The 54,842-nt window shown below is 73.1% G+C and carries 57 protein-coding genes, 1 pseudogene and 1 riboswitch (2 of these 59 only partly in view); of the genes and pseudogenes, 23 read left to right on the forward strand and 35 right to left on the reverse strand.

From position 1 onward, the window contains the following. A protein-coding gene (locus tag ACZ7C5_RS07755; RefSeq protein WP_470322230.1) for a pyridoxal-phosphate dependent enzyme crosses the window boundary here: on the reverse strand, positions 1-354 show its 5' portion. The gene continues 1,026 nt to the left of window position 1, outside the view; 354 of the gene's 1,380 nt are visible here — the first part of the coding sequence; it begins with the start codon at positions 352-354; its stop codon lies off the left edge, out of view. Between the two features lie 298 nt (positions 355-652). Between ACZ7C5_RS07755 and ACZ7C5_RS07760 the strand changes: the two genes are divergently transcribed. Further along, positions 653-1,807 (forward strand): oxygenase MpaB family protein, encoded by a 1,155-nt coding sequence (locus tag ACZ7C5_RS07760; protein ID WP_470322231.1) that lies wholly within the window; start codon positions 653-655, stop codon positions 1,805-1,807. Between the two features lie 182 nt (positions 1,808-1,989). On the opposite strand, the gene ACZ7C5_RS07765 is transcribed toward ACZ7C5_RS07760, so the two are convergent. Genes ACZ7C5_RS07765 through ACZ7C5_RS07775 form a run of 3 tightly spaced genes read right to left on the reverse strand, consistent with a single transcriptional unit; the run spans position 1,990 to position 3,375 of the window. Then, entirely contained in the window at positions 1,990-2,721 is a 732-nt protein-coding gene (locus tag ACZ7C5_RS07765; RefSeq protein ID WP_470322232.1) for a hypothetical protein, read from the reverse strand. A 16-nt stretch (positions 2,722-2,737) separates the two neighbouring features. After that, positions 2,738-2,935: a hypothetical protein gene (locus tag ACZ7C5_RS07770; RefSeq protein ID WP_401087369.1), complete on the reverse strand. Its 198-nt coding sequence runs from the start codon at positions 2,933-2,935 to the stop codon at positions 2,738-2,740. Continuing rightward, complete coding sequence (locus ACZ7C5_RS07775) at positions 2,932-3,375, reverse strand: ATP-binding protein (protein ID WP_188301570.1); 444 nt, start codon at positions 3,373-3,375, stop codon at positions 2,932-2,934. Before ACZ7C5_RS07775 ends, ACZ7C5_RS07770 begins: the two co-directional genes overlap by 4 nt. A gap of 170 nt (positions 3,376-3,545) precedes the next feature. Between ACZ7C5_RS07775 and ACZ7C5_RS07780 the strand changes: the two genes are divergently transcribed. Genes ACZ7C5_RS07780 through ACZ7C5_RS07795 form a run of 4 tightly spaced genes read left to right on the forward strand, consistent with a single transcriptional unit; the run spans position 3,546 to position 5,142 of the window. Further along, a complete protein-coding gene (locus tag ACZ7C5_RS07780) occupies positions 3,546-4,406 on the forward strand; it encodes a helix-turn-helix domain-containing protein (protein WP_470322233.1) in 861 nt (286 codons plus the stop codon). Beyond that, positions 4,403-4,636 (forward strand): DUF397 domain-containing protein, encoded by a 234-nt coding sequence (locus tag ACZ7C5_RS07785; RefSeq protein WP_470322234.1) that lies wholly within the window; start codon positions 4,403-4,405, stop codon positions 4,634-4,636. Before ACZ7C5_RS07780 ends, ACZ7C5_RS07785 begins: the two co-directional genes overlap by 4 nt. A gap of 19 nt (positions 4,637-4,655) precedes the next feature. Continuing rightward, a complete protein-coding gene (locus ACZ7C5_RS07790) occupies positions 4,656-4,889 on the forward strand; it encodes a DUF397 domain-containing protein (RefSeq protein ID WP_401087377.1) in 234 nt (77 codons plus the stop codon). A 19-nt stretch (positions 4,890-4,908) separates the two neighbouring features. Beyond that, entirely contained in the window at positions 4,909-5,142 is a 234-nt protein-coding gene (locus tag ACZ7C5_RS07795; protein WP_401087379.1) for a DUF397 domain-containing protein, read from the forward strand. 43 nt (positions 5,143-5,185) lie between these two features. On the opposite strand, the gene ACZ7C5_RS07800 is transcribed toward ACZ7C5_RS07795, so the two are convergent. Continuing rightward, a complete protein-coding gene (locus ACZ7C5_RS07800; RefSeq protein WP_401087382.1) occupies positions 5,186-6,007 on the reverse strand; it encodes a VWA domain-containing protein in 822 nt (273 codons plus the stop codon). 119 nt (positions 6,008-6,126) lie between these two features. After that, positions 6,127-6,684 carry a DUF3885 domain-containing protein gene (locus ACZ7C5_RS07805; RefSeq protein ID WP_470322235.1) on the reverse strand — a complete coding sequence of 186 codons (558 nt, stop codon included), beginning with the start codon at positions 6,682-6,684 and terminating at the stop codon, positions 6,127-6,129. A 164-nt stretch (positions 6,685-6,848) separates the two neighbouring features. Between ACZ7C5_RS07805 and ACZ7C5_RS07810 the strand changes: the two genes are divergently transcribed. Continuing rightward, the gene (locus ACZ7C5_RS07810; RefSeq protein WP_470322236.1) at positions 6,849-7,991 is read left to right on the forward strand and encodes a serine hydrolase domain-containing protein; all 1,143 of its coding nucleotides are present in this window, start codon (positions 6,849-6,851) and stop codon (positions 7,989-7,991) included. Beyond that, on the forward strand, positions 7,979-8,545 hold the full coding sequence (locus ACZ7C5_RS07815; protein ID WP_401087385.1) for a hypothetical protein: 567 nt from the start codon (positions 7,979-7,981) through the stop codon (positions 8,543-8,545). Before ACZ7C5_RS07810 ends, ACZ7C5_RS07815 begins: the two co-directional genes overlap by 13 nt. Before the next feature lie 28 nt (positions 8,546-8,573). On the opposite strand, the gene ACZ7C5_RS07820 is transcribed toward ACZ7C5_RS07815, so the two are convergent. Continuing rightward, positions 8,574-9,383: an alpha/beta fold hydrolase gene (locus tag ACZ7C5_RS07820; protein WP_470322237.1), complete on the reverse strand. Its 810-nt coding sequence runs from the start codon at positions 9,381-9,383 to the stop codon at positions 8,574-8,576. A 155-nt stretch (positions 9,384-9,538) separates the two neighbouring features. Next, entirely contained in the window at positions 9,539-11,050 is a 1,512-nt protein-coding gene (locus ACZ7C5_RS07825) for an outer membrane protein assembly factor BamB family protein (RefSeq protein ID WP_470322238.1), read from the reverse strand. 286 nt (positions 11,051-11,336) lie between these two features. Here ACZ7C5_RS07825 and ACZ7C5_RS07830 point away from each other — a divergent pair, with 286 nt between their 5' ends. From ACZ7C5_RS07830 to ACZ7C5_RS07840, 3 genes are all read left to right on the forward strand, one after another. Next, positions 11,337-12,113 (forward strand): class I SAM-dependent methyltransferase, encoded by a 777-nt coding sequence (locus ACZ7C5_RS07830; protein WP_470322239.1) that lies wholly within the window; start codon positions 11,337-11,339, stop codon positions 12,111-12,113. Between the two features lie 84 nt (positions 12,114-12,197). Then, complete coding sequence (locus tag ACZ7C5_RS07835; protein WP_401087391.1) at positions 12,198-12,836, forward strand: RNA polymerase sigma factor; 639 nt, start codon at positions 12,198-12,200, stop codon at positions 12,834-12,836. Then, positions 12,833-13,954, forward strand: a complete 1,122-nt coding sequence (locus ACZ7C5_RS07840) for a CU044_5270 family protein (protein WP_470322240.1) — start codon at positions 12,833-12,835, stop codon at positions 13,952-13,954. Before ACZ7C5_RS07835 ends, ACZ7C5_RS07840 begins: the two co-directional genes overlap by 4 nt. Positions 13,955-14,067: 113 nt before the next feature. Here ACZ7C5_RS07840 and ACZ7C5_RS07845 read toward each other — a convergent pair whose 3' ends face one another. Together ACZ7C5_RS07845 and ACZ7C5_RS07850 are read right to left on the reverse strand one after the other, a co-directional pair. Then, positions 14,068-15,486 (reverse strand): carotenoid oxygenase family protein, encoded by a 1,419-nt coding sequence (locus ACZ7C5_RS07845; RefSeq protein WP_470322241.1) that lies wholly within the window; start codon positions 15,484-15,486, stop codon positions 14,068-14,070. An 11-nt stretch (positions 15,487-15,497) separates the two neighbouring features. Next, positions 15,498-16,133 (reverse strand): TetR/AcrR family transcriptional regulator, encoded by a 636-nt coding sequence (locus ACZ7C5_RS07850; protein ID WP_470322242.1) that lies wholly within the window; start codon positions 16,131-16,133, stop codon positions 15,498-15,500. A gap of 473 nt (positions 16,134-16,606) precedes the next feature. Between ACZ7C5_RS07850 and ACZ7C5_RS07855 the strand changes: the two genes are divergently transcribed. The 8 genes from ACZ7C5_RS07855 to ACZ7C5_RS07890 all read left to right on the forward strand — a co-directional run bounded on the left by ACZ7C5_RS07855 (position 16,607) and on the right by ACZ7C5_RS07890 (position 21,958). Beyond that, a complete protein-coding gene (locus ACZ7C5_RS07855; RefSeq protein WP_188301584.1) occupies positions 16,607-16,936 on the forward strand; it encodes a hypothetical protein in 330 nt (109 codons plus the stop codon). A gap of 32 nt (positions 16,937-16,968) precedes the next feature. Further along, positions 16,969-17,658 carry an alpha/beta hydrolase gene (locus ACZ7C5_RS07860; RefSeq protein WP_470322243.1) on the forward strand — a complete coding sequence of 230 codons (690 nt, stop codon included), beginning with the start codon at positions 16,969-16,971 and terminating at the stop codon, positions 17,656-17,658. Positions 17,659-18,250: 592 nt separating this feature from the next. Further along, positions 18,251-18,610, forward strand: coding sequence for a DUF6204 family protein (locus ACZ7C5_RS07865; protein ID WP_401087400.1), 360 nt, complete (start codon positions 18,251-18,253; stop codon positions 18,608-18,610). A 76-nt stretch (positions 18,611-18,686) separates the two neighbouring features. Next, positions 18,687-19,178, forward strand: coding sequence for a MarR family winged helix-turn-helix transcriptional regulator (locus ACZ7C5_RS07870; protein ID WP_401087402.1), 492 nt, complete (start codon positions 18,687-18,689; stop codon positions 19,176-19,178). Positions 19,179-19,296: 118 nt separating this feature from the next. Continuing rightward, positions 19,297-19,983, forward strand: a complete 687-nt coding sequence (locus ACZ7C5_RS07875; protein ID WP_401087404.1) for a class I SAM-dependent methyltransferase — start codon at positions 19,297-19,299, stop codon at positions 19,981-19,983. Further along, positions 19,980-20,360 (forward strand): sulfurtransferase TusA family protein, encoded by a 381-nt coding sequence (locus ACZ7C5_RS07880; protein ID WP_470322244.1) that lies wholly within the window; start codon positions 19,980-19,982, stop codon positions 20,358-20,360. The genes ACZ7C5_RS07875 and ACZ7C5_RS07880 overlap by 4 nt, the downstream gene beginning before the upstream one ends. A 96-nt stretch (positions 20,361-20,456) precedes the next feature. Then, complete coding sequence (locus ACZ7C5_RS07885; RefSeq protein ID WP_470322245.1) at positions 20,457-21,470, forward strand: polysaccharide deacetylase family protein; 1,014 nt, start codon at positions 20,457-20,459, stop codon at positions 21,468-21,470. A gap of 41 nt (positions 21,471-21,511) precedes the next feature. Then, positions 21,512-21,958, forward strand: a complete 447-nt coding sequence (locus ACZ7C5_RS07890) for a hypothetical protein (RefSeq protein WP_401087408.1) — start codon at positions 21,512-21,514, stop codon at positions 21,956-21,958. Between the two features lie 667 nt (positions 21,959-22,625). Here the strand turns inward: ACZ7C5_RS07890 and ACZ7C5_RS07895 are convergent. The 4 genes from ACZ7C5_RS07895 to def form a co-directional block, all read right to left on the reverse strand. Beyond that, the gene (locus ACZ7C5_RS07895) at positions 22,626-22,844 is read right to left on the reverse strand and encodes a hypothetical protein (protein WP_470322246.1); all 219 of its coding nucleotides are present in this window, start codon (positions 22,842-22,844) and stop codon (positions 22,626-22,628) included. Positions 22,845-23,241: 397 nt separating this feature from the next. Continuing rightward, positions 23,242-24,675 carry an RsmB/NOP family class I SAM-dependent RNA methyltransferase gene (locus ACZ7C5_RS07900; protein ID WP_401087412.1) on the reverse strand — a complete coding sequence of 478 codons (1,434 nt, stop codon included), beginning with the start codon at positions 24,673-24,675 and terminating at the stop codon, positions 23,242-23,244. Between the two features lie 164 nt (positions 24,676-24,839). Next, a complete protein-coding gene (gene fmt / locus ACZ7C5_RS07905) occupies positions 24,840-25,778 on the reverse strand; it encodes a methionyl-tRNA formyltransferase (protein WP_401087414.1) in 939 nt (312 codons plus the stop codon). A 43-nt stretch (positions 25,779-25,821) separates the two neighbouring features. Next, positions 25,822-26,367 (reverse strand): peptide deformylase, encoded by a 546-nt coding sequence (gene def, locus ACZ7C5_RS07910; protein ID WP_401087416.1) that lies wholly within the window; start codon positions 26,365-26,367, stop codon positions 25,822-25,824. 308 nt (positions 26,368-26,675) lie between these two features. On the opposite strand from def, the pseudogene ACZ7C5_RS07915 reads away from it, so the two are divergent. Further along, positions 26,676-27,021: pseudogene (locus ACZ7C5_RS07915) on the forward strand (hypothetical protein); the annotation flags it as partial. Positions 27,022-27,618: 597 nt separating this feature from the next. Here the strand turns inward: ACZ7C5_RS07915 and ACZ7C5_RS07920 are convergent. The 14 genes from ACZ7C5_RS07920 to pyrR all read right to left on the reverse strand — a co-directional run bounded on the left by ACZ7C5_RS07920 (position 27,619) and on the right by pyrR (position 44,188). Then, positions 27,619-29,700 carry a primosomal protein N' gene (locus ACZ7C5_RS07920; protein WP_470322247.1) on the reverse strand — a complete coding sequence of 694 codons (2,082 nt, stop codon included), beginning with the start codon at positions 29,698-29,700 and terminating at the stop codon, positions 27,619-27,621. A gap of 91 nt (positions 29,701-29,791) precedes the next feature. Further along, the gene (gene metK, locus ACZ7C5_RS07925) at positions 29,792-31,015 is read right to left on the reverse strand and encodes a methionine adenosyltransferase (protein ID WP_470322248.1); all 1,224 of its coding nucleotides are present in this window, start codon (positions 31,013-31,015) and stop codon (positions 29,792-29,794) included. 151 nt (positions 31,016-31,166) lie between these two features. Next, a complete protein-coding gene (gene coaBC / locus ACZ7C5_RS07930) occupies positions 31,167-32,384 on the reverse strand; it encodes a bifunctional phosphopantothenoylcysteine decarboxylase/phosphopantothenate--cysteine ligase CoaBC (RefSeq protein ID WP_401087738.1) in 1,218 nt (405 codons plus the stop codon). Between the two features lie 152 nt (positions 32,385-32,536). Then, complete coding sequence (gene rpoZ, locus ACZ7C5_RS07935) at positions 32,537-32,806, reverse strand: DNA-directed RNA polymerase subunit omega (protein ID WP_188297240.1); 270 nt, start codon at positions 32,804-32,806, stop codon at positions 32,537-32,539. Positions 32,807-32,843: 37 nt separating this feature from the next. Then, on the reverse strand, positions 32,844-33,401 hold the full coding sequence (gene gmk / locus ACZ7C5_RS07940) for a guanylate kinase (RefSeq protein ID WP_470322249.1): 558 nt from the start codon (positions 33,399-33,401) through the stop codon (positions 32,844-32,846). A gap of 49 nt (positions 33,402-33,450) precedes the next feature. Continuing rightward, positions 33,451-33,777, reverse strand: a complete 327-nt coding sequence (gene mihF, locus ACZ7C5_RS07945) for an integration host factor, actinobacterial type (RefSeq protein WP_030056187.1) — start codon at positions 33,775-33,777, stop codon at positions 33,451-33,453. A gap of 353 nt (positions 33,778-34,130) precedes the next feature. Beyond that, on the reverse strand, positions 34,131-34,964 hold the full coding sequence (pyrF, locus tag ACZ7C5_RS07950) for an orotidine-5'-phosphate decarboxylase (protein WP_401087422.1): 834 nt from the start codon (positions 34,962-34,964) through the stop codon (positions 34,131-34,133). 41 nt (positions 34,965-35,005) lie between these two features. Continuing rightward, a complete protein-coding gene (locus ACZ7C5_RS07955; protein WP_188297237.1) occupies positions 35,006-36,109 on the reverse strand; it encodes a quinone-dependent dihydroorotate dehydrogenase in 1,104 nt (367 codons plus the stop codon). Positions 36,110-36,208: 99 nt separating this feature from the next. Beyond that, on the reverse strand, positions 36,209-39,517 hold the full coding sequence (carB, locus tag ACZ7C5_RS07960; RefSeq protein WP_470322250.1) for a carbamoyl-phosphate synthase large subunit: 3,309 nt from the start codon (positions 39,515-39,517) through the stop codon (positions 36,209-36,211). Further along, positions 39,510-40,667: a glutamine-hydrolyzing carbamoyl-phosphate synthase small subunit gene (carA, locus tag ACZ7C5_RS07965; protein ID WP_188297235.1), complete on the reverse strand. Its 1,158-nt coding sequence runs from the start codon at positions 40,665-40,667 to the stop codon at positions 39,510-39,512. The genes carB and carA overlap by 8 nt, the downstream gene beginning before the upstream one ends. Next, positions 40,664-41,269: a PH-like domain-containing protein gene (locus tag ACZ7C5_RS07970; RefSeq protein WP_401087428.1), complete on the reverse strand. Its 606-nt coding sequence runs from the start codon at positions 41,267-41,269 to the stop codon at positions 40,664-40,666. Before ACZ7C5_RS07970 ends, carA begins: the two co-directional genes overlap by 4 nt. Then, positions 41,269-42,573 (reverse strand): dihydroorotase, encoded by a 1,305-nt coding sequence (locus tag ACZ7C5_RS07975; RefSeq protein ID WP_401087430.1) that lies wholly within the window; start codon positions 42,571-42,573, stop codon positions 41,269-41,271. The genes ACZ7C5_RS07970 and ACZ7C5_RS07975 overlap by 1 nt, the downstream gene beginning before the upstream one ends. Continuing rightward, positions 42,570-43,559 carry an aspartate carbamoyltransferase catalytic subunit gene (locus ACZ7C5_RS07980; RefSeq protein WP_470322251.1) on the reverse strand — a complete coding sequence of 330 codons (990 nt, stop codon included), beginning with the start codon at positions 43,557-43,559 and terminating at the stop codon, positions 42,570-42,572. Before ACZ7C5_RS07980 ends, ACZ7C5_RS07975 begins: the two co-directional genes overlap by 4 nt. A gap of 5 nt (positions 43,560-43,564) precedes the next feature. Beyond that, positions 43,565-44,188, reverse strand: coding sequence for a bifunctional pyr operon transcriptional regulator/uracil phosphoribosyltransferase PyrR (gene pyrR, locus ACZ7C5_RS07985; protein ID WP_188297231.1), 624 nt, complete (start codon positions 44,186-44,188; stop codon positions 43,565-43,567). 329 nt (positions 44,189-44,517) lie between these two features. Between pyrR and bldD the strand changes: the two genes are divergently transcribed. Then, the gene (gene bldD / locus ACZ7C5_RS07990) at positions 44,518-45,021 is read left to right on the forward strand and encodes a transcriptional regulator BldD (RefSeq protein WP_188297230.1); all 504 of its coding nucleotides are present in this window, start codon (positions 44,518-44,520) and stop codon (positions 45,019-45,021) included. 137 nt (positions 45,022-45,158) lie between these two features. On the opposite strand, the gene ACZ7C5_RS07995 is transcribed toward bldD, so the two are convergent. The 5 genes from ACZ7C5_RS07995 to ACZ7C5_RS08015 form a co-directional block, all read right to left on the reverse strand. Further along, positions 45,159-46,076, reverse strand: a complete 918-nt coding sequence (locus ACZ7C5_RS07995; protein WP_401087435.1) for a hypothetical protein — start codon at positions 46,074-46,076, stop codon at positions 45,159-45,161. 210 nt (positions 46,077-46,286) lie between these two features. Further along, positions 46,287-47,114 (reverse strand): thioesterase family protein, encoded by an 828-nt coding sequence (locus ACZ7C5_RS08000; protein ID WP_470322252.1) that lies wholly within the window; start codon positions 47,112-47,114, stop codon positions 46,287-46,289. 192 nt (positions 47,115-47,306) lie between these two features. Continuing rightward, complete coding sequence (nusB, locus tag ACZ7C5_RS08005) at positions 47,307-47,744, reverse strand: transcription antitermination factor NusB (protein WP_188297227.1); 438 nt, start codon at positions 47,742-47,744, stop codon at positions 47,307-47,309. Positions 47,745-47,748: 4 nt separating this feature from the next. Then, positions 47,749-48,312, reverse strand: a complete 564-nt coding sequence (gene efp, locus ACZ7C5_RS08010) for an elongation factor P (RefSeq protein ID WP_401087438.1) — start codon at positions 48,310-48,312, stop codon at positions 47,749-47,751. A 76-nt stretch (positions 48,313-48,388) separates the two neighbouring features. Continuing rightward, entirely contained in the window at positions 48,389-49,495 is a 1,107-nt protein-coding gene (locus tag ACZ7C5_RS08015) for a M24 family metallopeptidase (RefSeq protein ID WP_401087440.1), read from the reverse strand. Between the two features lie 259 nt (positions 49,496-49,754). On the opposite strand from ACZ7C5_RS08015, the gene rpmG reads away from it, so the two are divergent. After that, positions 49,755-49,919 (forward strand): 50S ribosomal protein L33, encoded by a 165-nt coding sequence (gene rpmG, locus ACZ7C5_RS08020; RefSeq protein ID WP_188297224.1) that lies wholly within the window; start codon positions 49,755-49,757, stop codon positions 49,917-49,919. Between the two features lie 59 nt (positions 49,920-49,978). Here the strand turns inward: rpmG and nicT are convergent, their stop codons facing one another. Next, the gene (nicT, locus tag ACZ7C5_RS08025) at positions 49,979-51,106 is read right to left on the reverse strand and encodes a Nickel transporter NicT (RefSeq protein WP_401087442.1); all 1,128 of its coding nucleotides are present in this window, start codon (positions 51,104-51,106) and stop codon (positions 49,979-49,981) included. A 31-nt stretch (positions 51,107-51,137) separates the two neighbouring features. Further along, positions 51,138-51,351: riboswitch (cobalamin riboswitch) on the reverse strand. Between the two features lie 81 nt (positions 51,352-51,432). Here nicT and ACZ7C5_RS08030 point away from each other — a divergent pair. Beyond that, the gene (locus tag ACZ7C5_RS08030; protein ID WP_188297222.1) at positions 51,433-51,816 is read left to right on the forward strand and encodes an ArsR/SmtB family transcription factor; all 384 of its coding nucleotides are present in this window, start codon (positions 51,433-51,435) and stop codon (positions 51,814-51,816) included. 51 nt (positions 51,817-51,867) lie between these two features. Continuing rightward, on the forward strand, positions 51,868-53,541 hold the full coding sequence (locus ACZ7C5_RS08035; RefSeq protein WP_401087445.1) for a hypothetical protein: 1,674 nt from the start codon (positions 51,868-51,870) through the stop codon (positions 53,539-53,541). Positions 53,542-53,545: 4 nt separating this feature from the next. Here ACZ7C5_RS08035 and ACZ7C5_RS08040 read toward each other — a convergent pair whose 3' ends face one another. Next, positions 53,546-54,842, reverse strand: partial view of an AAA family ATPase gene (locus tag ACZ7C5_RS08040; RefSeq protein WP_470322253.1) — the 3' portion only. The gene runs 722 nt beyond the window's last position; 1,297 of the gene's 2,019 nt are visible here — the last part of the coding sequence; the start codon falls outside the window, past its right edge; the stop codon is at positions 53,546-53,548.

Here is a 54,842-nt window from a genome sequence, read left to right on the forward strand (position 1 = left end):
CGGGGCGAGCACCACCTCAGCGCCGTACGCCCGCAGGATGTCGGCCTTCTCGGGCGACGACTTGTCGACAACCCCGGCGATCACCCGGTAGCCGCGCTGCCGCCCGACGATGGCCAGGCCGATGCCGGTGTTGCCCGAGGTCGCCTCGATGATCGTCCCGCCGGGCTTCAGCAGTCCGTCCCGCTCGGCGGCCAGCACCATCGAGAGGGCGGCGCGGTCCTTGACGCTGCCGCCGATGTTGAGGAACTCGGCCTTGGCGTAGATCGGCGCGGCGAGACCGGCGCCCAGCCGGGCGAGGCGGAACAGCGGCGTCCCGCCGATCGCGTCGAGGACGGATTCGTGCACTGCGGCCATGGTCGGCCCCTTTCACTGGCTCTGTCCGCCCGAGCCTGCCCCGGCCGGGGGCCCGGTAGACGGAAGCGACACCACTCGTCACGGCACAACAGGAGTCCTGCTCTCGGACACCCGTCCGAGGCGCCTTCACCGGTTCGGAGGAGGGCGAGCGGTTAACCATTTCATCGAAGTGTCGCTCCCTGTCAGGACTGAGAGCATCACGCTGCTCGCCGGGTTCTCCGCGTGGACGACCTGATGGCCGTCGGTCACCGACACGTGCGACGGCGGGCTCCGTCTTGACCGAGGAAGGAACCTCCCGATGACTTTGACGACTCGGAACATCGCGCAGGAGCTCGAAGCCGCGAACCAGGTGGGTGACCCGCGGGCCGACCGGCTGGTGTCCGATCTGATCGACAACAAGGAGATCGACGGGGTCAACGCCCTGTTCCGCACCATCGGCACGCTCAAGCCCGGCCAGGACCTCGCGCAGTTGCCCGCGAGGCTGGCGGACTTCCTCCGGGAGGCCGCGTCACCTCCACCCGGCTGGTCCGAGGCGGACGTCGACGCCGCGGAGGGCTTCTTCCGTCACCACCACGGCGAGGTGTCCATGCTTCAGGGCACCGTCGGTCTGATCGGGACCTACCTGTCCCCGACCGGCGCGTTCACCCTGCGGTCCACCGGCCGTCTCGGCGGGGTCAAGGGGCCGGGCCGGCGGCTGTCGCAGTCCTCGCGGCTGTTCCTCGACATGGGCGACGGCAACGCCCTGCGCGACGGCACCCTCGCGGCCAACGTCACGAAGGTCCGCCTGGTCCACGCCTCGGTGCGGCAGCTGCACAAGAAGAGCGGCGTGTGGGACTACGCCACGTGGGGAGAGCCGGTGCCCGTCAAGTACACCACCGGCGCCACCTGCGTGTTCAGCGTGCAGATCCTGGAGGCCATGAGGAACCTGGGCATCAACGTCTCCAAGGACGAAGCCAACGGCTTCATGTCCGCCTGGCACTACGTCAACCACTACCTCGGTACGCCCGAGCGGTGGCAGCTGCCCAAGGACGCCGACGAGACCACGCGCCTGTGGACCAAGGTGCGCGACGACGAGTGGAAGAAGACCGACGACGGCGTCTTCATGACCCGGCAGGCGCTGGAGTTCTACAAGCAGTTCTTCCCCGGCCCCACCCACGACGCGTTCGTCGCGATGGTCCGCCATGCGCTCACCGACAAGTACGCCGACATGGCCGGCGTGCCCAGGGGCGTCCTCGACCTCGCGGCCGGGCCGCTCGCCGCCGGCCACGAGGTGGTCAGCGGCCTGGGCGGCGGCCTCCTCGGCGGCGCCGCCCAGAAGGCCACCGGAGTCAATCCCTACAAGGAGATCACCGGCATCGCGTCGAAGGCGTTCAACGAGGTCGAGCGGTTCGCGCTCACGCACGACCAGGACGACCAGCCGCAGATGCACCAGGAGCTCGGCGACGACCGCTGAATCTGAACACGGGCGAAGGGCGGGCGCGGGCCGAGATGGCCCGCGCCCGCCCTTCCGTTGGGGGCGTGAAGAGGGTGTGCGGTGGCTCGTTCGCGCCGCATGACTCTGCCGCGCTCCAGATCGCACAATGGCGCCGCACATGACCGCCCCCTCGGCGGCCATGTGCGGAGAGTAGCCGATAGTCAGATCAGCGGGCCGAAGAGGCCGCGCTCCCAGTGCCCCAGCCAGGAGGCCGTGGCCGACGGCAGCTCCTCGTCCTCCGTGGACTCGTCGTACGGGAGCAGCGCGGTGGGCGCGAGCCAGCCCTCCCCCGGGTCGACGCTGATCCGCAGGACGCTCACCCGCTTGCGCTCGGCGAGGTAGCTCCAGAAGTCGTAGGTGTGCGGGTGGTGGGTCTCGTAACGCTCGTGCAGGGCCCGGCAGACGGACTTGATGGTGGTGGTCACGAGCAGGAGGTGACGGCTGCCGGGGCCCAGGTTGACGCAGAGCCGGCGGCGCGCGCCGCCGCAGTCGGCGTAGGAGAGGTTCTGGCGGTTGTCGATGTGCAGGCCGGGACGCAGGCCGTTCTCCGGCAGGCGGTGGGTGACGGGTTCGCCGGGCGGGTCGTCGGTCGCGGGGAGCGGGACGGGGAACGGGTCTCCCAGCTCGCCGACCAGGGCGGCCGTCGACTCGCGGTCGGTGACGGTGGCGGGGAGCCGGAAGAACTCCACCAGGCCGCTGTCCTCGGTGAACAGGCTCGGCGCGTACCGCGCGGGGAGGTGGTCGGACAGCGGGGCCCAGTCGCCGGCCGGGACGACGGCCCCCGACTCGTAGCCGGGTTCGCCGAAGAGGCGCCGGACACCGCCGATCTCACAGCGGTCCAGGAGGGCGGCCGGGTCGCGGAAGGCGATCGCGGCGGGGTGCAGGTCGGGCATGGGGGAAAACCTCGGATCAATCGTCGTCGTCGGTGGGGTCGGTGGGGTCGTCGTGGCGGTGGATGCCGGTCATCAGGGCGGCGGCCAGGGTGGTCCACCAGACGACGTCGGCGGTGGCCGGCTCGCGCGGGGGGACGAGGTTCGCGGCGAAACAGGCGAGGGCGAGGCTGGCGACGGCGACCGTCGCCGTGGGGGCGAGCTTGATGCGGATCAACTCCCGGGCGGGGGAAGGCTGTCGGCCGGCCGGAGCCGGACGCGGACCCACACCCGCTTGCCCTCGTCGCGGCGGACGATGACGCCGAAGTCGAGGGCGAGCTGACGGACCAGATCGATCCCCCGGCCGCCCTCGGTGAAGCGGCGGGGGTGGGGGTGGCGGAGCCGGAGGTCGCCGCGCGGGTCCCAGACTTCGAGCCGGCAGTCGCCATCGAACTCCTGGAGGGAGAGGCGGACTTCGTCGCTTCCCCGGCAGGCGTGGACGACGGCGTTCGTCACCAGCTCGGAGGTGATGAGGACGAGGTCATCGACGGGATCGCCGCTCCAGCTCCAGGAGTTGAGCTGCTCGCGGATCAGACGGCGGGCGGTACGGACCGAGGTCGAGTGCTCGGTGAGGGTGGTCTCCCAGGTTCGGAGGACCGGGTTACGCAAGGTGGACATGAGTCACCCCACACCTTCAGTGGCGTGTTCGTGCGGTCACGTTGAGTGTGGGCCATCGAAAATCGAAAACGCAACCTCATTGCTCGAAGAAATTAATTGATCATGGATCAGACTTGAGACTGTGCCAGCAGAGTGGCCAGACTGGGCCACACACCGGAGGGAGGATCCACTTGAGCAAGGACCTGTCAGCCATCAGGCAGATTCGACTCGGCGACGAGCTGCGGGCTTGGCGACTGGAGAACAACAAGACCCTGGCCGACATGACAACTGGCCTGAAAGGGTGGAGTCCGGGTCGACTGAGCAGGATCGAACGAGCCCAGCAGTCGATCAACGCGGCCGACCTGGCCACGTTGCTCGAACATGCCGGCGTCACCGGTCCAGAGCGGGAAGAACTCGAAGCGCTGCTCGGCCCTGGACCTCCGAAGCAGTGGTGGCGCGATCTGGACTACTCCGAGACCATCACGCCAGCCTTCGCGGAGTACCTGGCCCTCGAAGCCGATGCCTCGCACATACTGAACTACTTCCCTTCGGCGTTCCCAGGCTTGGTCCAGACGATGGACTATGCGAAGGAGATGATCGCCGCTGGAGTCGATGCCCCGAACGAGGAGTTGGTCGAAGCTGGGGCGGAGGTTCGCATACTCCGCCAACGGCGCCTCACCAAAGAGCCGACTCTCACCTTCGAGGCATACTTCGGCGAGGTTGCACTGCTCGTAGCAGGAGACCCCGAGGTCTTGACCGGCCAGATCAACCACGCAATCAAGGTGGCTCAGTACCCGAATGTCTCACTCCGAATGGTGCCGCTGAACGCTGGAAGAACTGGAATCCTGGCATCTGGAGTCACTCTGATGCGCTTCCCCGATGACCCTGACGATGGCTTCCTCTTCGTCGAAGCTGTCGGAGGTATGCTCCCGCGTAGAGCGGGGCGCGAAGTACGGCGAGCCGAAAGGGCGTTTGCCCGAGTCAAGCGGTGCTCACTGTCCCCGACGGACACCATCGCCGCCCTTGAGCGCAAGTTGGAAGAGCTGACGTGAGCAAGAAGAACGACCCTTACAGCCACAACCCCTCCGAGGCCGAGTGGGTCAAGTCCCCCTTCTCCGCCGAAGGCAACGGCGACTGCGTGGTCGTTGCGCGCTTCGACAACGGGGACGTGTGGGTCGGCGACGACAAGAACCCCGACCAGCCCCACCTCGCCTTCAACCAGGACGAGTGGGCGGCCTTCGTCCAGGCCATCGAAGCCCACGACCCCCGCTTCACCGCCTGACCCCACCCGGGAGGCCCAGATGCGCGACCGACACGACCCCTACAACCACAACCCCGCCGACGCCGAGTGGGCCAAGTCGCCCTTCTCCGCCGATTCCAACGGCAGTTGCGTGGTCATCGCGCGCTTCGACAACGGCGACATCTGGGTCGGCGACGACAAGAACCCCAACCGCCCACACCTCGCCTTCAACCAAGCCGAATGGACCGCCTTCGTCCAGGCCATCGAAGCCCACGACCCCCGCTTCACCGCCTGACCCCACCCGGGAGGCCCAGATGCGCGACCGACACGACCCCTACAACCACAACCCCGCCGACGCCGAGTGGGTCAAGTCCCCCTTCTCCGCTGACGACAACGGCAGTTGCGTGGTTGTCGCCCGCTTCGACAACGGCGATGTCTGGGTCGGCGACGACAAGAACCCCAATCGGCCCCACCTCGCCTTCAACCAGGGCGAATGGACCGCCTTCGTCCAGGCCATCGAAGCCCGCGACCCCCGCTTCACCGCCTGACCCCCGCTCCCGGCCACGCGGCCTGACCGCGTGGCCGGAGAAATCAGCGGCTCCCCATCCCCAGCCACGCCCGCAGCGACGCCCAGAAGCCCCGGCGTTCAGAGGGCGTCGCCGCAACCTCCACCGCCGGCGCCTGCAACGCCGGCCCCTCCGGCGCGATGCCCTGGGCCCGGGCGGCCGCCAGCCACGCGGGGACGTCGGCGAGCAACTGGTCGTACAGCTTCTGGTCGGAGACCTTCCGGGGATCGCGCCCCAGGTGGACGAAGCCCGCGTTGTCGATGGGGCGCATCTCCGGGACCGCGAGCCCGGTGAGCTTCCGCAGGAAGTCGAACTGCTTGCTGCCCGGGTCACCGAAGCCGATGAACTGCCAGAAGATCGGCAGCTTCGCCGCCTCGCACAGGCGTGCTTCCGCCGCCTTCTTGTTGATCGGCCCGCCGTCCGTCTGGAACAGGACGAGGGCCGGCGCCGTGGCACCGCTCTCCTGGTAGTGCCGAACCACCGCGTCCATCGCCAGGTGGTAACTGGTCTTGCCCATGTGCCCGAGCTTCGCGACGATCCGGTCGATCCAGCCCGCGTGCTCCTCCAGCACGATCTCCGCCTCGGCGTCGACCTCGGTGGAGAAGAAGACGACCGGCACGCTCCCGTCGTCGTCCAGGTGTGCCGACAGCCCCAGCACCCGGTCCGCGAGCGCCTGGACGCTGCCGTCCTTGTAGTAGGGCCTCATCGAGCCGGAGTAGTCGATCACCAGGTACACCGCCAGCCGCTGGCCCCCGAGCCCGCGCCGCTCCACCGAGGCGCCGGCCGTCTTGTAGAGGCTCACCAACGCCGGCGCGCTCTGCTCGACCTTGCTCAGACTGACGGCCATGGCTCGCTCCCTCACTCACTGCGGCAGCCGTGACTGCCGGGGCGCGTGATCGTCGACGCGCTCCGGACACTGTGCGTGACGAACGGGCCCGGCGACAAGCCCTGGTGCAGGTCGGACCCTCACAGACCGTTGGGGTGGCTCGACAGCCACCCAGCGTGCCGCTCCTTCAGCCGGTCGCGCTCCTCGGTCGTGGCCAGGTAGACGTCCGCGCCGCCGTCGTACGGGTGGTACAGCCGCCGCATGCCGGTGCCGGTGATGATCACCCCACCCTCCCGGTCGTCGGCGACCCGGCGCAGCAGCCGGTCCAGGCTGCCCGGCCGCCACCGCCGCCGCTCCACGAAGACGTGGCAGTACGTGCGGAACGCCGGCTCGGGGTCGTCCTCCTGGAGCCAGGTCCGCCAGTGCCTCGCGTCCCGGTGCATCCGGGGGACGCTCGCCCGGCTCGTCCACCTCGGGATGAGGACGTACACCTCGGCACCGGAGAACAGCTCCTCCAGCACGGTGTTGTGGCGCTCCAGGACGATCGCGTACTCGCGCTCGTCGTCGGGGTAGCGCTTGGACTCCGGCAGGCTGTGGAAGCGCACCCAGACGTCGCGCGCCCGGCCGATCTCGTACCCGACGGGCTCCGTACCGGGCCACCGCCGCTCCCAGAGCGCCGTCAGTGCCTCGCGATCCATCCGGTCTCCCCCGTCCTCCTCGATCCTCCTCGACGGCAGGCGAGTCTGCCACATCCGTCCCACCAGTCCCGGCCTGGTGAAATCCCCTCGTCACGGCCGCCCGGCTCCCGTAGCGTGGTTCGGTCGATCTTGAGGGCGGAACAGGGCAGAACGGGGCACCACCGATGCAGCAGTACCAGGGCTGGGCCGACGAGCGCTTCGGCGCCGTCGCGGACGTCTTCGCCGCCGACTTCGCCGAGTTCCCCGAACTGGGCGCCGCCGTCACGGTGTTCGCAGGCGGCCGGAAGGTGGTCGAGCTGTGGGGCGGCACGGCCGACGAGCGCACCGGGCGGGCCTGGACGCGGGACACCGTGGTGCCGGTGTTCTCCTGTGCCAAGGGCCCGGTGAGCATCTCCGCGCACCTGCTCGCCCAGCAGGGCCGGCTGGACCTGGACGCGCCGGTCGCCCGCTACTGGCCGGAGTTCGCCCGGAACGGCAAGCAGGCCGTGACCACCCGGATGATCCTCGGCCACCGCGCCGGCCTCCCGGCCCTGGACGCGGTGCTCTCCTTCGAGGAGGTCGCCGCCTGGGATCCGGTGATCCGGGCGATCGAGGCGCAGCAGCCGCTCTGGGAGCCGGGCACCACCCACGAGTACCACGGCCATGTGTTCGGCTTCGCGGTCGGCGAGGTGATCCGCCGGATCACCGGCCTGACCCCGGGCGCGTTCCTGCGCAAGGAGATCGCCGAGCCGCTCGGCCTGCCGCTCTGGATCGGTCTGCCGGAGAGCGAACTGCCGCGCCTGGCGCGGCTGGTGGAGGCCGATGGCCGCCGCCCGATGCCCGGGCCCGAGCACCTGCTCACCCGGATCGTCACCATGAACGGCGCCCTCGTCTTCCCCGGTCTCGACGTGCCGCACGGCTGGAACGACCCGGCCCTGCACGCGATCGAGCTGCCCGGCGCGGGGGCCGTCGCCTCGGCCACCGGCCTGGCGGGCCTGTACGCGGCGGCGGCCACCGGCCTGGACGGCACTCCCCGCCTGCTCTCCCCCGACACCGTGACGGACGCGGTGCGCGAGGTCTCCTCCGGCGCCGGCTTCCTGGGCTTCGACCTGGGCGCCCGCTGGGGCTCCGGCCTGCTGCTCGACTCCCCCGCCTTCCGCCCGCTGCTCGGCGCGCGCAGCTTCGGCAACGACGGCGCCGGCGGCCAGTTCGCCTTCGGGGACGACGAGTTCGGCGTCGGCTTCGGCTACGTCGCCAACCGGATGATCGGCCACGGCGACGCCCGGGCGAACCGGCTGATCGAGGCGGTGCGCGGGTGCCTGGGCTGACGGGCTTCCTCCCCCTCGTCACCGGCCTGGCCACCACGGGCGGCCTCGGCGAGCTGCGCTACGGCGCCTCGCTGCCCGAACTCGCCGCCCACTACGGCGATCCGTGGGACGGCGGCGGCATCCACCGCGGCCACCGCTGGCCGCACGCCTTCGGCTGGGGCGACGTGCAGACGGTGTTCTGCCGCTGCCGCCGGCTCCACGCGCTGTCCCTGCCGGTCTGGCATGGCGAGCTCGACCTCCCGCAGCCGGGCGGCGGTTCGCTGACGCTGGACACCCACGTCGCCGAGCCGGACCTGATGGCCGCGCTGGCCGCCACCGGCCACGGCTGGCGGACGGTGACGTACGAGAACCTCCCGGGCCAGCGGAACCTGGAGTTCTCGCCCGCCGAGGAGGTCAGGGTCGAGCTGGTGCTCACCGACCGCGACGGCTACGACCAGCCGCCGTTCCCGGAGTGGGTGCTGCACAAGGCGGTGCTGTGGGGCTACGAGCACGTCGACTGCCCCGAGCCGGACGGCGGCCCGCCGGACGACGGCTGGGGCGCCTCCACGCGGTGACCCGTGGGCCACGTGGGCGTCACCCGCCTCAGCGCAGCGCGCGCGGCAGCACCACCCGCACCCACTCCTCCGGCTGCGACAGGTGCGGGGCGTGCCCGGCGCCCTCGTACAGGTGGCGTTCCGGCTTGGGCAGGGCGAGGTCGATCAGGTCCAGCACCTCGCCGAACATCGGCGCGCTGTCGTCGCTCTGGGTGAGCAGCGCGGGCTCGCCGAACCGGGAGAGGCCGGCGAGGTCGAGGTCGAGCGCGTCCGGGTCGCGCAGTTCGTCCAGGTAGGTGGGCGCGTTGCGGATGTAGCTGTGCCGTACCGGCGCGGGCAGCTGCTCCCAGGCGCCGGGGCCGAGGGCGAGGCTGTCCACGTACAGTTCGGCCGCCGCGGCGGACTCGGCCTGCTCCAGCAGCTCCCGGACGGCGGCGATCCGGTCGGCGAAGCCGGTGCCGATCGGCCGCAGGTCCGGGTCGGCGAGCAGGATGCCGGTGCCCGGCGGCTCGTGCACGGCGATCCCCCGCAGCAGGTCGGGCCTGGCGGCGGCGAGCCTGAGGGCGACCAGCGCGCCGTAGGAGTCGCCGTAGACGAAGGCGGGGGCGAGGCCCAGCGCGTGGAGCAGCCCGGCCAGGTCGGCCGCGTCCTCGTGCACCGAACCCTGGGTGAGCGGGTCCTCGCTGCGGCTGTGCCCCCGGCGGTCGTAGGCGACCACGGTGGTGGACTCGGCCAGGCCGGGCAGCACCCGCGCCCAGGAGTCCCCGTCGCTCCAGGAGCCGTGCACCAGCACGACGCCGGGGCCCTCGCCGTGGGCCTCGTAGTGCAGCCCCACCCCGTTCACCCTGATCTCCGCCATCACGAGCCTCCCGGTGTCGGCGGTGCTCCTCCACCAGCCTGACACAACCGCCCGGAAGGCTCAGGCCCACGGCCCGCAGCGGACACCCCGGGCACGGGCGCCCCCTCGGCGACCCCGGGTGCGGCCCCGGGTGCGGCCCCGGGTGCGGCCCCGGATCAGCTCAGCCCCCGCACCGGCGGCTCGTCCCGCGTCCCGTCCTCGGCCACCACGGTGAAGCGTTCCGGGCCGGACAGCGAGAGGTCCACCGGATAGAGCGAGGCGGTGCCGTTGACGTCCAGCACGGCGCTCCGCCGCCCGGTCGCCGCCTCCACCCTGGTCACCCGGCCCCGGGTCATCGCCCACACCGAGGCGCCGTCCACCACCAGGCCGGTCACCTGGTCGTCGAGCTCCGCCGTCCAGCGCTTGCCGCCGTCCGCGAGCGAGTACGCCAGCAGCCGCCCGGTGGCGGTCCTGCCGGGGTGCCTGCCGCCGCTGATGCCGACGTCGCCGGGCTTCTCCCCCGGCACGATGAACAGGTCCCCGACGACCACCCCGCCGAACAGCGGCCGGGCGCTGAACTCGTCGAAGGCGTGCAGCCCGCCCAGCATCACGTCCAGGTCGTACTCGTCCCCGGCGACCGGTATCGCCGCCCGCTGACGGCCGGACCGGTCGTAGCCGAGCACCGCGTGGGTGCCGCGCTCGGCCCCGGCGTCCACCCAGACCGCCAGCGGGTCGACCGACAGCACCGCGAGGTTGCGCAGCCCGCCCGCCGCCGGCAGCGCGATCCGCTCCCGCTCCCGCCCGTCCGCCGGTGCCAGCGAGCGCAGCACGGGCGCCGCGTCGCCGCACCGCGCGACCGTCACGGCGTCCCCGGCGCCGCCCGCGACCTGCAACGGCGTGCAGCCGGGGTCGGGCGTGCTGCGCCAGACGTCCCGGCCGTCCGCCAGCCGTACGGCGCGCCAGCCGCTCCGCTCCTGGAGCAGGGCCTGCGGTCCTGCCACGGCGACCACGTCGGGCGTCGCGTCGTCCCCGTCCCTGGCGGGCGCGTCCACGGTGGCGGTCCAGCCCTCCCGGCCGTCGGCGAGGTCGAGCGCCGTCACGGCCGAGCACGGCCGGTCGTGCGGCGAGTGGCCGATCAATCCGACGGCGCCGGCCCGGCCCTGGTCCCCCGGACCGGTCCCGCGGCTCATCGCGCACACCGAGTCCTCCCCGGGCGGGGTCCAGCTCCAGGCGACGGCCCCGGTGGCACCGCGGTACGCCACCACCAGGTCCGGGCGGACCCGCACCACCAGGTCCCCGCTGGTCCAGCTGCCCACCGCGCGGATCGTGGACGGCCGGTCCGGCGGCACCTTCCAGGAGTCGTTGAGGCCGTCCCCGGCGAAGGCGACGAAGATCCCGAGCCCGAGCAGGGCGCCGGCGGCGGCCGAGGGGAACCCGGCCCTGGGGTGGATCAGCGCCCAGACGAAGCCCGCGCCGCAGGGCATCAGCCCGAGGATGCTGATGATCCCCATGTAGGCCAGGCTGTCGCCGCCGAACCCGTTCGCCGGGCCGAACAGGACCGCCAGCCCCATGCTCGCGAACATCGCCCCGAGCACGCCGCCGGAGACCACCAGCCAGGTCTCCCTGCCCCAGGCGAAGCCGGCGCCCCACCGCGCCCTGACGACCCTGTCCGCGGGCCAAACGGCCATGCCGGTCTCTCCCCTGCGACGCGCCGCCCACCGCGCGGGGCGACGATCACCGGATCGTCGCAGAGCCGGTCATGATCCGGAACAAAGAGCAGGGAAAACCCCGGCCATGCCCCGTACATACCAGGCCGTGGACGGCGGGATCGCCGGAAGTCCCGGCCCGGCGCCGTCACCCGTCGGGCCCGGCGCCGTCACCCGTCCGCGCTACCCCGTCAGCCGGCTGCCCCGCCTTGTCACCCGTCCGGAAACCGATTGCCCGCCCTCCGGTCACTGGCTAGCGTGGCCCGACATGACCGCGACTCCCGACACCCCCGACTGGCTCACCGCCAACCGCGCGAACTGGGACGAGCGCGTCCCCGTCCACACCGCCGGAGCCTTCTACGACCTGCCCGGCTTCGTCGCGGGCCGCGACACCCTCCAGGACTACGAGCCCGCCGAGGTCGGCGACGTCACCGGCCGCACGCTGCTCCACCTCCAGTGCCACATCGGGCTCGACACCCTCTCCTGGGCCCGCCGCGGCGCCGTCGTCACCGGGCTCGACTTCTCCGCCCCCGCCGTCGCGGCGGCCGCCGACCTCGCCGCCCGGATCGGCGCCGCCGACGCCCGGTTCGTCACCTCCGACGTCCACGACGCCGCCGTGGCGCTCGACGGCCGGACGTACGACATCGTCTACACCGGCTTCGGCGCCCTCTGCTGGCTCCCCGACCTCACCCGCTGGGCCCGTACGGTCGCCTCGCTCCTCACCCCCGGCGGCTTCCTCTACCTCGCCGAGCACCACCCGGTGGCCGACGTGCTCGCCGACGACGGGCGCACCTTCGAGGAGGACTACTTCGAGCGCACGCCGATCGTCGTCGACTTCCCCGGCACCTACGCCGACCCGGACGCCCGGCTCGACTCCACCGTCACCGTCCAGTGGCAGCACGGCCTCGGCGAGGTCGTCACCGCCCTGGCCGGCGCCGGACTCCGCCTGGACTTCCTCCACGAGCACGACCACGCCCACTTCCGCGTCCCGGCCGGCTCCCCCGCCCCGCAGTCCTACTCCCTCCGGGCCACCCGGCCCCGGTGATTTTCAGGGGCACATATTGGCCCCCTGACGCCCCGTGTGAGGCAGGTCACCGGAACCGGGCGCCCGAGGCGGACAAGGCACTTCGTGGACTACACATTGCACGCCCGGATACGCGCGGGGGACCCCGAGGCGTTCAGGGAACTCTTCCGCGACCATGCCCCCCTGGTCCATCGGCACGCCGTCCGCGTGAGCGGTGACCGGGACCTCGCCGAGGACGTCGTCTCACTGACCTTCCTGGAGGCCTGGCGGCTGCGCGGCCGGCTCCTCGACCACGAGGCCGGCCCGCGCCCGTGGCTCATGGGCATCGCCGTCAACGTGCTGCGCAACACCCGCCGTGCCGCACGCCGCCACCACGCGGCCCTCGGACGCCTGCCCGCCCGCGACACCGTCCCGGACTTCGCCGACGAACTCGTCGGGCGGATGGCCGACGCCGACCAGCTGGCCGCCGCCCAGCGGGCGCTGAAGCGACTGCGCCGCTCCGAGCGCGAGGTGTTCACCCTGTGCGTCTGGTCCGGACTGGGGTACGCCGAGGCCGCCGCCGCGCTCGGGGTCCCCGTCGGCACCGTGCGTTCGCGCCTCTCACGCGCCCGCACCCGACTGCGCAGACTCGCCGGACAGGAACTGAGGAAGAACCGGGAACCGCTTCCGCGTCCCGGACAAGTACAGGGCGGCCGCACCTGCGCGGCCCGGTCGTACGAGTCGCACGAGGAGACGTACGGATGACCCGCAAGTTCTGGAAGCGGACCGAGTCCCTGGACCCCACGGAGCCGGACCACGCGGAGCCGGAGTCCACGGATCCGGACCACGCGGAGCTCGCCCGGCTGCTGCCGGCCCCGTCGATCCCCCCGATGCCGCTCGACCGTCAGCTGCTGTTCGAGGAGCACCTGTTGAACGAGATCCGCACTCCCGCACCCCCGACCGCGAAGCGGCCGGCTCGGCGCGCCCTGCTGATCGCCCTCCCGGTCACCGCCGCCGCGCTCGCCGCCGTCGTCGCCGTCAACGCGCTGACCGGCGGCGCACCGCGGACGGGGTCGGCTTCCGTGGAAGCGCCCGTCGTGCCGGTCGAGGAGGGCAGCGCCCTCCAGCTCGTCTCGACCGTCCAGCAGATCGCCGCCGCCGTGAGCAAGCAGCGGACCCCGGAGCCCAAGCCCGGCCAGTACATCTACGTCAAGAGCGAGGTCTCCTACCTGTCCTACTCGCACAACGCCGACAACGACGAGTCCAGGACGTGGGTGCAGCCGCTGCACCAGCGCGAGGTCTGGAAGTCCCCCGACGCGCGCAGCGGCTGGGTCGACGAGCCCGGCCAGCTGCCCGAGGGCGGCCTGGGCCTCGGCAAGGACAACCCCCACTCCAAGCCGGTGAACGGCAAGGACGTCCCCGGCGAGGCCCCCAACCTGTCGTACGACTGGCTCAAGGCCCAGCCGACCGACCCGGAGCCGCTGCTGAAGGCGATCTACGCGACCACCGGCGGCCCGCGTGACCGGGACCAGCAGGCGTTCGAGACGATCAAGGCGGTCGTCAACGAGCAGCTCGTACCGGCCCAGAACGCCGCCGCGCTCTACCGGGCCGCCGCGGACATCCCCGGTGTGGTCGTCGTCCAGAACTCCCAGGACGCCGCCGGCCGCACCGGCCTCGCCCTGGCCCGCCTGGACGAGAAGACCGGCGAACGCATCGAACTCGTCTTCGACCGTACGACCTTCGCCTACCTGGGCAGTCGCGGCGTCCAGGTCAAGCAGGTGAACAACGTCAAGCCCGGGACGGTCACCGAGCGCACCGCCGTCCTGGAGCGGACCGTCGTCGACGCCCTGAAGCAGCGGCCCGCTCCCGGCGGGACCGTCTGACCGGAGCCCGCGACGACAGCGGCGGCGGGGGCTGCCGGGGCGGTCCGGGTCGGCAGGTGACTGCCGGCCCGGGCGCGCCCGATCGCCCGCACCGCGCCCGCCCTGGAGGCCTCTCAGCCGCGGGCCGGCTCGCCGCCCGGCACCCAGTTCCCGTGCAGGCCCAGCGGCACCCGCACCGGCAGGTGGATGCGGGCCACCGGCTCGCCGGTGAAGTCCTCGGCGGCGAGGATCACCAGGTCCGTCGCGCCCCGGGCCGGGTCGAGGACGTACGCCATCAGGTAGCCGTCGTCCTCCGCCGCCGGCGACTCGGCGGCGACGAACACCCCCTCGCCGACCGCCCCGTAGCGCCCGAACTCGTGGGCCTCGACGGTCCCCCGGCGCAGGTCGTGCTTGAGCAGGGAGTTGCTGAAGCCCTCGTCCGGACGGTCGTCCCCGGGGCCGGCCGGCGACGCGTAGAGCTCGACGGCGGCCGCGTAGCCGTAGCGGTAGGGGCGGCCGGTGTGGCGCGAGTTGAGGCGCGGGAACTCCTGCACCCGGTCGTCCAGCCGCTCCTCCCGCACCGTTCCCGCCGCCAGGTCGACCGTCCAGCGGTCGAGCGTGGGCCGGCTCGCGCCGATGTCGCGCAGGTCCATCCCCGGCGGGTGCCGCACGACGTCGACCACCAGCGAATCCGCCGTCCGCTCGTACGCGTTGAGGGTGTGCCCGACCAGGTGCGGCGACAGCTCGAACCACCGCACCGCACCGCCCTCGCGGGGCATCACCCCGAGCCGGGCGGGGCGCCGCTCGTCCCAGGTGAAGGGCACGCCGGTGGCCAGGTGCGCCGCGCTGAACACCACCGGCGTGTCGTACAGCAGCACGAACCGCTCGGTGAGCGCGAAGTCGTGCATGTACGGGTTCCCCGGCACCTCGATCAGCGTGCCGCGCCGGACGGCGCCGCCGGCGTCCATCACGATGTGCTGCACCTGCTCCGAGCCGTAGCGGAAGGCCAGCGAGTGCAGTTCCCCGGTGTGCGGGTCGAGGATCGAGTGGGCGTTGGCGCTGTACCCCTCGGGCGTGGCGCCCAGCTCGCACGGGCCCACCGTGTCCAGCTCGTAGGTGAGTTCGTACGGGCGGATGCCGCCCTCGATCAGGGCGTAGGTGCGCCCGGCGAGGCCGGCGACCTGCACGTTGGGCGAGATGTCCAGCCGCTCGTCGACGGGCGTGCCGCGCCGGGGCTCGCCGAGCCGGTCGGCGACCGCGCCGGAGCGCACCCAGCGGTTGCGGTACCACTCGGCGCGGCCGTCCCGTAACCGGACGCCGTGCACCATGCCCGCGCCGAGCGTCCACAGGTGCGCGGCCGGGTCCTCGATGCCCAGCGGGTTGGGGCCGTTGCGCAGGTAGCGGCCGTCGAGGTGGGCCGGGATCCGGCCGGTGACGGGCAGGTCGTGGGCGGTGACCTCCTCGGTCACCGGGGCGAAGTTCCCGGACAGGTAGCGGTTGCGGCTCGTGGTGGTCCGGCTCGTACTGTTCCTGCTCACGGTGTTCCCACTCATGGCGTCTCTCCTCATGGTGTCGCCGTCTCGTCAGGTGCTGGGGCGCCGGCGCCGAACGCCCGCCCCAGCGCGGCCATCAGCTCCTCGTAGCGCGCGCCCGCCTCGGCCGGGGCGAAGTGGCCGGCCAGCTCCAGGCTCACCGCGCCGTGGGTGGCCGCCCAGAACAGCTTGGACACCTCGTGGGCCTCGCCGGGCCGGAAGACCCCGGCCGCCATGCAGGCGTCCACGGCGGCCACCGAGGCGCCGAACGCCCCGTCCGCCACGGCCAGGGCCTCGGCGCCGGGCCGGAATCCGGACACCGGCTGCTCGAACATCACCCGGTAGTAGGCGGGTTCGGCGAGCGCGCGCTCCCGGTAGGCCCGGCCGAGCGCGGTCAGGTACGCCAACGGACCCTCTCCGCGCGGCACTTCGTCCTGTGCCCGGCGCAGCCGCGCGAAGCCCTCGCGGTACAGCGCGTCGAGCAACCCCTCCTTCCCTCCGAACATCGTGTACAGCACCTTGGTCGAGGAGCCGATCTCGGCGGCGATCCGGCGCACGGTCAGCCCGGCGGGGCCTTCGGTGACGAGGAGCGCGATGGCGCGGTCGAGGATCACGGCGCGTACGGCGGCCTGGCCGGCCCGCTGCGCGTCCTGGTAGGGCGTGCTCATGGGCAACAACGTAACCGATGGGAAACACTGTTACCACCCCTGTGTGCGGACCGCCGCCCGAAACCGCGCCACCCCGGCCCCGTGTCCCGCCGGTCAGCGGCATGCGGTGAGCGACGGGCGCGCACCGGCGAGCCTCGCGGCCCGTACACACCCCCAACTCGGAGCGGGAAGTCGGCCCGCCCGACTTTCCACTCCGGTCTCCACCCCTTCCGCACACTGGCGCGCCCCACGAACGAGGGACCTGGAACATCCCTCCCACCACCGCAACACCCACCCACTACAGGTGAGTTGGCGTCACGTCAAGGCGAGTCCAGCCCGTCGGCCGCGGAATTCCCGGCCCGCGCTGAGCCGACCGAGTGAGCCTCCGCCACGGGCAGTGCGCGCACCACCGGTCCGCTCGTTCTGCTGTACATGCCTCCCTCGCTCTCCACGCCGCCCCCGTTGCCCGCGCACAGCACCGCGAGGAGGTTCCCGTGGCCGTGATCGGCCGTGCCACGGCCACCGTGGTGGCGCTGGGCATCCTGCTCGTCCCGGCCGCGGTCACCGCGGGCACCGACCTGGCACCCGAGGTCGGCTCGGGCTGGTGGGAGGTGTCGGCCAACGCCGCCAACGTCCGGGTCGACCACTTCGGCGAGGAGCCCGTCATCGGATTAGCCAGTTCGGGTGACCGGGTCGAGGTCGTGGACACCTGGACCTCGCCGCTCGGCGCCCGCTGGGCGAAGGTCATGGTGGTGCGCAACCGGGTCTCCGGGTGGGTGCTGTGGTCCCTGCTCGCGCACCGCGACCCGTCATCGGAACCGTAGAATCCGTCTGTACGAATCAGGAGGGATATCGCGTGTTCCGAGCGCAGCGTCCGCGCACCGCAGAGCTGACCCCGTGGCAGGGCGAGGGGCCGGTCAACGGCGTCGCCCTGCTGTTGCCGGGCGGATTCATCCGCAGCCGGCGCGCACCGATGAAGGTCGCCGAGCTGGGCCTGCGGGACCTGGCCACCGAACTCGCCGACCGAGGCCGGCCGCACGGCCTCGCGGTGCACCTGCTGCGCTACCGCCACGGCGGCTGGAACGGCGCCGACGCCGACACCGCGGTCGACACCCGCTGGGCGCTCGACGAGCTCGCCCGGCGGTACCCGGGCACGCCGACCGTCCTGATCGGCAACTCGCTGGGCGGGCGCGCCGCGTTCTGGTGCGCCGGGCACCCGTCCGTGGTCGGCGTGGCCGGGATCGCCCCCTGGCTGCCCAGCGGCGACCCGGTGGACCAGCTGGCCGGGCGGCGGGTCCTGATCGTCCACGGCACCGGCGACCACAGCTCGGCCAACGCCGCCCAGTCCCTGGAGTACGCGCTGCGCGCCCGGCAGGTCGTCCCCGGCCTCGCACGCTACGAGGCCCCGGGCGCCAACCACTACCTGCTCCGCGAGTCCCGCGACATCAGCGCGCTGACCACCGGTTTCACCCTCGCCACCCTGGGCGCCGAGCCCGCCCCGCTGACGGCGGGGGCGGTCTGCACCCGGCTCCCGGCACGGGCGTAGCCGCTCCCCCTCCCCCTGCCGCACCTCCCGCCGCACACCCCGCGCCCCGCACTCCGGGCCTCCCCTGCCGATCGGCAGGGGAGGCCCGGCCGCCTTCCCCCAACAATCCTGCCGATCGGCACATGCGCGAACGGGCCCTCGGCGATCAATCTTGGAGTCACCGCGAGGACGGCCACCCGGGCCGCCGCAGAAGGGAGCCTCCACCGTGTTCCGTGAGCGCGCTCTCCGCCTCCACTTCCACGAGGCGGAACTGAATGATCGTCAGTTCCGTCCTCTCCGGGGCGGGGCACTCCGACCCGCGCCCACCCCGACCGGACGGGAGCACACATGCCCTTCGTCAAGCCCACCGCCAAGCCCGCCGCCCTCGCCCGCGACCGGCTCACCCGGTACGCGGACCAGCTCGCCGAAGTCCTCACCTCCGGCTGAAAGGACTCCCGCAGTCGCCGATGCGCATCAGCCCGGACCTCCGGGCCCCACCGGCCGACCACCAGCCGCCCGGCCGACCCGGAGGCGGACCCTCCCCAGGCTGCCACGCCCCGCCCCGCCGAAATCGTGTTGGCGGTCGGCGGCCCGCACTGCCTATGGTCGGGGGATGACCACCACCCGAACCTTCCGCATCATGGTGCGCGGCGTCTTCGACGGCCTCACCGCCGAACAGCGCGCCGAACTGCTCGCCGCCGCCCCCGAGCACGACGTGCTGCACGCCGCCTTCACCCGCGAGGGCCACCTCAGTTACGACCTGTCCGCCCGGGCCGCCTTCACCTTCCGCTTCCTCGACGGCGGCGAGGCCGAGGAGGACATCCTGGAGGCCACCGAGCGGGCCGAGCAGTCGGCGCGGAGCTGGCTGGCCGAACGGGGCTACGGCCACAAGAACCTCCGGTCCCAGGCCGAGGACCTCTCCCAGGCGCCGCTCGGCAAGCGGCAGCGACGCGCCGCCAACGCCTCGCACTGACCCGACCCCCTCCCCCCTTCGCCACCTCCTTGACGGCCTCCTCTTCGGATATACTTGAGCAGTCAAGGAGGTGGCAATGACAGAACAGACGAAGCCGGCACAGTCCACGACGGGCCCGAGCCCCGACCCGCTGGACACCGCCCTGCGGCTGGTCCGCGCCCAGACGGCCGTGGTCAGGCGCTTCGACGCGAGTCTCAGCAGCCTGCACGGCGTCAGCCTGGCCGACTTCACCATGCTGCTCCACCTGTCCCAGGCCCCGGGCAGCCGGATGCGCCGGGTCGACCTCGCCGAGGCCCTCGGGCTCACCGCCTCCGGCGTCACCCGCGGTCTCGCGCCGCTGGAGCGGATCGGTCTGGTCGCCCGCGAGGCCGCCGCCCGCGACGCCCGGGTCGCCTATGCCGCCCTCACCCCGACCGGCCGCGACCGGCTCGCCGAGATGCTGCACACCGCCCGCCAGGTCGCCGCCGACCACTTCGCGGCAGAGCAATGGAGCACCGAGGACCTCGGCAGGCTGTCCGCCCTGCTCACCCGCCTCGGCGGCACCGCCCCCGGCCAGCGGCTCGGCTGAGCCGCGCACCCCGCCACACCCACCGCCCGGCACCACGTCCTAGGCTGGCCCACACGACCCGCACCACCCGCCCGACCCGCACCACCCGCACCACCCCACCCCCGCGAAGGGCAGCGCCATGACCGACACCCCCGGTACCGGGCCCGGCCGGGAGCCCGCCCTCGCCGACGCCCAACGCACGCACTGGCAGCGGACCTATACCGCCAACCCCGGGATGTACGGCGAGCAGCCCTCCGCGCCCGCCGAGTACGCCGCGGGGGTGTTCACCGCCGCCGGGGCCGGGGACGTGCTGGAACTCGGCGCCGGCCACGGCCGCGACGCACTGTTCTTCGCCCGTACCGGCTTCCGCGTCGTGGCCGCCGACTTCAGTCCGACCGGCCTGGACCAGTTGCACGCCGCCGCGGTGGACCAGGGCCTGGCCGACCGGCTCTCGACCCTCGCCCACGACGTCCGCGACCCACTGCCCCTCCCCGACGCCTCCGTCGACGCGGTCTTCGCCCACATGCTGCTCTGCATGGCGCTCTCCACCGAGGAGATCACGGCGCTCGTCGCCGAGGTCCGCCGCGTCCTGCGCCCGGGCGGCACCTTCGTCTACACCGTCCGCCACACCGGCGACGCCCACTACGGCGCCGGCGCCGGCCACGGGGACGACATCTGGGAGCACGGCGGCTTCGCCGTCCACTTCTTCCCCCGCGAGCTGGTGGACGCGCTCGCCGAGGGCTGGCGGCTGACCGACGTCCATCCCTTCGAGGAGGGCGGACTGCCCCGCCGCCTCTGGCGCATCACCCAGGAGACCCCCCGATGACCGCCCCCGAAGCCCCCGCCACCGACACCGCGGACACCGCCACCGAGGCCCCCGCCCTCACCATCGACGGCACCGGCCTGCTCTGCGTCCAGCTCCTGCTCCGGCTGCGAGCCCGGATCGCGCACCTCCCGGCCGGCGCGGTGGTCCACATCCAGACCACCGACCCCGCCGCCCCGCTCGACCTGCCCGCCTGGTGCCACCTGACCGGCCACGAGTACCTCGGCCAGGTCCCGTACCAGGCCACCGACCGCGAGGTGTACGCCCTGCGCCTCACCTCCGCCCCGGTCCTGACCCGCCCGGACCGCCCCTGGCACCCGGCCCCCGACGCCGACCAGCCGCAGCCCGACGCCGGCCGGGGGCAACCCGGCGCCGCCTGACCACCCGTCACCCGGAGCGCCCGTCACCCCGAGCGCCCCGTGCCCTCGGCGGAAATCCCCGGGCGCCGAACTCCGGCGCCGGGACAGACTGCCCCCATGCCCACGGCCGCCACGACGCCCCCGACCCCGACCCCGACCCCGACCCCGACCCCGACCCCGACCCCGACCCCGACCCCGACCCCGACCCCGACCGCCAACCACCTCCTCGGCCACCCGCCCGAGGCCCGCCTCCTGCTGCTCAACTGCGACGACCTCGGCCTGGACGAGTCCGTCAACCTCGCCGTGATCGACGCCGTCCGCAACGGCATCGCCGCCTCGTGCAGCCTGATGACCGCGTGCGCCGCCGCCCCGCACGCGCTCCGGCTGCTGCGCCGGCACCCGGAGGTCCCCTTCGGCGTCCACCTCACCCTCGTCTGCGAGACCTCGGTGCGCGAGTCCCCGGACCGCCGCTGGGGCCCGCTCGCCGCCCGCGACCGGGTGCCCTCCCTCCTCGACGCCACCGGTGCGCTGTTCGCCCCCACCCCGGCCGGGCGCGCCGAACTGCTCGCCCGGGCCAGGACCGACCACGTCGAGCGTGAGTTCCGCGCCCAGATCGACGCGGTGGCGGCGGCCGGACTCGCCCCCACCCACCTCGACTTCCACTGCCTCGCCGACGGCGGCCGCGAGGACATCCTCGACCTCACCCTCGCCCTCGGCGCCGAGTACGGCCTGGCGGTCCGGGTCTGGCTGCCGCCCGCGCTGGCCCGGCTGCGCGAACGCGGCCTGCCCGTCGTGGACCACGGCTTCCTCGACAGCTTCGCCGTCCCCCTCGACGACAAGCCCGCCCACTACGCCCGGCTGCTCGCCGCCCTCCCGCCGGGCCTCACCGAGTGGGCCCTGCACCCCGCCCTGCCCGGCCAGAACCCCCGCGACCCGACCGCCCACACCCCGGACGACGGCCGACGCGTCCGGGAGACCGACCACGAGTTCCTGGTCTCCCCCGAGGCACACCGGGCGCTCGCCGAGCACGACATCACCGTCCTCGGCTACCGCGCGCTCCAGGAGGCCTGGCAACGAGCCCGCGGACGGCTCACGCCCGAGGCCCGCGGGATGCCCGGTGTGCCACGATGAGGAGGCACGAACGACCCAGCGCCACAGGGAGGTTGACCGCCGTGGACCCGATCATCAGCTGCCGCTGGCAGGACCCGAACGGCGAGTGGGCCCTGACCGTCGGCCACAACGGCGACGGCTGGGAACTGCTCGCCGCGGCCCCCGCCTGGTCGGAGTCGCTCCCCTTCGCCGACCCGGACGACGTCCGCCGGCTCGCCCAGGCCCTGCTGGACCTGCCCGCCGAACCCGAACCGTACGAGTTCGAATGGCAGCTCTCCCGCACCGAGCCCGCCCAGGCCAAGGGCGAACGGACCCACTTCGCGACCTTCGCCGTCGGACTCGACCCCACCGACGGCCACCGCCCGTACCTCGCCTACCAGTCCTACTACCACCTGGGCCAGGCGACCGGACTCGGCCTGGAGGTGATCTGCGAGGACCCGCCGGTCGACCACCTCCGCGCCCAGGCGCACGCCTTCCTCACCGCCTACCCCGGCCCCACCCACCGGTAGCCGACCCCAACTCCCAGCCCCCAGCTCCACCAGCCGCGACACCCCCAGCGCCGACACCACCGGCACCGACCGCGAAACCGGCTCACGCCACGGCGCGCGCCACCCAGTCCACCTCCGCCGCCCGGCTCTCCGGCGCGGCCCGACCGTTGACCACCGCCAACCGGTCACGCACCGCCCCGGCATCCCCCGGCACCGCCCCCGCCCCCACGCACCACGGCCCGTACCGCACCACCAGCGCCGCGACCACGGCCGCCGCCTCCGGCTCCACCCCCGCCGCGACGGCCGGCCCGCCAACTCCCGGACGGCCACCGCCAGTCCGGGCCTCGGCAGTCCGGTGCCAGTCCGCACCGCCCCGGCCGACGCCTCCGCTGCCTCCACTGCCTCCGCCTCGGCGAGCCCGCGCAGCAGTTCCCGGCCCCCCGCTAGCTGCGCCAACTCCGCCCAGGCCGCCACCTGTTCGACCGACGGCTCCTCCGGCAGCCCCACTTCAACGAGCGCGCCACGGAGACGAACCGGCCGGCCCGCCCGGCGCCATCGAACACCCCTGCCAGGAACTCCCCGATCAGGGCCGCCGGACCGCCTCACCGGTGGTGCACGTCGCGTCGCCGTTCATGGCCCCCCGCTACCTCCCCCTACGGGAGGTGCGAGCCCCCGGATCCGCGACCCCTCACCCCCGAGGCCCGTCCCCGCGGTCCTCCTCCCGCCCGGACCGCCGCGGCATCCGCCAGGCGGCGAACAGGATGCCCGCCGCGCCGATGACCGCCTGGAGCGCCCCCGGACCGGCCAGCAGGCAGATCAGGGCACACACCACCACGATCGCCAGCAGGGCGACCAGGTCGAGCCTGCGGCCGTCCAGCCCCAGCCCTGCCCGAGAAGCCCTGGACACCCCGGAAGCCCGAGAAGTCCGGGGCACCCGGAGCACCCGCGGCTCCGGCACGCCCCCCGACCCGACGGCTTCGCCCCGCGATCGTCGAACGTCCGATGACACTCTTCGCCTCCCGGCATCGGGGAGGGCAGCCGTGGAGGATCGCACCCCGCACAACGAGAACAGCCGCATCGCGCCGCATGTCTTGTGAGGTCGCTTCCCCTGCTCCGCCGCTCGACGCGACGAAGCCTGCCCCCAAGATCATGCAGCCGAGCGGCTACACAGAAGCCATGGAACCCGACACCTGACCCGCCGTCAACCCCCGCCGCTGCCCGACAAATCAGCCCCCACCCTGCGAAGCGACCGACGCCTTCCCGGCCGGGGTGGCGGACCCCGGCCGGGAAGGCGCGTCAGCAGGTCAGGCGGTGCGCCGCAGCAGCGCCAGGTACATCGCGTCCGTCCCGTGCAGGTGCGGCCACAGCTGCACGTCCGGCCCGTCGCCGAGCGCCGGGACGCCGGGCAGCAGCGGGCGCGCGTCGATCCACTCGACCCGACCGCCCTCGCTCCGCATCACGTCGTCCACCACCGCCCGGGTCTCCGCGAGGTGCGGCGAGCAGGTCGCGTAGCCGACCACGCCACCGACCCGGGTGGCCTCGACCGCCGAGCGCAGCAGGTCCCGCTGGAGCGGGCCGAAGGCCGCGATGTCGGCAGGACGGCGCCGCCAGCGCGCCTCCGGGCGGCGCCGCAGCGCGCCGAGGCCGGAGCACGGCACGTCGACCAGGACCCGGTCGAAGCCGCCGGACCGCCAGGCCGGGCGCGTCCCGTCCGCCGCGATCACCGTGTACGGTCCTGGGTTGCCCGCCAGTGCCCGCGCCACCAGCCGGGCCCGGTGCGGCTGCTTCTCGCTCGCGACCAGCGCCGCGCCGCGCTCGGCGGCCAGCGCGGCGAGCAGTGCGGCCTTGCCGCCGGGGCCGGCGCAGCCGTCCAGCCAGAGCCGGTCCTGGCCCTCGACCGGCGCCGCGGCCAGCGCCAGCGCGACCAGCTGGCTGCCCTCGTCCTGCACGCCCGCCCGGTTCTCCTGCACCGCCGCCACCGAGCCAGGGTCGCCGCCCTCGGCGAGCCGCAGCGCGAACGGGGACCAGCGCCCCGGCTCGGCCTCCGGCAGCGCCTCGGCCAGCTCGCCGACGGTGGCCCGGCCGGGCCGGGCGACCAGGGTGACCTCGGGGCGCTCGTTGTCGGCCCGCAGCAGCTCCTCCAGCGCGGCGCGCCCGGAGGCGTCCGGCTGCCAGCGGCCGAGGGAGTCCCAGAGCGCGGAGACCACCCAGCGCGGGTGCGAGTGCACGACGGCCAGGTGGTCCTCGGCGTCCTGGTCGTACGGCGGGGCGACCTGCTCGATCCAGGCGTCCAGGTCGCGGGCGCTGATCCGGCGCAGCACGGCGTTGACGAACTTCGCCTTGCCGTCGCCGAGCACCACCCGGGCCAGCTCGACGGTCGCCGAGACGGCCGCGTGACTGGGGATGCGGGTGGTGAGCAGCTGGTGGGCGCCGAGCGAGAGCACGTCCAGTACCGGCGGGTCCACCTTGCCGAGCGGCCGGTCGATGCAGGCGGCGATGATCGCGTCGTAGGTGCCCTGCAGGCGCAGGGTGCCGTAGACCAGTTCGGTGGCGAGGGCGGCGTCGCGCCGGTCCATGCCCTTCTGCTCGGCCTCCCTGAGCAGCGAGGGCAGGATCAGGTTGGCGTACGCGTCGCGCTCGTCGACGGCGCGCAGCGCGCGGAACGCGACGATCCGGGCCGGGTCCTTCTTCGGGCGGCGGTGCGGGCGGGGGGCGCGCTTGGCGCTGGGGGTGGTCACAGGTGCCTCAAGGTGCTGCGGTGGTTATCAACGAACCCGGACGAGCTCGGACGAACTCGAACGGACTGGAACAAACTCAAACGAGAACAGACGAATGCGGACGGGCGGAACACGGACGGTCCGATCGAACGATCTCAGACGAACAGTAACGCCAAACCCGGAGCTCAGCCCCCGAGCCGCTCCCCCGCCTCCAGCCGCGCGCCCCGGGCCCAGTCGGCGGCCCGCATCTCCTTCTTGCCCTGCGGACGCACCTCGCCCAGCTCGACGTCGTGGCTGCCGGTGCCGACCCGGACGCTGTTCTTGCCTGCCATCGCGACCTCGCCCGGCGCCAGCTCGGCGGAGTCCGTCAGCAGCCTGACCGGCCCGGTGACCTTCAGCCGCTCGCCCCGGAACTCCGTCCAGGCGCCGGGCGCCGGGGCGCAGCCGCGCACCACGCGGTCGATCCGCAGCGCGGGGTGGTTCCAGTCGATCCGCGCGTCCTCGACGGAGATCTTCGGTGCCAGGGTGACGCCCTCGGCCGGCTGCGGCACGGCGTGCAGGGAGCCGTCCTCGATGCCGTCCATGGTGGCGGCGAGCAGCCGCGCACCGGAGACCGACAGCCGGGTGAGCAGCTCGCCGCTGGTGTCGGCCGGGCGGATCTCCTCGGTGATCACGCCGTAGACCGGGCCGGAGTCCAGGCCCTGCTCGATCAGGAAGGTGGACGCGCCGGTGACCTCGTCGCCGGCCAGCACCGCGTGCTGGACGGGCGCCGCGCCGCGCCAGGCGGGCAGCAGCGAGAAGTGCAGGTTGACCCAGCCGTGCTTGGGAATCTCCAGGGTGCCGGGGCGCAGCAGCGCGCCGTAGGCGACCACCGGGCAGCAGTCGGGAGCGAGTTCGGTGAGCCGGGCGACGAAGTCCGGGTCGCTGGGCTTCGCCGGCTTGAGGACCTCGATCCCGGCCTCCTCGGCGCGCTGGGCGACGGGGCTGGCGACCAGCTTGCGCCCGCGCCCGGCCGGGGCGTCGGGGCGGGTGACCACGGCGACGACCTCGTGCCGGTCCGAGGCGAGCAGGGCGTCCAGGGCGGGAACGGCGACCTCGGGGGTGCCGGCGAAGACGAGACGCATCAAGTACCTTTCTGCAAACAGAAGTTCAGGAAACCAGCGGGCTTCAGCGGGCGGACCCGAAGGTGCTGTGCGGCGAGACCTTGACCACCGGGGCCCGCCCGCCGTCCCAGTCCGCCTCCCGGATCGCCCTGAGCGCGGCCTTGCGCTGCTCGCGGTCGAGCCGGTCGATGAAGATGATGCCGTCCAGGTGGTCGGTCTCGTGCTGGATGCACCTGGCGAGCAGCTGCGTGCCCTCCAGCGTCACCGGATCGCCGTACATGGTGAAGCCCTTGGCCACCACGCCGTACGCGCGCCTGGTGTCGTAGCGCAGGCCGGGCAGCGACAGACAGCCCTCGGGGCCGTCCTGCTCCTCCTCGCTCAGCGACAGGTCCGGGTTGATCAGATGCCCGGTGACGCCGTCCACGTGGTACGTGAACACCCTCAGCGAGACGCCGAGTTGGGGCGCGGCGAGGCCGGCTCCCGGGGCGTCCAGCATGGTCTCGGTGAGGTCGGCGACCAGCTTGCGCAGTTCCTTGTCGAAGGTGGTCACCGGCTTGGCGGTGGCCCGCAGGACGGGGTCTCCGAAGAGACGGATCGGCTGGATCGCCACGGGGTGCGGGCTCCTGTCCGTTGGGGCGCGGGCTGCGGTCGGCTACTGGTTCACCCGCCAGTCTATGCAACCCGCCCGGACGTCCCGCGCCCCTCGTCCCGGCCCCTCCCCTTCCTCTCCCGGCCCCTCCCCCACCCCGCCGGAACCCCCTTCCCTGGCCCTGATCGGCCTCCGCCACACCCCGACTGTGCCGAGCCGCGTTACCCCGGCCCCCGATTCGGCGTTGTCAAGAGAGATTGACCGGGGCCGGGCACACGGGACACCGAGTCCCGGCCGAGCTGAACCGTACGGAAGGTGGCACGTAGGCCATGGCCGAGCAGATCAACCACGACGCCCGGGCGAGGGCGAGCCTGCACCTGCTGGTGCGGGACATCGAGCGGGTGAGGCGGCAGGTCGACGCGCTGCGGACGCTCACCGCTCAACTGGGCAACGTCTACCGTCCGCGCCGACCGAGCACCTCGGCCGGCTTCGTGGTGTACGGGCGGGCGCCGGCGCCGACCGTGCGCCTGGCGCAGGAACTGCGGGAGAGCGTGGAGACCCTGGTGGCGGCGGCGGTCGAGTTCGACCGGGCGCTGGGCTTCTCCTGGGACTCGGTGGGCTCCGCCCTCGGGGTCACCAAGCAGGCCGTACACCGGCGTTACGGCATGCGCCGCCCGACCAGCGAACTCCTCGCCGCGAGCGGCGGCGTTCCCGGCCAGGGCCGCCCGGACCGCTCCGAGGAGCTGCCCGCCGTCGGCACCGAGCGCACCGGTCTGGCCACGACCGTCCCGGCGGCCCGCCAGGGCGGCCTGGACCGCGCCAGCCTGGAGCGGGGCAGCCTCGACCGAACCGGCCTGGAGCGCGGCGGTCTGGACCGCACCTCGCTCGACCGCACCCCCATCGACCGCACCGCACTGGACCGCGGCCCGATGGACCACATGCCCGTCGACCGCACCCCCATGGACCACATCCCCATGGACCGCGGCCCGATGGACCACATCCCCATCGACCGCACCCCCGTCGACCGCGCACCGACCGACCGCGGCACCCCCGTCGACCGCTCCCAGGCGGACCGACCCGGCATCCCGCTGCGCGGCTGACCGAGCCCCGCAACCGGGCCCTCCGGGGCGGGGTGGCCCACTCACCCCGCCCCACCCGCTCACCCGGACACCCCGGCGCCCCGGCGCCCCGCCAGGCCCCACCCGCTCACCGCCCCGCCGACTCACCACTCCACCAGGCCCTGTCGCCGCCCCCCGGGCAGAAGCAGACCCCTCAGCCGATGTCCATCGGATCCACCCGCACCCGCACCGGCTCCGCCGTCCGCAGCGCGATCCGCGCGATCTGCGCCGCCTTGAGCGCCGCCGCCAGCGCGTTCCCCTGCCCGGGCGCCACCCGCACCAGCGCCCGCTCCTGCTCCTCCCCCCGCAGCGCCGGCACCGGCACCGGCCCGAGCACGTCCGCCCCCTCCGGCAGCCGGATCAGGTTCAGCAGGTCCGCGACCGCCGACGGGCTCCCGCTCACCGCGGCCATCCGCGACACCGGCGGGAAGTGCAGCTGTGCCCGCTCGTCCCGCTCCAGCCCGGCGTGCCCCAGCGGGTCCCAGCGCACCAGCGCCTGCACCGGACGGGCCGAGGGCTCGGCGACCACGACCACCGTCCCGCCCTCCGTGGAGGGCCGCACCAGCGCGGCCGCCGCGAGCCAGAGCCGCAGCGCCTCCTCGCCCGCCCGCAGGTCGGGCCGGCTGAGCAGCGCCCAGCCGTCCAGCAGCAGCGCGGCCCCGTACCCGCCGCCGCCCTCCACCACCGGCTCGGCGCCCGGCGTGGAGATCACCAGCGAGGGCTCGTCCGGCACGGTGGTCAGCACCGCCTCCCGGCCCGAGGTCCGCACCGGGATGCGCGGGAACGCCTTGCCCAGCTCCTCCGCGGTCCGCCGGGCCCCGACCACCTGGGCCCGCAGCCGGAAGGATCCGCACTCGGGGCAGTGCCAGTCGTTCTCCTGTTCCCCGCACCAGCCGCAGACCAGGGCGTCCGCCGAGGGCGCCTCCAGCGGCCCCTCGCAGCGCCGGCAGCGGGCGGGCGTGCGGCAGCGCCCGCAGGCCAGCCTGGGCACGTAGCCGCGCCTGGGCACCTGGATGAGCACCGGGTGCCCGGCGGCCAGCGCCTCCCTGGCGGCCTCCCAGCCCACCGAGGGCAGCCGGGCGGCCTGTGCGGCGGCGTCCCGGTGCTGGTCCTGGTCGGTGACGGTCCGCACCCTGGGCGCGACCTGCCGCACCGTCTCCCGGTCGGCGACCAGCGGGCGCGCCCAGCCGGTGCTGACCAGCTGCGCGCCCTCCACCGTCACCGCGTGCCCGCCGAGCAGCACCGCCGCGCCCTCGTCCGCGGCGCGCAGCAGCGCCACCTCCCGCACGTGCGGGTGCGGGGCGCGCGGGTCGCTGTGGCTGCCGTCCCCGTCCGACCAGACCACGACCAGGCCGAGGTCCCGGACCGGGGCGAACATGGTGGCCCTGGTCCCGATCACGGCGCGCACCGAGCCCCGGCTCACCGCGAGCCAGCGCTTGTAGCGCTCGCGCGGGCCGAGGTCGGCCTCCAGCGCCACGTGCATCCCGGGGCCGAGCAGTTCGGTCAGCGCCTGGTCGACCCGGGCCACCGAGCGCCCCTCGGGGAGCACGACCATCGCCCCGCGCCCGCTCGCCAGCGCCGCCGCCACCGCCCGCGCGATCTCGTACGGCCAGCCGGGCCCCGGCAGCGCCGGCCAGACCGCGCGCGGCGAGCCGCCGCCGGCCAGTGCGGCGAGGAAGTCCGGCCCGGCCGGGTAGCGCTGCCAGCCGCCGGGCGCGGGCGCGGCGGGGGCCGGCAGCGGCGGCGGCGAGGGCTCGGCCTCGGCCTTGGCGTGCCGGGGCGGGACGGCCAGCTGGAGCACGTCGGCCAGCGTCCCGGCGTACCGGTCGGCGACGGTGCGGCACAGCCGCAGCAGTTGCGGGGTGAGCACCGGCTCGGGCGAGAGCACCTGGGCCAGCGGGGCGAGCGGGCCGGCGAAGTCGCTCTTCTCCAGCCGGGCGACGATGAACCCGTCGTGCAGTTCCCCGCCCTCGCGCTGGCCCTTCACCACCCGCGCCCCGAACCGCACCCGCACCCGGACCCCCGGCTGGGCCTCCTCGGCCATGCCGGCCGGCACCGCGTAGTCGAAGAACTTGTCGATGGTGAGCACGCCCTTGTCCACCACGACCCGGGCCACCGGCAGGTGCTCGGCCGGCTTGGCCCCGTGCCAGGTGCGCGGCTTGGCCCGCTTGACCGTCTCCCGGATGAACGCCAGCTGCTCCGGCTCGCCGGCCCCGTTCTCCCCTGTGCTGCTCATCGTCACCAACTACTACCAGGTCACACCGACAATGCACGAAGCGGCGCCCGCCCCCGGACGGGGACGGGCGCCGCTCCTCGCGCTGCGGACGTCAGTCCTGCACGGCGGCCTTCAGCTGCTCCACCCGGTCGGTGCGCTCCCAGGTGAAGTCCGGCAGCTCACGGCCGAAGTGGCCGTAGGCGGCGGTCTGGGAGTAGATCGGGCGCAGCAGGTCCAGGTCGCGGATGATCGCGGCCGGACGCAGGTCGAAGACCTCGGAGACGGCGTTCTGGATGGAGAGGACCGGCACCGTCTCGGTGCCGAAGGTCTCCACGAACAGGCCGACCGGCTCGGCCTTGCCGATCGCGTACGCGACCTGCACCTCGGCGCGGCGGGCGAGGCCGGCGGCGACGATGTTCTTCGCCACCCAGCGCATCGCGTACGCGGCCGAGCGGTCCACCTTGGACGGGTCCTTGCCGGAGAAGGCGCCGCCGCCGTGGCGGGCCATACCGCCGTAGGTGTCGATGATGATCTTGCGGCCGGTGAGGCCGGCGTCGCCCATCGGGCCGCCGATCTCGAAGCGGCCGGTCGGGTTGACCAGCAGGCGGTAGCCCTCGGTGGTGAGCTTGATGCCCTGCTCGGCCAGCGCCTTCAGCTCCGGCTCGACCACGAACTCGCGGATGTCCGGGGTGAGCAGCGACTCCAGGTCGATGTCGCTGGCGTGCTGGGTGGAGACGACCACGGTGTCGAGGCGGACGGCCTTGTCGCCGTCGTACTCGATGGTGACCTGGGTCTTGCCGTCGGGGCGCAGGTAGGGGATGGTCCCGTTCTTGCGCACCTCGGTCAGCCGCCGGGAGAGGCGGTGCGCCAGGGTGATCGGCAGCGGCATGAGCTCGGGCGTCTCGTCGGACGCGTAGCCGAACATCAGGCCCTGGTCGCCGGCGCCCTGCTTGTCCAGGTCGTCGCCGTCGTCCCTCTGGGTGGCGCCTTCGACCCGTGCCTCGTACGCGGTGTCGACGCCCTGCGCGATGTCGGGCGACTGGGCACCGATGGACACCGAGACGCCGCAGGAGGCGCCGTCGAAGCCCTTCTTGGAGCTGTCGTAGCCGATCTCCAGGATCTTGTCCCGGACGAGCTGGGCGATCGGCGCGTACGCCTTGGTGGTCACCTCGCCGGCCACGTGCACCTGGCCGGTGGTGATGAGCGTCTCCACGGCGACCCGGGAAGTCGGGTCCTCCCGCAGGAGAGCGTCAAGGATGGTGTCGCTGATCTGGTCAGCGATCTTGTCGGGGTGTCCCTCGGTCACGGACTCCGAGGTGAACAGGCGGCGAGACACAGCGCTCCCTGGGGTTGCAGCGGCTGCTGACTGAAGCTCCCCGGGCGGGCCGGGGATCTCCGGAAAGACTTGATTCCAGGAGTCTAACGGTCTGGTTCCGTCGAACGTCACCCGCTTCAGGAATTCTCGCCCGCCACGCGACCGGTTCCGATCACATCGCGACCGATTCCAGCCGCTTCGCGACCAGGTCCCAGACCACGTCCGCGAGCGCCTCCTTCGGACCCACCGGAACGGCCGTCTCACTGCCGTCCGAGCCCAGTACCACGGCCTCGTTGACGTCCCGGCCGAAGGCCTTGCCGTTGCCCACCTCGTTCACGACGAGCAGGTCACAACCCTTGCGGACGAGCTTGGCCCGGCCGTTGGCGAGCACGTCGTCGGTCTCCGCCGCGAAGCCCACCACGAGTTGACCCGAACGGGCCCGGTGGGCCGCCAGCTCGGCCAGGATGTCGGGGTTGCGGACCAGGGCGACGGGCGCCGGCTCGGTCCCCTCGACCTTCTTGATCTTGCCGGTCGCGTACTCCGCGGGCCGGAAGTCCGCCACCGCCGCGGCCATCACCACGGCGTCCGCGTCCCGGACGGCCTCCAGCGCGGCCTCGCGCAGCTCCAGCGCGGTCGAGACGTGCACCACGTCCACCCCGGCCGGGTCCGGCAGCTCGGCATTGGCCGAGAGCAGCGTCACCCTGGCCCCGCGCGCCGCGGCCGTCACGGCGAGCGCGTAGCCCTGCTTGCCGGAGGACCGGTTGCCCAGGTAGCGCACCGGGTCCAGCGGCTCCCGGGTGCCGCCGGCCGAGACCACCACGTGCCGGCCCGCGAGGTCGGTCGGCACCGCCCCGCCGCGGCGCAGCACGGCCCGGCAGGCGTCGAAGACCGCGGACGGCTCGGGCAGCCGCCCCTTGCCGGTGTCCTTGCCGGTGAGCCGCCCGACGGCCGGCTCCAGCACGATCACGCCGCGGCGGCGCAGCGTGGCGACGTTGTCCCTGGTGGCCGGGTGCTCCCACATCTCGGTGTGCATGGCGGGCGCGACCACGACCGGACAGCGGGCGGTGAGCAGGGTGTTGGTCAGCAGGTCGTCGGCGAGGCCGTGGGCGGCCTTGGCGATCAGGTCGGCGGTGGCCGGGGCGACCACCACCAGGTCGGCCTGCTGCCCGATCCGCACGTGCGGCACCTCGTGCACGCGCTCCCAGGTCTCGGTGGCGGCCGGGCGCCCGGAGAGCGCCGCCCAGGTCGCCTCGCCGACGAAGTGCAGCGCGGCCGCGGTCGGCACCACGGTCACCTGGTGGCCGGACTCGGTGAAGCGGCGCAGCAGCTCGCACGCCTTGTACGCGGCGATTCCGCCGCTCACGCCGAGGACCACGCGGGGGGCGTCCACAGTCACGTACCGACCTTTCTCCCGATCCGGAACCCGCTCACCCTACGACCCCCGGGACGGCACCCGCACGGCGCCCCACCCGCGAGCGGGAACGCCGGAGGGCCCGGCGGAAACGATTCCGCCGGGCCCTCCGGGAAAGGTGCGGGGCTGCCTCAGGCGGCGCCCTCGACCGCCTCGGCGGTCAGCATGCCGGCGTTGATCTCGCGCAGCGCGATCGACAGCGGCTTCTCGTGCACATGGGTGTCGACCAGCGGGCCGACGTACTCCAGCAGGCCCTCGCCCAGCTGGGAGTAGTACGCGTTGATCTGGCGCGCGCGCTTGGCGGCGTAGATCACGAGGCTGTACTTGGAGTCGGTGGCCTCGAGCAGCTCGTCGATCGGCGGGTTGATGATGCCCTCGGGCGCGGTCATGGAAGAGGACACGCTAAAACCTTCCGAAAGGGTGGAAAAGACAGACAGGTCAGGCTACACCGAGCAAGGCTAGCAGTTCGGCCGCTACCTGCTCGACGGAGGTGTTGACAAGGGTCGTGTCGAACTCCGGCTCGGCGGCGAGCTCGATCTTGGCCGCCGCCAGCCGCTTCTCGATCACGTCCTGCGACTCGGTGCCCCGGCCGGTCAGCCGGCGGACCAGCTCGTCCCAGCTCGGCGGAGCCAGGAAGACCAGCTGCGCCTCGGGCATCGACTCGCGCACCTGCCGGGCGCCCTGGAGGTCGATCTCCAGCAGCACCGGCTCGCCGCGCTCCAGCTTCTCCAGCACGGCCGCACGCGGGGTCCCGTAGCGGTTCCCGGCGAACTCGGCCCACTCCAGCAGTTCGCCGTTGGCGACCAGCTTGTCGAACTCGTCGTTGTCGACGAAGTGGTACTGGACCCCGTGCTTCTCGCCGGGCCTCGGGCGGCGGGTCGTCGCCGACACCGAGAGCCAGACCTCGGGGTACATCTTCCTCATATGAGCGACGACCGTGCTCTTGCCGACCCCCGAAGGGCCGGAGAGCACGGTCAGCCGCGGACGCTCACTCATGCACCGATTATCCCGGATCGCGGGGGATCCTGGGACCACGGGGGCACGGTCAGGCGGCGCCACCGCCGAACTCCCGCTCCAGGGAAGCGATCTGGTTCGTTCCGAGGCCGCGGACACGCCGGCTCTCGCTGATGCCGAGGCGCTCCATGATCTGCTTGGCCCGGACCTTGCCGACGCCCGGAAGGGACTCCAGCAGAGCCGAGACCTTCATCTTGCCGATGACGTCGTTGTCGGCCTTGCCGGCCTTGATCACCTCGTGCAGGGAGGCGCCGGAGTGCTTGAGCCGGTTCTTCACCTCGGCGCGCTCCCGGCGAGCCTCGGCGGCCTTGGCGAGCGCGGCGGTGCGCTGTTCAGGGGTAAGGGGCGGAAGAGCCACGCCGTTCACCTCAGGGTGTGGATGGATGGGATTGAGCTATGACTGGTTCGGTACCGAGGACACCGTCCGCAAGGGGAACCACAAGGCCCTGACCTGCGGGAGCCACGAAAATCGCGCCTCGCCGATGACCTATCGCCGGACACTACCCGGATTGCGGCTCCGCGTCAGGAAAAGAACACGAAAAGTCCTGGTCAGCCAAGGCCGACCAGGACTTTCCAGGGCAAAATGACCGCGATTGCGAAACTTTGACGGGTCCGATGTGACGGCGCTCACGTCAACTCCCGGGCGCCGCCGCCGTCCTGCGGACACTGCGCACGGTCACGGCGCGGCTACCTCGCCGGCCGGCCCGACGGCTACCCGACGGCGTCCGCGAACTCCCCGGCGAAGCGCTCCGCCGCCTCCCGCAGGGCCGTCACCGAGGGGCCGTGCCTGAGCACGTCGCGGCTCACGCTCGGCACCACGTTGATCACCGCGCCGCCGAACACCCGCGGCAGGTCCGCCATGGTCGCGCCCTGGGCGCCGATCCCGGGGGCCAGCAGCGGGCCGTTGATGGCCAGCTCCACGCCCGCGTCGGCCAGCGTCGCGCCGACCACCGCGCCGAAGGAGCCGAGCGGCGCGGCGCCCTCGTTCTCCGCCGCCAGCTGCCGCAGCACCGAGGCCGCGACCGGCTCGCCGTCCGCGCCCACCGCGCGCTGCACCTCGGCGCCCTCCGGGTTGGAGGTGAGCGCCAGCGCGAAGACGCCGCAGCCCTGCTCCCTGGCCAGGTCCAGGGCCGGGCGCAGCGAGCCGAAGCCCAGGTACGGGCTGACCGTCACGGCGTCCGAGAACAGCGGGCTGCCCGGCGACAGGAAGGCCTCGGCGTAGGCGGCCATGGTGGAGCCGATGTCGCCGCGCTTGGCGTCCATCAGGACCAGCGCGCCGGCCGCCCTGGCCTCCTCGACGGTCTTCTCCAGCACGGCGACGCCCTTGCTGCCGAAGCGCTCGAAGAAGGCGGCCTGCGGCTTGAGCACGGCCACCCGGTCGGCCAGCGCCTCGACCACGGTGCGGCTGAAGGTCTCCAGCCCGGCGAGGTCGTCGCCGAGGCCCCAGGAGGCGAGCAGGGAGGCGTGCGGGTCGATGCCGACGCAGAGCTGGCCGCGGGTGTCGAGGGCCTTGCGCAGCCGGGCGCCGAACGGGGCGAGGGTCATGTCGTCTCTTTCCTGGGGTGGCCTGGGGTGGTGGAAGGGGTTCAGGAGCTGCGCACGGCGCTGCCGACGGCCTCGGCCAGGCTGCGGAAGCCGCCCTCGCGGACCTTGGCGGACAGGCCCTTGTGGATCCGCCGGCACCAGAACGGGCCCTCGTAGATGAAGGCGCTGTAGCCCTGGACCAGGTCGGCGCCGTGGACGATCCGCTGCCAGGCGTCCTCGGCGGTCTCGATGCCGCCGACCGAGACCAGGGTCAGCCGGCCCTCGGTGCGGGCGCGCAGCCGCTGGAGCACCTCCAGGGCGCGGGCCTTGAGCGGGGCGCCGGACAGGCCGCCCATGCCGATCTCCTCGACCCGCCCGGCGTCGGTGCGCAGGCCCTCGCGGCCGATCGTGGTGTTGGTGGCGATGATGCCGTCCAGGCCCAGCTCCAGGGCGAGGTCGGCGACCGCGTCGACGTCCTCGTCGGCCAGGTCGGGGGCGATCTTGACCAGCAGCGGCACGTGGTGCGCGGTGGTCCGGTCGGCGGCCTCGCGGACGGCGGAGAGCAGCGGCCGCAGGTGGTCCACGGCCTGGAGGTTGCGCAGCCCGGGGGTGTTCGGCGAGCTGACGTTGACCACCAGGTAGTCGGCGTACTGGGCCAGCCGCTCGGTGGACTTCACGTAGTCGGCGACCGCGTCGGCCTCCTCGACCACCTTGGTCTTGCCGATGTTGACGCCGAGCACCGGGGTGGAGCTGGTGTGCGGGCGGGCGGCCAGCCGGGCGGCGACCCGGGCCGAGCCCTGGTTGTTGAAGCCCATCCGGTTGATCAGCGCGCGGTCCTCGACCAGGCGGAACAGCCGGGGCTCCGGGTTGCCGGGCTGGGGCTCGCCGGTGACGGTGCCGATCTCGACGTAGTCGAAGCCGAGCATCGACAGGCCGTCGATGCCGACGCCGTTCTTGTCGAAGCCGGCCGCCAGGCCGAACGGGCCCGGCAGGTCGAGGCCGAGGGCGCCGGTGCGCAGGGCCCGGTCGCGCGGGGCGAGCACCAGCCGCACCAGGGTGCGCAGGCCGGGCACCGAGGAGGCCAGGCGGATCCAGAAGAAGGCCAGGTGGTGGGCCTTCTCCGGGTCCATCTTCTTGAAGACGAGATCGAAGAGGAACTTGTACAAGGGTGGTTCAACTCCCGCGGCGCGGACCGTACGTGGCATGGAAGTGGGCATGGATATGGGGGGCACCCAAAGGCTCCGGTGCCCCCCACTGCGGTGGTGCTACTTGCGGCCGGCGTTGATCAGCTCGGCGTGCTCCTGGAGCGACATCACCCCGACCTCTTCGCGCAGCAGCCGGTCGATGCCCTGCACGGCCGCGCCCATCGCCTGGACGGTGGTCAGGCAGGGCACCGCGCGGGCCACGGCCGCGGTGCGGATCTCGTAGCCGTCGAGGCGGCCGCCGGTGCCGTACGGCGTGTTGATGATGAGGTCGACCTCACCGTCGTGGATCAGCTGGACGATGGTCCGCTCGCCGTTCGGGCCCTCGCCCTCGCTGTGCTTGCGCACCAGCGTGGACGGGATGCCGCCGCGCTGGAGCACCTCGGCGGTGCCGGCGGTGGCGAGCAGCTCGAAGCCGAGGCCGGCCAGCGCGCGGGCCGGGAAGACCAGGTTGCGCTTGTCCCGGTTGGCCACCGAGACGAAGACCTTGCCCTTGGTCGGCAGCGCGCCGTAGGCACCGGTCTGGGCCTTGGCGTAGGCCGTGCCGAAGACCTTGTCGATGCCCATGACCTCGCCGGTCGAGCGCATCTCCGGGCCGAGCACGGTGTCCACCCCGCGGCCGTGGATGTCGCGGAAGCGGCTCCACGGCATCACGGCCTCCTTGACCGCGATCGGCGCGTCGGCGGGCAGCGTGCCGCCGTCGCCCTCGGCCGGGAGCAGGCCCTCGGCGCGCAGCTCGGCGATGGTGGCGCCGAGCGAGACCCGGGCGGCGGCCTTGGCCAGCGGCACGGCGGTCGCCTTGGAGGTGAACGGGACGGTCCGGGAGGCGCGCGGGTTGGCCTCCAGGACGTACAGGATGTCGCCGGAGAGGGCGAACTGGATGTTGATCAGGCCGCGGACGCCGACGCCGCGCGCGATGGCCTCGGTGGAGGTGCGCAGGCGCTTGATGTCGTGGCCGCCGAGGGTGATCGGGGGCAGCGCGCAGGCGGAGTCGCCGGAGTGGATGCCGGCCTCCTCGATGTGCTCCATGACGCCGCCGAGGTACAGCTCGGTGCCGTCGTAGAGCGCGTCGACGTCGATCTCCACCGCGTCGTCCAGGAAGCGGTCGATGAGCACCGGGTGCTCGGAGATCAGACCGGCGTGGCGCTCCAGGTACGAGGCGAGCGAGGCCTCGTCGTAGACGATCTCCATGCCGCGGCCGCCGAGCACGTAGGACGGGCGGGCGAGGACCGGGTAGCCGATCTCGTCGGCGATCGCCTTGGCCTCCTCGAAGGAGAAGGCGGTGCCGTGCTTGGGCGCGGGCAGGCCGGCGTCGCGCAGCACGCGGCCGAAGGCGCCGCGCTCCTCGGCGAGGTCGATCGCCTCGGGCTGGGTGCCGACGATCGGCACGCCGTTGTCCTTGAGCGCCTGGGCCAGGCCCAGCGGGGTCTGGCCGCCGAGCTGGACGATCACACCGGCGAGCGGGCCGGCCTGCTGCTCGGCGTGGACGATCTCCAGCACGTCCTCCAGGGTGAGCGGCTCGAAGTAGAGCCGGTCGGAGGTGTCGTAGTCGGTGGAGACGGTCTCCGGGTTGCAGTTGACCATGACGGTCTCGTACCCGGCGTCGGCGAGCGCGAAGGAGGCGTGCACGCAGGAGTAGTCGAACTCGATGCCCTGGCCGATGCGGTTCGGACCCGAGCCCAGGATGATCACCGCGGGCTTGGTGCGCGGGGCGACCTCGTTCTCCTCGTCGTAGGACGAGTAGAAGTACGGGGTCTTGGCGGCGAACTCGGCGGCGCAGGTGTCGACGGTCTTGAACACCGGGCGGATGCCGAGGGCGTGGCGCACCTCGCGGACGACGTCCGGCTTCAGGCCGCGGATCTCGCCGATCTGCTGGTCGGAGAAGCCGTGCCGCTTGGCGTGGCGCAGCAGCCCGGGGGTGAGCTCGGCGGCCTCGGCCAGCTCGCCGGCGATCTCGTCGAGCAGGAAGAGCTGGTCGACGAACCACGGGTCGATCCTGGTGGCCTCGAACACCTCCTCCGGGGTGGCGCCGGCCCGGACGGCCTCCATCACGGTGTTGATCCGGCCGTCGGTCGGGACGGCCGCCTTCTCCAGCAGCTCGGCCTTGCCGCCCACCGGGCCGGTCCAGGAGAACTGGGAGCCCTTCTTCTCCAGCGAGCGCAGCGCCTTCTGGAGCGCCTCGGGGAAGTTGCGGCCGAGGGCCATCGCCTCGCCGACCGACTTCATGGTGGTGGTCAGCGTCGCGTCGGCGCTCGGGAACTTCTCGAACGCGAACCGCGGCACCTTGACCACGACGTAGTCGAGGGCCGGCTCGAAGGAGGCCGGGGTCTCCTCGGTGATGTCGTTCGGGATCTCGTCCAGGGTGTAGCCGACGGCCAGCTTGGCGGCGATCTTGGCGATCGGGAAGCCGGTGGCCTTGGAGGCGAGCGCCGAGGAGCGGGAGACGCGCGGGTTCATCTCGATGACGATGATCCGGCCGTCGTCGGGGTTGACGGCGAACTGGATGTTGCAGCCGCCGGTGTCGACGCCGACCTCGCGGATGACGGCGATGCCGACGTCGCGCAGGATCTGGTACTCGCGGTCGGTGAGGGTCATCGCCGGGGCGACGGTGATCGAGTCACCGGTGTGCACGCCCATCGGGTCGAAGTTCTCGATGGAGCAGACGACCACGACGTTGTCGTTCTTGTCGCGCATCAGCTCCAGCTCGTACTCCTTCCAGCCGAGGATGGACTCCTCCAGGAGCACCTCGGTGGTCGGCGAGAGGGTCAGGCCCTGGCCGGCGATGCGGCGCAGGTCCTCCTCGTTGTGGGCGAAGCCGGAGCCGGCGCCGCCCATGGTGAAGGAGGGGCGGACGACGACCGGGTAGCCGCCGAGCGTGTCGACGCCGGCCAGCACCTCGTCCATGGTGTGGCAGATGACCGAGCGGGCGGACTCGCCGTGGCCGATCTTGGCGTTGACGGCCTCGACGACGCCCTTGAAGAGCTCGCGGTCCTCGCCCTTGTTGATCGCCTCGACGTCGGCGCCGATCAGCTCGACGCCGTACTTCTCCAGCGTGCCCGCCGCGTGCAGCGAGATCGCGGTGTTGAGCGCGGTCTGGCCGCCCAGGGTCGGCAGCAGCGCGTCGGGGCGCTCCTTGGCGATGATCTTCTCGACGAACTCCGGGGTGATCGGCTCGACGTAGGTGGCGTCGGCGATCTCCGGGTCGGTCATGATCGTGGCCGGGTTGGAGTTGACCAGGACGACCCGCAGGCCCTCGGCCCTGAGAACCCGGCAGGCCTGCGTACCCGAGTAGTCGAACTCGGCGGCCTGGCCGATCACGATCGGGCCGGAGCCGATCACCAGGACGGACTTGATGTCAGTGCGCTTAGGCACGCTGGCCCTCCAGGAGCTTCACGAAGCGGTCGAACAGGTAGGCGGCGTCGTGCGGACCGGCGGCCGCTTCGGGGTGGTACTGCACGCTGAACGCGGGGACGTCGAGCGCCTGGAGGCCCTCGACCACGTCGTCGTTGAGGCAGACGTGGGAGACCTCGACCCGCCCGAAGGGGGTGTCGCTCACCTTGTCCAGCGGGGCGTTCACGGCGAAGCCGTGGTTGTGGGCGGTCACCTCGACCTTGCCGGTGGTGCGGTCCTGCACCGGCTGGTTGATGCCGCGGTGGCCGTACTTGAGCTTGTAGGTGCCGAAGCCCAGTGCGCGGCCGAGGATCTGGTTGCCGAAGCAGATCCCGAAGAACGGGGTCCCGCGCTCCAGCACGCCCTGCGCGACGGCGACCTGGTGGTCGGCGGTGGCCGGGTCGCCCGGGCCGTTGGAGAAGAAGACGCCGTCCGGGTTCACCGCGTAGACGTCCTCCAGCGTCGAGTCGGCCGGCAGCACGTGCACCTCGATGCCGCGCTCGGCCATCCGCTGCGGGGTCATCGCCTTGATGCCGAGGTCCAGCGCGGCGACGGTGAAGCGCTTCTCACCGATCGCGGGCACCACGTACGGCTCGGTGGTGGCGACCTCGGCGCACAGGTCGGCGCCCTTCATCTCGGGCGACTGCTGCACCCGGGCGAGCAGGGCGGCCTGGTCGGCCAGCGCCTCGCCGGAGAAGATGCCGCAGCGCATCGCGCCGCGCTCGCGCAGGTGGCGGGTCAGCGCGCGGGTGTCGATGCCGCTGATGCCGACGACGCCCTGGGCGACCAGTTCCTCGTCGAGCGAGCGGCGGGAGCGCCAGTTGGAGGCGACCCGGGCGGGGTCGCGCACCACGTAGCCGGCGACCCAGATCCGCTTGGACTCGTCGTCCTCGTCGTTCCAGCCGGTGTTGCCGATCTGCGGGGCGGTCATGACGACCACCTGGCGGTGGTACGACGGGTCGGTGAGGGTCTCCTGGTAGCCGGACATGCCGGTGTTGAAGACCGCCTCGCCGAAGGTCTCGCCGGTGGCGCCGTAAGCCTCGCCGCGGAACGTCCGGCCGTCCTCCAGGACGAGCACGGCAGGCGTACGCTCCCGCCTTTGGCGCTGCGTGGTGGGGGCAGGTGCGGTCATTTGGCGGCCTCTTCCGTCTTCTTCGTCTTCGTACGTGTGGCGAGCTGCGTGATCGCCTCGACCCAGGCGGCGTGCTCGTCGGGGTGGTCGGCCCGGAAGCCGGAGTCCAGCTCGGTGTCCGGCTCGGTGTCCACGGCGGCCTCCCCGGCCGGGGCCTGGGCAAGGGTCCAGGTGACGACGAGCAGCCCGGAGGGGACGACCTTGCCGGCGATCCCGGAGTCCGTTCGGGCACCGGTCAGCCGGTCGGCCGGGATCCAGAAGTCGACGGCGCCGGGGCGCTGCACCAGCAGGCCGTCCTCGCCGAGGGTGAGGTCGGCGCGGCTGCGGGTGCCGAGGCCGTGCGCGACGACCCGGTCGAGCCAGTTCCCCGCGGTGGTCGTGCCGTGGTACCGCCCGCTGGTCTCCAGGATCGTGCGCCCGGCCCTGGCCGGCACCGCGGGCAGCGGCGGGATGCCGGACTGCAGGGTGCGCCGCCAGTTCCAGCCCTGGCGCATCAGCCAGTAGACGAGGCCGATCAGGATCAGCAGGCCGACGGACCAGCCGATGTAGCCGGGCCAGTTGGTGACCTTCGCCTGTTCCTGGGCGAGTGCGGCGTGGTCCATCACCGCGTGCCGTCCTGCTCGACCGGCTCGCCGGCCAGCACGGTGGCCCGGCCGCGCAGGAAGGTGGCGTGCACCCGCCCGGGCAGGTCCAGGCCCTTGTAGGGGGTGTTGCGGCTGCGGGTGGCGAAGCTGTCCGGGTTCACGGCACCACGGTACGCGGGGTCGAACAGCACGAGGTTGGCGGGCTCACCCACCGAGACCGGCCGGCCGTGCCCGGCGAGCCGGCCGATCCGGGCCGGGCGGTGCGACATCCGGTCCGCGACGCCCTCCCAGTTCAGCAGGCCGGTGTCGACCATGGTCTGCTGCACGACCGACAGCGCGGTCTCCAGGCCGACCATGCCCATCGCGGCCACGGCCCACTCGCAGTCCTTGTCCTCGGCCGGGTGCGGCGCGTGGTCGGTGGCGACGGCGTCGATGGTGCCGTCGGCCAGCGCCTCGCGCAGCGCCTGGACGTCCTCGGCGGTGCGCAGCGGCGGGTTCACCTTGTACACCGGGTCGTAGCTGCGGACCAGCTCGTCGGTGAGCAGCAGGTGGTGCGGGGTCACCTCGGCGGTGACGTCCCAGCCCTTGGACTTGGCCCAGCGGATGATCTCGACCGAGCCGGCCGTGGAGACGTGGCAGACGTGCAGCCGGGAGCCGACGTGCGCGGCGAGCAGCACGTCGCGGGCGATGATCGACTCCTCGGCGACGGCCGGCCAGCCGCCGAGCCCGAGCTCGCCGGAGACCTGGCCCTCGTTCATCTGGGCGCCCTCGGTCAGCCGCGGCTCCTGGGCGTGCTGGGCGACGACGCCGTCGAAGGCCTTGACGTACTCCAGGGCGCGGCGCATCAGCACCGCGTCGTCCACGCACTTGCCGTCGTCGGAGAAGACCCGGACGCCCGCGGCGGACTCGTGCATCGCGCCGAGCTCGGCGAGCTTCTTGCCGCCCAGGCCGACGGTGACGGCGCCGACCGGCTGCACGTCGCAGTAGCCGGCCTCCTGGCCGAGCCGCCAGACCTGCTCGACCACGCCGGCCGTGTCCGCCACCGGAGTGGTGTTGGCCATCGCGTGCACGGCGGTGAAGCCGCCCATCGCGGCGGCCCGGGTGCCGGTGAACACCGTCTCGGCGTCCTCGCGGCCGGGCTCGCGCAGGTGGGTGTGGAGGTCGACCAGGCCGGGCAGGACGACCAGCCCGGTGGCGTCGATGTCGATGTCCGCCTCGACCGCCAGGCCGGTGCCGATCTCCTTGATCACGCCGTCGGCGAGGTGGAGGTCCTGCGGGGCTCCGCCCAGGATCTTGGCGTTGCGGATCAGGTAGCTGGTCACTTGACGGTCTCCACGGAGTCGGTACGGGGGGCGTCGGTGGACGCGTCGGCGAAGACGGCGCCGCCGAGCAGCAGGTAGAGGACGGCCATCCGGACGGACACGCCGTTGGCGACCTGCTCGATCGCGGTGCAGCGCGGCGAGTCGGCGACCTCGGCGGTGATCTCCATGCCGCGGACCATCGGGCCGGGGTGCATCACGATCGCCCGGTCAGGCAGCTGGGCCATCCGGCGGCCGTTCATGCCGTAGCGGCGGCTGTACTCGCGCTCGGTCGGGAAGAACGCGGCGTTCATCCGCTCGCGCTGCACCCGCAGCATCATCAGCGCGTCCGTCTTGGGCAGCACGCTGTCCAGGTCGTAGCTGATCTCGCAGGGCCAGTTCTCGATGCCGATCGGCAGCAGCGTCGGCGGGGCGACGAAGGTGACCTGGGCGCCGAGGGTGTTCAGCAGGTGGACGTTGGAGCGGGCGACCCGGCTGTGCAGCACGTCGCCGACGAGGGTCACCCGGCGGCCCGCCAGGTCGTTGCCGCCGCCCGGGTTGAGGTGGCGGCGCATGGTGAAGGCGTCGAGCAGCGCCTGGGTGGGGTGCTCGTGGGTGCCGTCACCGGCGTTGATCACGCTGCCGTGCAGCCAGTCGGACTGGGCCAGCCGGGCCGGGGCACCGGAGGCGTGGTGGCGGATGACCACCGCGTCGGCGCCCATCGCCTGGAGGGTCAGCGCGGTGTCCTTGAGGCTCTCGCCCTTGGAGACCGAGGAGCCCTTGGCGGAGAAGTTGATGACGTCGGCCGAGAGTCGCTTCTCGGCGACCTCGAAGGAGGTCTTCGTCCGGGTGGAGTCCTCGAAGAAGAGGTTGACGACGGTGCGGCCGCGCAGCGTGGGCAGCTTCTTGACGGCCCGGCCGGAGAGCTGGGCCAGCTCCTCGGCGGTGTCCAGGATCAGCAGCGCGTCGTCGCGGCTGAGATCGGCGGCGGAGACGAGGTGGCGCTTCACGCGGGTTACTCCGGGAGGTGCGGTTCGGTGGGCCTGGAGGCCAGGGCCTGGGAGCTGCGGGCGGCGTGGTCGCGGTCGCCGACCAGGACGGCGTCCACGCCGTCGCTGTCGGACAGGCGCACCTGCACGGCCTCGCGCAGCGAGGTGGGGAGGTTCTTGCCCACGTAGTCGGCGCGGATCGGCAGCTCGCGGTGGCCGCGGTCGACCAGGACGGCGAGCTGGACGGCGCGCGGGCGCCCGATGTCGTTCAGCGCGTCGAGCGCGGCCCGGATGGTGCGGCCGGAGAAGAGCACGTCGTCGACCAGGACGACGAGCTTGCCGTCGATGCCGCCGGGCGGGATCTCGGTGTGCTCCAGGGCGCGGGCGGGCTTCAGCCGCAGGTCGTCCCGGTACATGGTGATGTCCAGGGTGCCCAGCGGGATCTCGCGCCCGGTGATCTGGGCCAGCCGGGCGTGCAGCCGGCGGGCGAGGTGGACGCCCCTGGTGTGGATGCCGAGCAGCACGACGTCCTCCGCGCCCTTGGCGCGCTCGACGATCTCGTGCGCTATCCGGGTGATGACCCGGGCGATGTCCGTGCCGTCCAGCACCTGGTGGGGCGGCCGGGGCGTCGGTTCGTGGTTGGTGGTCATGCCGAAGCGGACCTCCTTCCCCGCCTCACCGGACGGGTCTTAAAGGATGTCTGGGATGGCCCCCGCCGACCGGGCGCGGGCTTCGGTCATCCTAGCAGCGCACTGGATCGCAAACGGACGGCCACCATTCCGCTTCCCTGGGTTAACACCCCGGACGCGCCGACGATGCGGGCCATTCGCACGACTGCCCCATTCGGCTTGACGCAACTACCTTACTCTACGTAACCTCACAGTGAGTTACGAGACGGACGTCGGACCCACCGGTAACGGCGTCGACAATCGCCCGTGACCCACCACTGAACGCGAAACAATCTCGTCCGGGGAGATCAATGTCCAGCGACTACGCGAAGCAACTCGGAGGCAAGCTCCGAGCGATCCGCACCCAGCAGGGTCTCTCCCTGCACGGTGTCGAGGAGAAGTCCCAGGGGCGCTGGAAGGCAGTCGTCGTCGGCTCGTACGAGCGCGGCGACCGTGCGGTCACCGTGCAGCGACTGGCCGAGCTGGCCGAGTTCTACGGCGTCCCGGTCCAGGAGCTGCTGCCCGGCGGCACCCCCGGCGGCGCGGCAGAGCCGCCGCCGCGCCTGGTGCTCGACCTGGAGAGACTGACCCAGGTCCCTTCCGAGAAGGCCGGCCCGCTCCAGCGCTACGCGGCGACCATCCAGAGCCAGCGCGGTGACTACAACGGCAAGGTGCTGTCGATCCGTCAGGACGACCTGCGCACCCTGGCGGTCATCTACGACCAGTCGCCGTCGATCCTCACCGAGCAGCTCATCTCGTGGGGCGTACTGAACCCCGACGCGCGCCGCGCGGTGCGCGAGGAAGACGTGAGCTGAGCCTCGCCGCACCGGCTCCCGCCAGCGGATCCAGGCACGGCCCAGCACGTTTTTCACCTGTGCTGGCAAGCAGAAACGTCACGGCGCGGCTCCCCAGAGCGGGGGCCGCGCCGCGGTGCGTGGCACGGCCGGAGGCGTCAGCAGACCGTGTCCAGGCTGTAGCCGGGCTGCGCCGACACCCCGTCCAGCCGGACCTGCCGGTCCGCGGGCGCCCAGTCCTGCCCGCCGCTCGACCAGGCCCAGGAGGCCGGCAGGTACTCCCCGCAGGAGGCGGCCGAGCCCTGCGAGCCGTGCAGCACCGCGACGCCCGGCAGCTCCAGGGCCAGCCCGGCGCAGAGCACCGCGCAGACCAGCTCCAGGTCCTCGTCGTTGATCCGGACCACGCCGTCCTCCCACTGGAGCACCCGCGCCGCCGCGTTCAGCTGCCCGCCGGGTGCGTCCACCCGCAGGCGCAGCTCGTACACGCCGGCGCCCGCGCCGACCAGCATCCGCCGGAACACCTCGCCCCCGCGCCGGTAGGCGGCGCGCACCCAGGCGGTGTGCTCCTCGTCGGGCGCGGCCGCGCCCCCGTACAGGCCCCCGTCGAGCAGCAGGTCGGTGTGGCAGAGCGTCAGCCCGTTCTCCCGGGCGCGCACCAGGCGCGGCACGAAGTCCCCGGCCAGCTCCTCGCCCTGATAGGCGAGCAGCTGGGTCTGGAGGGCCGGGTTGACCAGGTAGCGGTCCCGCGCGGCGGGCTCGGCCGGGTCCAGCCCGTGCAGCACGCAGAACTCCTCGAAGTCCTGCGGGTGGAACATCCGGGCCCGGACGGTGTCGAACCGCTCCAGCGCCTCGGCCAGCAGGTCGGCGGTGTCGGCCAGGTAGCGCTCGTGGTCGGGGGCGTCGGAGATCCCCCAGGCGCGGGCCCGGGCGAAGTCCGCGGCGTTGGCGAGCACCCCGATGACGAACGCCTGCTCGGCGCCCCCGGCCCGCTGCGGCCCGTGCGGCGCGCGCACCGCGGGCCGCGAACCGCCGGCGGTGCAGTCGGAGTTGCGGCGGGCGCGACCCTTCTGGCTCATGCGCCCACCTCGCTGCGCTCGGCAGAGGCATTCGCCCAGACGCACCTATCGACTGTTCGCTCGCTGCGCTCGCTCACGAGTGGCTCCTGGCTTCAGGGGTGGACGGTCCGCGGCGGTCATGCCGCTGACCGTCTTCCTCCCCATCCGCGCGCGCCGCACACGTACGGCGTGTCACAGGAATGTAACCACCGGTAATGCGGGGGCCGCGGGTCAGGCCGACCGGGGCACCCGGGCCAGCTGGCGGGACTGCGCGACCAGGCGGCCGGACTCGTCCCAGACCTCGGCGTCCTCCTCGAAGTAGCCGCCGGCCAGGTTGCGGGTGGCGTGGGTGACCCGCAGCCAGCCGGGTACCGGCCTGGCGCGCAGGTGGACGGTCAGCTCGACGGTGGGGGCCCAGCCGGGCATGCCCAGGTCGAAGGTGACCGGCGGCAGCGCGTCGGCGACCAGCAGGAGCAGCAGCGGGTCGGGGTCGCGGCCGTCGGCGAGCCGGAACCAGCCCTGGATCCGCCCCTGGCCGGAGGGCTGCCCGAGCGCCCAGCCGACGGTGGCCGGGTCCAGCCGCAGGTCGAACCGCTCCAGCAGGGCGGCCTGGGCGATCAGCTCCCTGGGCGCGTGCTCGACGCCGATGCACTGGTCGGGCGGCGGCAGCCGCGGCGGCTGCGCGCTGGTGCGCACCTCACCGTCGGCGGCGGCGAGGTCGCCGTGGCTGGCCACCACCCGCAGCCGCTCGACGCCGTCCTGGCCGAGTGAGGCGGTACCGGTGGACAGGCCGCGGCCGGAGCGCAGCACCTCGGTGCGGACGGTGGCGGGTCCCGGGGTGGACGCGGACAGGTAGTAACCGCTGATCGACACCGGGTCCGGGTGGGTGCCGTGCTCCAGCGACAGCGCGTGTGCGGCCACCGCGAGCAGCAGTCCGCCGTTCACCCCGCCGCCGATCTGCCAGCCGGCGCCGAGCTCGGCCTCGTAGCGGCCGGCCTCCTCGGGGTGCCTGGTCAGGGCGATGCCCTGGTCGAACTCGCTGCGGATCGCCGTGGTCATGGGGAGAGACCTGCCCTTCACGCGTGCTGACGGACATCAAGTTACCGATGGGTAAGCCCTCACCCTACGCCGCCCGGGTGAAACGCGGAACGGCCGCCGGACCCGTGTTCGGGTCCGGCGGCCGTTCCGAGGTCGTTCCGTGAGGCCGATCCCCGGGGTCGACCCGCGAGGTCGACCCGCGAGGTCGATCCGTCAGCGGCGGATGCTCGGCTTCAGCTCCAGGAAGCGGGCGAGCAGGCCGTTGACGAAGGCCGGGGAGTCGTCCGTGGAGAACTCCTTGGCGATCTCGACGGACTCGTCCAGGACGACGGCGTCCGGGACGCCGTCCTCCCAGATCAGCTCGTACGCACCGAGCCGCAGGACGTTGCGGTCCACGATCGGCATCCGGTCGAGCGTCCAGCCCACCGCGTACTGCTCGATCAGGTCGTCGATGCGACGGGCGTGCTGGACGTACCCCTCGATGAGCTCCATGGTGTACTCACCGACCTGCGGGGTGCCCTCGTCGGGCTTGGGCTCGCGAGCGCGGGCCACCCAGTCGGCGAGGACCCGCTGCGGGTCTACCCCGCGGTGGTCGGCCTCGAAGAGGATCTGGAAGGCCCGGGTACGGGCCTTGCTGCGTGCGGCCGACACGGACTTACTTCACCCGGCCGAGGTAGCTGCCGTCGCGGGTGTCGACCTTGACCTTCTCGCCGGTGGTGACGAAGAGCGGGACGGCGATCTCGGCGCCGGTCTCCAGGGTGGCCGGCTTGGTGCCACCGGTGGAGCGGTCGCCCTGGACGCCCGGCTCGGTCTCGGCGATGACCAGCTCGACGGCGGCCGGGAGCTCGATGTAGAGGACCGAGCCCTCGTTCTGCGCGACGGTGGCCTCGAAGCCCTCGAGCAGGTACTTGGCGGCGTCGCCGACGACGAGCGGCTCGATGGTCAGCTGGTCGTAGGTGCTCATGTCCATGAACACGAAGTTCTCGCCGTCCTTGTACGAGAACTGCATGGTGCGCTTGTCGACGTTGGCGGTCTCGACCTTGGTGCCCGCGTTGAAGGTCTTGTCGACGACCTTGCCGGTCAGGACCTCCTTCAGCTTGGTACGCACGAAGGCCGGGCCCTTGCCGGGCTTGACGTGCTGGAACTCCACGACGGACCAGAGCTTGCCGCCGTCCAGCTTGAGGACCATGCCGTTCTTGAGATCGTTCGTGGAAGCCACGGGCGCACTTACTCCTGGATATAGCTGTCAAGGAACCAAGGTTCGCGTCCTGCCGCCGACGGCCGGAGGGCCGCGGTCACAGGGCGAGGAGCTCCTTGGTGGTGATGGTGAGCAGCTCGGGCCCGCCCTCTTCGAAGGGGCGCACGACGAGCGTGTCCTCGATCCGGACGCCGCCCTTGCCCGGGAGGTGGACCCCTGGGCCGACGGTGACCGGCACGCGGCTGTCCAGTTTACCCATGTCCGACGGACCGAGGCGCGGCGCCTCCCGGATCTCCAGCCCGATGCCGTGGCCCACCGGGTGCGGGGAGGCCTCGGCGTGGCCGGCCGCCTCCAGCACCTGCCGGGCGGCCCGGTCGGGCACGCACTGCTCCACTCCTGGTCCGAGGGCCTCCCGCCCGGCCCGCTGGGCCCGGAAGACCAGCCGGTGCAGCTCCACCTGCCAGGGCGCGGGGGCTGCGCCGATCACGAAGGTACGGGCGGTGGAGACGCCGTAGCCCCGGTACTGGGCGCCCATCACCACGGTCAGGAAGTCGCCCTCCTCCACCCGGCGGTCGGTCGGCTGGTGGGCGGCCTGGCCGGAGTGGCTGCCGGTGCCGACCGAGACCGGGAAGGCGGCCCGGTCGGCGCCGTGGTCGATCATCCGGCGCTCCAGCTCCATCGCCAGGTGCCGCTCGGTGCGGCCGACCAGGATCGACTCCAGCAGCTCGCCGAGCGCCTGGTCGGCGATCTCGGCGGCGATCCGCAGGTCGGCGATCTCGTGCTCGTCCTTGACCACTCGCAGCCCCTCGACCACCCGGCCGAGGTCCACCAGCCGGGCCCCCTCGGCCAGGCCCCCCACCGCCCGGTGCCTGCTGACGGTCAGGTCGTGCTCCTCCACGGCCAGGCCCGACACACCGGACCTGGCGGCGGCGGCCGCGGCGGCCAGCGCGGTGTCCGCTCCGGTCGCCACCGGCATCCGGGCGACGTCCGGGGCGATCAGGTGCTCCCCCGAGTCGTCCGGGGGCAGGTCGTCCGGCAGCGCGAGCAGCGCTCTCTCCCTGGTGAGCAGCAGGGTCGCCCCACAGGGCGCGCAGCCCGTGAGGTACCGCACGTTCGCCGCACGGGTGACCAGGGCCGCATCGGCCCCCGTCGCACTGCAGTGCTCCCTCACCCGTTCCCGCCGCCCCGCGTACGCATCCGCCATGCGTCGAGCCTACGAACCCCCGGCCCGAAGCGCCCGCCGAGCACCCCCGACAGAACCCCCAGTACCCCTTGCGCGCCCCCCGCGCTTCCGTGCCCTCCCCCTCGGGCACGCGCCGGGTTCCCCGCTCCCCCGGGCGTCGGACGCCGGGAATGGGCGGGGCCGGGCCCACGTTGGACGGGGTGGAAATGAATTCCATTTCGGTGCACGGGCTCGGTCCACCGACCGGGACCCGCCGCCCCTGGCCCCAGGAGGACGCCCGATGGCCCGCAGCGAACTGCGCCCGGTGATCAAGCTCCGCTCCACCGCCGGCACCGGCTTCACGTACGTGACCCGCAAGAACCGCCGCAACGACCCGGACCGGATGGTCCTGCGCAAGTTCGACCCGGCCGCCGGCCGGCACGTCGACTTCCGCGAGGAGCGCTGACCCCGCCCACCCGGACGGCGCCTCCCCCCGGCGCGGGGAGGCGCCGTTCCGCGCACGGGTCAGTGCTTCTGTGCCCCCTGGCCGGGCGTCCAGCGCTTCTCGACGTGGGCGAGCTTCCAGTACCCGATCGCGATCGCCCAGACCACCACGAACAGCCCGGCGATGGCGTACCCGACGTTGTCCAGCGAGATCTCGGCGACGAACCCGGTGACCGGGTCGGTCAGGTCCAGCTTCTCGTGCAGCACCCCGACCAGCTCGATGGTGCCGATGATGAAGGCCACCGCGATCGACAGACCCGTGATGGTCAGGTTGTAGTACACCTTCCGCACCGGGTTGGCGAAGGCCCACTGGTACGCGAAGTTCATGAACGTCCCGTCCAGGGTGTCGAACAGGCTCATCCCGGCCGCGAACAGCAGCGGCAGGCAGACGATCGCGTACCAGGGCAGCCCGGAGGCCGCGCCCGAGCCGGCCATCACCATCAGGGTGACCTCGGTCGCGGTGTCGAAGCCCAGGCCCAGCACCATGCCGACCGGGAACATCTGGCCCGGCCTGGTGATCGAACGGGTCGCCCGGTTCAGCACCCGGGCCATGAAGCCGCGCGAGTCGAGGTGGGCCTCCAGCTCCTTCTCGTCGTACTGCCCGGCGCGCATCGAACGGAACACCTTGAGGATGCCGAGCAGCGCCGCCAGGTTGAGCGCGCCGATCAGGTAGAGGAACACGCCGGAGGTGGTGGTGCCGACCACGCCGAGCCACTTGTGGGTGGCCGACTCGTCGTCCATCAGGGTGTTCGCCAGCTGCGCGCCGCCCGCCACCAGGGCGGCCATCAGCACCACCATCGAGGAGTGCCCGAGGGCGAACCAGAAGCCCACCGAGACGGGGCGCTTGCCGTCCGCCATCAGCTTGCGGGTGGTGTTGTCGATCACCGCGATGTGGTCGGCGTCGAAGGCGTGCCGCATCCCGAGGGTGTAGGCGGTGACGCCCAGGCCCACCCCGAAGACCTGGGTGCCGACCTCGTACTTCTCGGGCGCGACCAGGAAGAGGAGCGTCCCGAAGGCCACCACGTGCATGGCCAGGATCACCCCCATCAGCCCGGCCGTACGGATGGTGTCCTCGCGCCGCCACTGGAAGCTGGGCAGCACCGAGGGCGCCGGATTCGCCCCGGCGGCAACGGTTTCGGGCAGGGTCATCTGCGGATCACGCTCCAGCACCTCGTGGAAAACCTCGTGAGATGCCGTGGCCGGTCTCCTGGCTTACGGGACGCCCGTACCCGCCTTCCCAGGTGCGCGGGGCACCCAGTGGCTCCATGGGTACGGACGACGCTCCTCCGCGGGCGGAGGAACGACCCGATCACAGTGGCGAGGGCCGCTCCGGACTGGGGACCCCTGAGGGTCCGTCACCGGTCTTCCCGAGCACCACGGCGGGCTACACCGTAGGGGCCCCGCCCGACCCGTGCAAGGCTGCGCACGTGCGCAGGTGTCCAGGATCACAGACCCTTGCCTGCGAGAATGCCGGCATGCATCTCGTACCTGCCGACCGCGTGGGCCACCGCACCATCGACGGGCACCGGGTCTGCGAGGCCATCGCCGCGATCGGCGATCCCGCGCACGTCCGGACCTGGGCCGAGCGCTTCTCGCTGCTCGCCGACCCCGGACGCCTCGCCCTGCTGCTCGCCCTCCACCGGGCCGGCCCGCTCGCCGTGACGGACCTGGCGGTCGCCACCGGCATGCGCGACCCCGCCGTCTCCCAGGCCCTGCGCCTGCTCCGCACCGCCGGGGTGGTCACCGGCGACCGGGACGGACGAGTGGTGCGCTACCGGCTCGTGGACGAGGCCATGCGCCCCCTCCTCGACGAGTGCGCCGCCGCCGAGCACCACGAGCCCAGCGCGGCGGCGGGCTGACCCCCACTCGGAAACCGTGCCGCGGCGGAGCCGGATGAGTACGATCATGGTGTGCCGTCCCACCCCCACGCCTGGCCCGCCGACCGCTGGAGCACCCGACCGGTCAGGGCCCGCGTGCTGGCGGTCGCCCGCACCCTCACCTCGGCCACCCGGGTCCTGGACGTCCTCACCCTGCTGAGCCCGGACGGCATCGAGCGGTACTTCACCGTCAACCCCGGCTCCGCCTTCGCCGACCGCGCCCTGGACGACTACCTGCGCGGCCTGCCCGGCTTCACCGTGCTGGACTGGGAGGACGCCGTCCGGCACCGCTTCGACCTGGCCGTCGCCTGCGCCGTCCACTCCTCCATGCACCGCCTGGACGCCCGCCTCGTCGTCCTCCCGCACGGCGTCGGCTACAACCGCCTGGTCACCGAGTCCACCGGCGACACGGTCACCGCCGCCGGCCTGTCCCGCAACGAACTCACCCACCGCGGACGGGTGTTCGTGGACGTCCTCGGCCTCTCCCACCCCGAGCAGCTGGACCGGCTTCGGGTCTCCTGCCCCGAGGCGCTGGACGTCGCCCGGGTCGTCGGCGACCCGTGCTTCGACCGGATGCTCACCAGCCGGCGCTCCCGCGACGGCTACCGCGCCGCGCTCGGCGCCACCGGCGGCCGACGGCTCGTCGTCGTCAGCTCCACCTGGAGCGGGCACTCGTTGCTCGGCCGCCACCCCGACCTCCCCCAGCGGCTGGTCCGCCGGCTGCCCGCCGACGAGTACACCGTGGCCGTCGTCCTGCACCCCAACGTCTGGAGCCGCCACGACCCCGAGGCGCTGCTCGACGACGCCCGCCGGATGGGCCTGCGCCTGATCCCGCCCCACCAGGGCTGGCAGGCCGCACTCGTCGCCGCCGACTGCGTGATCGGCGACCACGGCTCGGTCACCGTCTACGGCGCCGCCCTGGAACACCACACCGTGCTCGTCGCCACCGGCGCCGCCGAACTCGACCCGCACTCCCCCGGCTACGCCTTCGGCCAGGCCGCGCCCGTCCTCGACCCGGACGGGGACCTCGCCGCCCAGCTCGAACTCGCCCTGGCCCGGGGCCCGGCCGACCTCAGCGGCGTCACCGGCCGCTCGCTCGCCCACCAGGGCGAATCCGCCCACCTGCTGCGCCCGCTGCTCTACTCCTTCCTGGACGGACTCGACGAACCCGCGGACGAACCGGCCGTACCGCCCTACCCCAGGCCCGTTCCGCGCCCCGCGACCGCCGAGGGGCCCACCGCGTACGACGTCGAGGGAGTGAGCGAGGGCACCGAGGTCAGCCTCCGGCGCTACCCCTTCGACCCGCGCGACCACACCCCGCGCGGCTTCCACGCCCTCACCGACGACCACCCCGGCGACGCCCTGCGCCACACCGCCGAGGTGCTCGCCCGCACCGAGGCCCACGCCGAACGCCCCGCCACCCGCTGGCTCGCCGACACCGCCGCCGAACTGCCCGGCCTCGCCGTCGCGGTGGCCGCCCTCGGCCCGGCCCGCCATCTGCTGCGGCTGCGCGGCGGCCCGCTGCTGGAGGCCCGCGCCGAACCGGACTGGGGCCGCCCCGACCCCGGCATCGACCCGCTGCTGCTCGGCTCCGCCGTCGCCTCCTGGCTCGCCGACGGCGGCGACCCGGCCGGCCTCCCCGACCACGGACTCACCGTCCGCACCGGCGGCCACCGTACCCGGGTGTCCTTCAGTACCGGCCCGTAGGCTCCTAGGACGGGCCCTGACCGGCCAGTTCCCGCAGCCGTTCGCGGCTGCGCTCCGCCAGTTCCACGTCGCCCCGCTCCTCGGCGAGGCCGAGCAGCAGGGTGTGCGCCTGCGCCTCCTTGGCGTACTGGCTCCGCTCCCTGGCCTGCCGGGCGCAGTCGTCCGCCTGGGCGACGGCGAGGTCCAGCTGCCCGAGCGCCCGGTGGGCCCGGGCGCGGACCAGCGGCAGCTTCATCAGCATGTCCTCGTCCCGCGTCCGCCCCGCCTGGGCGGTGGCCCCGGCCAGCAGGGCCAGCGCCTCCCCGGGACGGCCGTCGGCGATCAGCGCCTGCGCCACGTTGTAGCTCTGGACGATCTCGCCGTGGTCGTCGCCCCGGTTCGCCGCCAGGGCCAGGGTGAACCGCTCCACCGCGTCGGCCGGGCGCCCGTCGGCCAGGCAGAGCAGACCGTCCGTCTCGTAGAGCACCCCCACCACCTGACGGTCGGTCACCAGCGGGACCAGCTCCGTGGCGAGCGCCAACTGCTCGGCGGCGAGCCGGTGCTCCCCGCGCTCGAAGTGGGCCCTGGCGAGCTGGTTGCGCATCCGGACCACGGCGGCCGGCCGGTTGTCCCACTGGGCCGACTCGATGCCGAGCCGGTGGGCGGCGATCCAGTCCTGGTAGAGCTTCCGGCCGTGGTAGAGCGGCCAGAGCGACTCGCAGAGCCGCCACACCTCGCCGTGCCGGCCCTGCTCGGCCGCCGCCTCCACCACGGCGCGGAAGTTGGCGCGTTCGGCGTACAGCCACTCCAGGGCCGCGGTCCCGGACGGGAAGCGGGGCAGGTCGTCACCGCTCGGCTCCTGGAGGCGCAGCCGCTTCCCTGCCATCGCCCGGTCGGCCGCCGACGCCCGGCCGCGGTAGTACGCGACGACTCCGGCGAGCAGCCCCTCGCGGTCGGGCAGTTCCCGCGCCCGGCCGTAGGCGTGCGTCCGCACCACGTCATGGGCCCGGAAGCGGTCCTCGCCGTCGTCGTCCAGCACTTCGTCCAGCAGGTGGACGCCGCGCAGCTCCCCGATCGCCCGTTCGGCCCGCCGGACGCCGACCGCCCGCGCCAGTCCGGCGGACACGAAGGGGCCCGGGTGCACGCCGATCAGGTGGTAGAGCGCCCGGCCCTCCGGCGACAGCCGTTCGTAGACCAGGTCGTACGTCGCGCCGAGATCGTTCTCCTCGTCCTCCAGCATCGCCAACCTGCCCTCGCGGTCGTGCAGTTCGGCCACCACCCGGCCGACCGGCAGGCTGTCGCGGTCCAGCAGCTGGCTGCCG

It is taken from the genome of Kitasatospora sp. NPDC036993 (assembly GCF_055607525.1).

Coding starts and splice junctions, on each gene's coding strand:
- ACZ7C5_RS07765 (WP_470322232.1), bottom strand. CDS start 2,721: ATGCCCGACCTGCACCCCGCCGCGATCGCCTTCCGCGACCCGGCCGCC.
- ACZ7C5_RS07995 (WP_401087435.1), bottom strand. CDS start 46,076: ATGAGCCAGAAGGGTCGCGCCCGCCGCAACTCCGACTGCACCGCCGGC.
- ACZ7C5_RS07880 (WP_470322244.1), top strand. CDS start 19,980: ATGACCGCCCCCGAAGCCCCCGCCACCGACACCGCGGACACCGCCACC.
- ACZ7C5_RS08015 (WP_401087440.1), bottom strand. CDS start 49,495: ATGGCGGATGCGTACGCGGGGCGGCGGGAACGGGTGAGGGAGCACTGC.
- fmt (WP_401087414.1), bottom strand. CDS start 25,778: ATGCGTCTCGTCTTCGCCGGCACCCCCGAGGTCGCCGTTCCCGCCCTG.
- pyrF (WP_401087422.1), bottom strand. CDS start 34,964: ATGACCCTCGCCCCGTTCGGCGCCCGGCTGCGCAAGGCCCTCGACACC.
- nicT (WP_401087442.1), bottom strand. CDS start 51,106: ATGACCCTGCCCGAAACCGTTGCCGCCGGGGCGAATCCGGCGCCCTCG.
- ACZ7C5_RS07795 (WP_401087379.1), top strand. CDS start 4,909: ATGCGCGACCGACACGACCCCTACAACCACAACCCCGCCGACGCCGAG.
- carA (WP_188297235.1), bottom strand. CDS start 40,667: ATGACCGCACCTGCCCCCACCACGCAGCGCCAAAGGCGGGAGCGTACG.
- ACZ7C5_RS07865 (WP_401087400.1), top strand. CDS start 18,251: ATGACCACCACCCGAACCTTCCGCATCATGGTGCGCGGCGTCTTCGAC.
- ACZ7C5_RS07805 (WP_470322235.1), bottom strand. CDS start 6,684: ATGGATCGCGAGGCACTGACGGCGCTCTGGGAGCGGCGGTGGCCCGGT.
- ACZ7C5_RS08030 (WP_188297222.1), top strand. CDS start 51,433: ATGCATCTCGTACCTGCCGACCGCGTGGGCCACCGCACCATCGACGGG.
- ACZ7C5_RS07845 (WP_470322241.1), bottom strand. CDS start 15,486: ATGAGTGGGAACACCGTGAGCAGGAACAGTACGAGCCGGACCACCACG.
- ACZ7C5_RS07850 (WP_470322242.1), bottom strand. CDS start 16,133: ATGAGCACGCCCTACCAGGACGCGCAGCGGGCCGGCCAGGCCGCCGTA.
- ACZ7C5_RS07970 (WP_401087428.1), bottom strand. CDS start 41,269: ATGGACCACGCCGCACTCGCCCAGGAACAGGCGAAGGTCACCAACTGG.
- ACZ7C5_RS07920 (WP_470322247.1), bottom strand. CDS start 29,700: ATGAGCAGCACAGGGGAGAACGGGGCCGGCGAGCCGGAGCAGCTGGCG.
- ACZ7C5_RS07840 (WP_470322240.1), top strand. CDS start 12,833: ATGACCCGCAAGTTCTGGAAGCGGACCGAGTCCCTGGACCCCACGGAG.
- ACZ7C5_RS07825 (WP_470322238.1), bottom strand. CDS start 11,050: ATGGCCGTTTGGCCCGCGGACAGGGTCGTCAGGGCGCGGTGGGGCGCC.
- bldD (WP_188297230.1), top strand. CDS start 44,518: ATGTCCAGCGACTACGCGAAGCAACTCGGAGGCAAGCTCCGAGCGATC.
- gmk (WP_470322249.1), bottom strand. CDS start 33,401: ATGAGTGAGCGTCCGCGGCTGACCGTGCTCTCCGGCCCTTCGGGGGTC.
- pyrR (WP_188297231.1), bottom strand. CDS start 44,188: ATGACCACCAACCACGAACCGACGCCCCGGCCGCCCCACCAGGTGCTG.
- ACZ7C5_RS07830 (WP_470322239.1), top strand. CDS start 11,337: ATGACCGCGACTCCCGACACCCCCGACTGGCTCACCGCCAACCGCGCG.
- ACZ7C5_RS07760 (WP_470322231.1), top strand. CDS start 653: ATGACTTTGACGACTCGGAACATCGCGCAGGAGCTCGAAGCCGCGAAC.
- ACZ7C5_RS07820 (WP_470322237.1), bottom strand. CDS start 9,383: ATGGCGGAGATCAGGGTGAACGGGGTGGGGCTGCACTACGAGGCCCAC.
- ACZ7C5_RS07870 (WP_401087402.1), top strand. CDS start 18,687: ATGACAGAACAGACGAAGCCGGCACAGTCCACGACGGGCCCGAGCCCC.
- ACZ7C5_RS07885 (WP_470322245.1), top strand. CDS start 20,457: ATGCCCACGGCCGCCACGACGCCCCCGACCCCGACCCCGACCCCGACC.
- ACZ7C5_RS07810 (WP_470322236.1), top strand. CDS start 6,849: ATGCAGCAGTACCAGGGCTGGGCCGACGAGCGCTTCGGCGCCGTCGCG.
- ACZ7C5_RS07775 (WP_188301570.1), bottom strand. CDS start 3,375: ATGTCCACCTTGCGTAACCCGGTCCTCCGAACCTGGGAGACCACCCTC.
- rpmG (WP_188297224.1), top strand. CDS start 49,755: ATGGCCCGCAGCGAACTGCGCCCGGTGATCAAGCTCCGCTCCACCGCC.
- ACZ7C5_RS08000 (WP_470322252.1), bottom strand. CDS start 47,114: ATGACCACGGCGATCCGCAGCGAGTTCGACCAGGGCATCGCCCTGACC.
- ACZ7C5_RS07875 (WP_401087404.1), top strand. CDS start 19,297: ATGACCGACACCCCCGGTACCGGGCCCGGCCGGGAGCCCGCCCTCGCC.
- ACZ7C5_RS07790 (WP_401087377.1), top strand. CDS start 4,656: ATGCGCGACCGACACGACCCCTACAACCACAACCCCGCCGACGCCGAG.
- ACZ7C5_RS07800 (WP_401087382.1), bottom strand. CDS start 6,007: ATGGCCGTCAGTCTGAGCAAGGTCGAGCAGAGCGCGCCGGCGTTGGTG.